The 48,790-nt window shown below is 66.0% G+C and carries 51 protein-coding genes, 3 tRNA genes and 1 pseudogene (1 of these 55 cut by a window edge); 23 read left to right on the forward strand and 32 right to left on the reverse strand.

What is annotated here, in order from left to right:
• Positions 1-295 carry the 3' portion of a c-type cytochrome gene (locus Q1W26_RS16775; protein WP_300442558.1) on the forward strand. It extends 368 nt beyond the left edge of the window, so 295 of the gene's 663 nt are visible here — the last part of the coding sequence; its start codon lies off the left edge, out of view; it ends in the stop codon at positions 293-295.
• 19 nt (positions 296-314) lie between these two features.
• Here the strand turns inward: Q1W26_RS16775 and Q1W26_RS16780 are convergent, their stop codons facing one another.
• Both Q1W26_RS16780 and Q1W26_RS16785 read right to left on the reverse strand, forming a co-directional pair.
• Positions 315-2,930 (reverse strand): M14 family zinc carboxypeptidase, encoded by a 2,616-nt coding sequence (locus Q1W26_RS16780; RefSeq protein WP_300442560.1) that lies wholly within the window; start codon positions 2,928-2,930, stop codon positions 315-317.
• Between the two features lie 129 nt (positions 2,931-3,059).
• Complete coding sequence (locus Q1W26_RS16785; protein WP_300442562.1) at positions 3,060-4,910, reverse strand: diguanylate cyclase; 1,851 nt, start codon at positions 4,908-4,910, stop codon at positions 3,060-3,062.
• 121 nt (positions 4,911-5,031) lie between these two features.
• Here Q1W26_RS16785 and Q1W26_RS16790 point away from each other — a divergent pair, with 121 nt between their 5' ends.
• Positions 5,032-5,850 carry a methyltransferase gene (locus Q1W26_RS16790; RefSeq protein WP_300442565.1) on the forward strand — a complete coding sequence of 273 codons (819 nt, stop codon included), beginning with the start codon at positions 5,032-5,034 and terminating at the stop codon, positions 5,848-5,850.
• A 36-nt stretch (positions 5,851-5,886) separates the two neighbouring features.
• On the opposite strand, the gene Q1W26_RS16795 is transcribed toward Q1W26_RS16790, so the two are convergent.
• Together Q1W26_RS16795 and infA are read right to left on the reverse strand one after the other, a co-directional pair.
• Positions 5,887-5,961 (reverse strand) — tRNA-Thr (locus tag Q1W26_RS16795).
• Positions 5,962-6,341: 380 nt separating this feature from the next.
• Positions 6,342-6,605: a translation initiation factor IF-1 gene (infA, locus tag Q1W26_RS16800; protein WP_300442567.1), complete on the reverse strand. Its 264-nt coding sequence runs from the start codon at positions 6,603-6,605 to the stop codon at positions 6,342-6,344.
• A 413-nt stretch (positions 6,606-7,018) separates the two neighbouring features.
• Between infA and Q1W26_RS16805 the strand changes: the two genes are divergently transcribed.
• From Q1W26_RS16805 to Q1W26_RS16825, 5 genes and pseudogenes are all read left to right on the forward strand, one after another.
• Complete coding sequence (locus Q1W26_RS16805) at positions 7,019-7,294, forward strand: hypothetical protein (protein ID WP_300442569.1); 276 nt, start codon at positions 7,019-7,021, stop codon at positions 7,292-7,294.
• 148 nt (positions 7,295-7,442) lie between these two features.
• Positions 7,443-7,967, forward strand: a pseudogene (locus Q1W26_RS21530) (chemotaxis protein CheB); the annotation flags it as partial.
• 126 nt (positions 7,968-8,093) lie between these two features.
• On the forward strand, positions 8,094-10,340 hold the full coding sequence (locus tag Q1W26_RS16815; protein WP_300442573.1) for a CheR family methyltransferase: 2,247 nt from the start codon (positions 8,094-8,096) through the stop codon (positions 10,338-10,340).
• Entirely contained in the window at positions 10,337-10,738 is a 402-nt protein-coding gene (locus Q1W26_RS16820; protein ID WP_300442575.1) for a PAS domain-containing protein, read from the forward strand. The genes Q1W26_RS16815 and Q1W26_RS16820 overlap by 4 nt, the downstream gene beginning before the upstream one ends.
• Positions 10,735-13,980 carry a response regulator gene (locus Q1W26_RS16825; RefSeq protein ID WP_300442576.1) on the forward strand — a complete coding sequence of 1,082 codons (3,246 nt, stop codon included), beginning with the start codon at positions 10,735-10,737 and terminating at the stop codon, positions 13,978-13,980. The genes Q1W26_RS16820 and Q1W26_RS16825 overlap by 4 nt, the downstream gene beginning before the upstream one ends.
• 12 nt (positions 13,981-13,992) lie before the next feature.
• Here the strand turns inward: Q1W26_RS16825 and Q1W26_RS16830 are convergent, their stop codons facing one another.
• From Q1W26_RS16830 to Q1W26_RS16865, 8 genes are all read right to left on the reverse strand, one after another.
• A complete protein-coding gene (locus Q1W26_RS16830; protein WP_300442577.1) occupies positions 13,993-15,177 on the reverse strand; it encodes an MFS transporter in 1,185 nt (394 codons plus the stop codon).
• Between the two features lie 35 nt (positions 15,178-15,212).
• Positions 15,213-15,575, reverse strand: coding sequence for a cyclic nucleotide-binding domain-containing protein (locus Q1W26_RS16835; protein ID WP_300442578.1), 363 nt, complete (start codon positions 15,573-15,575; stop codon positions 15,213-15,215).
• Positions 15,576-15,677: 102 nt separating this feature from the next.
• A complete protein-coding gene (locus Q1W26_RS16840) occupies positions 15,678-15,887 on the reverse strand; it encodes a hypothetical protein (protein ID WP_300442579.1) in 210 nt (69 codons plus the stop codon).
• A 78-nt stretch (positions 15,888-15,965) separates the two neighbouring features.
• Complete coding sequence (gene modC / locus Q1W26_RS16845) at positions 15,966-17,042, reverse strand: molybdenum ABC transporter ATP-binding protein (protein ID WP_300442580.1); 1,077 nt, start codon at positions 17,040-17,042, stop codon at positions 15,966-15,968.
• On the reverse strand, positions 17,039-17,728 hold the full coding sequence (gene modB, locus Q1W26_RS16850; RefSeq protein ID WP_300442581.1) for a molybdate ABC transporter permease subunit: 690 nt from the start codon (positions 17,726-17,728) through the stop codon (positions 17,039-17,041). Before modB ends, modC begins: the two co-directional genes overlap by 4 nt.
• Before the next feature lie 4 nt (positions 17,729-17,732).
• Positions 17,733-18,488, reverse strand: coding sequence for a molybdate ABC transporter substrate-binding protein (modA, locus tag Q1W26_RS16855; RefSeq protein ID WP_300442582.1), 756 nt, complete (start codon positions 18,486-18,488; stop codon positions 17,733-17,735).
• A gap of 24 nt (positions 18,489-18,512) precedes the next feature.
• Entirely contained in the window at positions 18,513-19,340 is an 828-nt protein-coding gene (locus Q1W26_RS16860; RefSeq protein WP_300442583.1) for a TOBE domain-containing protein, read from the reverse strand.
• A gap of 342 nt (positions 19,341-19,682) precedes the next feature.
• Positions 19,683-20,168, reverse strand: coding sequence for a peptidylprolyl isomerase (locus Q1W26_RS16865; protein ID WP_300442584.1), 486 nt, complete (start codon positions 20,166-20,168; stop codon positions 19,683-19,685).
• A gap of 166 nt (positions 20,169-20,334) precedes the next feature.
• On the opposite strand from Q1W26_RS16865, the gene Q1W26_RS16870 reads away from it, so the two are divergent.
• Together Q1W26_RS16870 and Q1W26_RS16875 are read left to right on the forward strand one after the other, a co-directional pair.
• Positions 20,335-21,984, forward strand: coding sequence for a choice-of-anchor I family protein (locus Q1W26_RS16870; RefSeq protein WP_300442585.1), 1,650 nt, complete (start codon positions 20,335-20,337; stop codon positions 21,982-21,984).
• Between the two features lie 151 nt (positions 21,985-22,135).
• Positions 22,136-22,369, forward strand: a complete 234-nt coding sequence (locus Q1W26_RS16875) for a hypothetical protein (protein WP_300442586.1) — start codon at positions 22,136-22,138, stop codon at positions 22,367-22,369.
• Here Q1W26_RS16875 and Q1W26_RS21535 read toward each other — a convergent pair.
• Together Q1W26_RS21535 and Q1W26_RS21540 are read right to left on the reverse strand one after the other, a co-directional pair.
• Entirely contained in the window at positions 22,356-23,015 is a 660-nt protein-coding gene (locus tag Q1W26_RS21535; RefSeq protein WP_366143694.1) for an alkaline phosphatase D family protein, read from the reverse strand. The genes Q1W26_RS16875 and Q1W26_RS21535 overlap by 14 nt on opposite strands.
• Positions 23,016-23,045: 30 nt before the next feature.
• Positions 23,046-24,143, reverse strand: a complete 1,098-nt coding sequence (locus Q1W26_RS21540; RefSeq protein WP_366143695.1) for an alkaline phosphatase D family protein — start codon at positions 24,141-24,143, stop codon at positions 23,046-23,048.
• Between the two features lie 178 nt (positions 24,144-24,321).
• On the opposite strand from Q1W26_RS21540, the gene Q1W26_RS16885 reads away from it, so the two are divergent.
• Both Q1W26_RS16885 and Q1W26_RS16890 read left to right on the forward strand, forming a co-directional pair.
• On the forward strand, positions 24,322-24,873 hold the full coding sequence (locus Q1W26_RS16885) for a septal ring lytic transglycosylase RlpA family protein (protein ID WP_300442587.1): 552 nt from the start codon (positions 24,322-24,324) through the stop codon (positions 24,871-24,873).
• Positions 24,874-24,933: 60 nt separating this feature from the next.
• Entirely contained in the window at positions 24,934-25,200 is a 267-nt protein-coding gene (locus tag Q1W26_RS16890) for a hypothetical protein (RefSeq protein ID WP_300442588.1), read from the forward strand.
• Positions 25,201-25,469: 269 nt separating this feature from the next.
• Here Q1W26_RS16890 and Q1W26_RS16895 read toward each other — a convergent pair.
• From Q1W26_RS16895 to ybgC, 12 genes are all read right to left on the reverse strand, one after another.
• A tRNA-Lys gene (locus Q1W26_RS16895) sits at positions 25,470-25,545 on the reverse strand.
• A gap of 43 nt (positions 25,546-25,588) precedes the next feature.
• Positions 25,589-25,664, reverse strand: a tRNA-Lys gene (locus Q1W26_RS16900).
• Positions 25,665-25,704: 40 nt separating this feature from the next.
• Positions 25,705-26,805 (reverse strand): YeeE/YedE family protein, encoded by a 1,101-nt coding sequence (locus Q1W26_RS16905; RefSeq protein WP_300442589.1) that lies wholly within the window; start codon positions 26,803-26,805, stop codon positions 25,705-25,707.
• Between the two features lie 31 nt (positions 26,806-26,836).
• Positions 26,837-27,514 carry a 7-cyano-7-deazaguanine synthase QueC gene (gene queC / locus Q1W26_RS16910; protein WP_300442590.1) on the reverse strand — a complete coding sequence of 226 codons (678 nt, stop codon included), beginning with the start codon at positions 27,512-27,514 and terminating at the stop codon, positions 26,837-26,839.
• A gap of 150 nt (positions 27,515-27,664) precedes the next feature.
• Entirely contained in the window at positions 27,665-28,324 is a 660-nt protein-coding gene (queE, locus tag Q1W26_RS16915; RefSeq protein WP_300442591.1) for a 7-carboxy-7-deazaguanine synthase QueE, read from the reverse strand.
• A gap of 51 nt (positions 28,325-28,375) precedes the next feature.
• The gene (gene ybgF, locus Q1W26_RS16920) at positions 28,376-29,119 is read right to left on the reverse strand and encodes a tol-pal system protein YbgF (RefSeq protein WP_300442592.1); all 744 of its coding nucleotides are present in this window, start codon (positions 29,117-29,119) and stop codon (positions 28,376-28,378) included.
• Entirely contained in the window at positions 29,119-29,670 is a 552-nt protein-coding gene (pal, locus tag Q1W26_RS16925) for a peptidoglycan-associated lipoprotein Pal (RefSeq protein ID WP_300442593.1), read from the reverse strand. The genes ybgF and pal overlap by 1 nt, the downstream gene beginning before the upstream one ends.
• A gap of 62 nt (positions 29,671-29,732) precedes the next feature.
• On the reverse strand, positions 29,733-31,022 hold the full coding sequence (tolB, locus tag Q1W26_RS16930; RefSeq protein WP_300442594.1) for a Tol-Pal system beta propeller repeat protein TolB: 1,290 nt from the start codon (positions 31,020-31,022) through the stop codon (positions 29,733-29,735).
• 15 nt (positions 31,023-31,037) lie between these two features.
• Positions 31,038-32,042 carry a cell envelope integrity protein TolA gene (gene tolA / locus Q1W26_RS16935; RefSeq protein ID WP_300442595.1) on the reverse strand — a complete coding sequence of 335 codons (1,005 nt, stop codon included), beginning with the start codon at positions 32,040-32,042 and terminating at the stop codon, positions 31,038-31,040.
• Complete coding sequence (gene tolR, locus Q1W26_RS16940) at positions 32,039-32,452, reverse strand: protein TolR (protein WP_300442596.1); 414 nt, start codon at positions 32,450-32,452, stop codon at positions 32,039-32,041. Before tolR ends, tolA begins: the two co-directional genes overlap by 4 nt.
• A gap of 16 nt (positions 32,453-32,468) precedes the next feature.
• The gene (gene tolQ / locus Q1W26_RS16945) at positions 32,469-33,143 is read right to left on the reverse strand and encodes a protein TolQ (RefSeq protein ID WP_300442597.1); all 675 of its coding nucleotides are present in this window, start codon (positions 33,141-33,143) and stop codon (positions 32,469-32,471) included.
• A gap of 4 nt (positions 33,144-33,147) precedes the next feature.
• Entirely contained in the window at positions 33,148-33,588 is a 441-nt protein-coding gene (ybgC, locus tag Q1W26_RS16950) for a tol-pal system-associated acyl-CoA thioesterase (RefSeq protein ID WP_300442600.1), read from the reverse strand.
• Between the two features lie 322 nt (positions 33,589-33,910).
• On the opposite strand from ybgC, the gene dksA reads away from it, so the two are divergent.
• The 11 genes from dksA to Q1W26_RS17005 all read left to right on the forward strand — a co-directional run bounded on the left by dksA (position 33,911) and on the right by Q1W26_RS17005 (position 43,963).
• The gene (dksA, locus tag Q1W26_RS16955) at positions 33,911-34,342 is read left to right on the forward strand and encodes an RNA polymerase-binding protein DksA (RefSeq protein WP_300442602.1); all 432 of its coding nucleotides are present in this window, start codon (positions 33,911-33,913) and stop codon (positions 34,340-34,342) included.
• 75 nt (positions 34,343-34,417) lie between these two features.
• Entirely contained in the window at positions 34,418-35,485 is a 1,068-nt protein-coding gene (locus Q1W26_RS16960) for a GTP-binding protein (RefSeq protein WP_300442604.1), read from the forward strand.
• On the forward strand, positions 35,482-35,850 hold the full coding sequence (locus tag Q1W26_RS16965) for a hypothetical protein (RefSeq protein WP_300442606.1): 369 nt from the start codon (positions 35,482-35,484) through the stop codon (positions 35,848-35,850). Before Q1W26_RS16960 ends, Q1W26_RS16965 begins: the two co-directional genes overlap by 4 nt.
• An 86-nt stretch (positions 35,851-35,936) precedes the next feature.
• On the forward strand, positions 35,937-37,382 hold the full coding sequence (locus tag Q1W26_RS16970) for a TonB-dependent receptor (protein WP_300442607.1): 1,446 nt from the start codon (positions 35,937-35,939) through the stop codon (positions 37,380-37,382).
• 11 nt (positions 37,383-37,393) lie between these two features.
• Positions 37,394-38,302 carry a zinc ABC transporter substrate-binding protein gene (locus Q1W26_RS16975; RefSeq protein WP_300442609.1) on the forward strand — a complete coding sequence of 303 codons (909 nt, stop codon included), beginning with the start codon at positions 37,394-37,396 and terminating at the stop codon, positions 38,300-38,302.
• A gap of 9 nt (positions 38,303-38,311) precedes the next feature.
• Complete coding sequence (locus tag Q1W26_RS16980; protein WP_300442611.1) at positions 38,312-38,884, forward strand: ATP-binding cassette domain-containing protein; 573 nt, start codon at positions 38,312-38,314, stop codon at positions 38,882-38,884.
• A complete protein-coding gene (locus tag Q1W26_RS16985; RefSeq protein WP_300442612.1) occupies positions 38,881-39,672 on the forward strand; it encodes a metal ABC transporter permease in 792 nt (263 codons plus the stop codon). Before Q1W26_RS16980 ends, Q1W26_RS16985 begins: the two co-directional genes overlap by 4 nt.
• A 185-nt stretch (positions 39,673-39,857) precedes the next feature.
• The gene (locus Q1W26_RS16990; RefSeq protein ID WP_300442614.1) at positions 39,858-40,946 is read left to right on the forward strand and encodes an STAS domain-containing protein; all 1,089 of its coding nucleotides are present in this window, start codon (positions 39,858-39,860) and stop codon (positions 40,944-40,946) included.
• A gap of 76 nt (positions 40,947-41,022) precedes the next feature.
• Complete coding sequence (gene hslV, locus Q1W26_RS16995; protein ID WP_300442616.1) at positions 41,023-41,562, forward strand: ATP-dependent protease subunit HslV; 540 nt, start codon at positions 41,023-41,025, stop codon at positions 41,560-41,562.
• Positions 41,563-41,632: 70 nt separating this feature from the next.
• On the forward strand, positions 41,633-42,967 hold the full coding sequence (gene hslU / locus Q1W26_RS17000) for an ATP-dependent protease ATPase subunit HslU (protein ID WP_300442618.1): 1,335 nt from the start codon (positions 41,633-41,635) through the stop codon (positions 42,965-42,967).
• Between the two features lie 123 nt (positions 42,968-43,090).
• Positions 43,091-43,963 (forward strand): AEC family transporter, encoded by an 873-nt coding sequence (locus Q1W26_RS17005; RefSeq protein ID WP_300442619.1) that lies wholly within the window; start codon positions 43,091-43,093, stop codon positions 43,961-43,963.
• A 16-nt stretch (positions 43,964-43,979) separates the two neighbouring features.
• Here the strand turns inward: Q1W26_RS17005 and Q1W26_RS17010 are convergent, their stop codons facing one another.
• From Q1W26_RS17010 to Q1W26_RS17030, 5 genes are all read right to left on the reverse strand, one after another.
• Positions 43,980-44,798 (reverse strand): peptidoglycan-binding domain-containing protein, encoded by an 819-nt coding sequence (locus tag Q1W26_RS17010; protein ID WP_300442620.1) that lies wholly within the window; start codon positions 44,796-44,798, stop codon positions 43,980-43,982.
• 27 nt (positions 44,799-44,825) lie between these two features.
• Positions 44,826-45,137 (reverse strand): hypothetical protein, encoded by a 312-nt coding sequence (locus Q1W26_RS17015; protein ID WP_300442622.1) that lies wholly within the window; start codon positions 45,135-45,137, stop codon positions 44,826-44,828.
• A gap of 99 nt (positions 45,138-45,236) precedes the next feature.
• A complete protein-coding gene (locus Q1W26_RS17020; RefSeq protein WP_300442624.1) occupies positions 45,237-45,638 on the reverse strand; it encodes an RNA-binding S4 domain-containing protein in 402 nt (133 codons plus the stop codon).
• Positions 45,635-46,177, reverse strand: coding sequence for a response regulator transcription factor (locus tag Q1W26_RS17025; protein WP_300442626.1), 543 nt, complete (start codon positions 46,175-46,177; stop codon positions 45,635-45,637). Before Q1W26_RS17025 ends, Q1W26_RS17020 begins: the two co-directional genes overlap by 4 nt.
• On the reverse strand, positions 46,174-47,415 hold the full coding sequence (locus Q1W26_RS17030; RefSeq protein ID WP_300442628.1) for an ATP-binding protein: 1,242 nt from the start codon (positions 47,413-47,415) through the stop codon (positions 46,174-46,176). Before Q1W26_RS17030 ends, Q1W26_RS17025 begins: the two co-directional genes overlap by 4 nt.
• A gap of 410 nt (positions 47,416-47,825) precedes the next feature.
• On the opposite strand from Q1W26_RS17030, the gene Q1W26_RS17035 reads away from it, so the two are divergent.
• Positions 47,826-48,032: a cold-shock protein gene (locus tag Q1W26_RS17035; protein ID WP_300442638.1), complete on the forward strand. Its 207-nt coding sequence runs from the start codon at positions 47,826-47,828 to the stop codon at positions 48,030-48,032.
• On the opposite strand, the gene Q1W26_RS17040 is transcribed toward Q1W26_RS17035, so the two are convergent.
• Positions 48,029-48,214, reverse strand: a complete 186-nt coding sequence (locus Q1W26_RS17040; protein ID WP_300442630.1) for a hypothetical protein — start codon at positions 48,212-48,214, stop codon at positions 48,029-48,031. The two genes, Q1W26_RS17035 and Q1W26_RS17040, sit on opposite strands and share 4 nt — an antisense overlap.
• Positions 48,215-48,790 lie beyond the last annotated feature (576 nt).

Consider the following 48,790-nt stretch of genomic DNA (forward strand, 5'->3'; position numbering starts at 1 on the left):
GGTGTTTTACGCTGCCCAGGCGGCCACGCCCGCGGTGCCCGTCGCGGGGCAGCGGGCCGCCGAGGGGCGTGAGCATTTCATGCGTAACTGCTTTCGTTGCCACGGTGAGGATGCCAGGGGCGGCGAGAACTTTCCGCGGCTTGCCGGCCAGCAGGCCGACTACCTGCGGCGCAGCCTGAACCGTTACCTGAAAAGCTCCGCCGAACGCACCTACCCCCCGATGACGGCTGCGGTGACGGTGCTGGGCGAGCAGAACATCGAGGCGGTGGTGGCGTATCTGTCGAGCCTCAAGTAGCTGCCGTCCGGAACCGTCGTCAGGGCATGCTGAATGAAATCGGCGTGATCAGTTGGGTCAGGTCGCGGGCCAGATCCAGCACGTAGGGGTGCTCTTCCCGCGACAGGGCTTCGCGGTTGGCGATCACGAATACCGTACGTTCGGCCTTGCGCAGCTCCTTGAACTCGGTGCCGTAGCTTTGCAGCAGCGCGCGGGTGGCGTCGGCGTCGGCCGCCTGCACGACGATGCGGATCGCCTTGCCGGTGTCGGGCAGCGCCTTGGCGGCCCGGCCGGCGGTGTCGATGGCGGCGGCCCGCACTTTGGCCGACGCGGCCGCGGCGACGGGGTTGGTGCCGTACAGCGCGTTCCAGAGGATGCGCTGGGTGCCCTCGGGCCAGGCGCGGAAGTTCGGGTCGAAGGAGAACACCACGCTGCGTCCGTTGCCTACAGGCTCGTCCACGATGGCCGCGCTGCCGGCCAGCTCGTCGACGCCGATGGCCAGGCCCGAGGTGTGGAAGGCGGGCTCGCCCTGCGCCGGGAAGCGGGCGACGGTGCTGCCGAGACCAGGGCTCATGCGGTCGTCGTTGTCGTACATCAGCCAGGCGGTGGGCGTGATTTCCGTGGCCTTGGGGATGCCGGCGGCGAGCGGGCTGGCCGGATCCAGGGCGACGCGGATCAGCGTGCCCGGCGCAGCGGTGTGGGTGGCCTGCAGCACGGCCGTCGACAGGCCGGCGCCCACGGCCAGTTCGGTGCCGCCGCGGTAGCCGACGTAGCGTCCGCCGCCCTCGACCCATGTCACCAGGGCCTTTTGCCCTTTCGAGCCGAGCGCCTGCAGGCCGCCCTTGGCGTAGCCGTCGGGAACCAGCAGCACGTCGATGCCGCCCAGGCCGGCTTTGATCTGCTCGGCGCTGACTTCGGTGTAGGGCACGCCCCAGACGCGCTCGAAGAGGTAGCGCATCGAACCGGCGGATTCGGAGCCGGCCGTGCCGGGAATGGCAAACAGGCCGATTCTCGGCGCGCCGGCCGGGGCGCCCGGCAAGGCGGGGGCGGCAACGGGGGCGACGAGGCTGGCCTGCGGATTCAGGCTGGCGCCCGATGAGCCGCCGGCGATGTTCATCAGGAGCGGATTGCTCCAGGCGGTGACGTCGTAGCTGACGCCGACCGGGGTGTAGGCGTCTTCATTGAGCATGGCCTGGATCCAGTGCTTGCGGCCCTGGGCCATCGGTATCCACCAGGTGCCGGCAGGCAGCGTGACGCTGGCGGGCGGGCTGCCGTAGGCGCGGTAGTCCGGCACGGTAACGGGAGCGGTCAGCTTCCACACCTGCACGTCCATGCGCTGCAGGCGCCGCACCAGGTGTGCCAGTTCGCGCGTGCGGCCGGGGTCGTCGGGGAAGAAGTAGTGCTGCACGGAAAGGCCCGGTACCTGCTGGTAGAGCGCCTTGGCGTCGTAGTGGATGCCGTTGGGCTGGAGCTGGCCGGCCTGGCCCTGGGCCCTGGCCTCGACGTGGGACAGGTGCCAGTCGGTGAGGATGCGCAGCTTGTCGCTGGCGCCGGCGAACAGCGACGACCACATGGCGACGTAGTGTTCGCGGCTGCGGGTGGCGATGCTGGCGCCGTTGTATTTTTCGAAGGTCATGCCGGCGGCGTGAAAGCCGATCGTGGGCACGGTGTCGCCGTATTCGGCGGCGAACAGATCGTAGGGCGCGCCGTGGAAGTAGGCGATTTTCTGGCGGTCGAATTCGGTGGCGACGGCTGCGGCGTAGATGCTGTTTATCCACGTGAAGGCCTGCCCGGGCACCTCGTGGTAAATCGGGTCGGCGTAGGGCGGGAAGAAGAACTTGCCGCTGCCCATCTCGTGGGCATCGATGAACAGCACCGGCGGGTACTGGCGCAGCAGTTCGAGCTTGCCGTCGGTTTCGGGCTGGGTGCGGGCGAACCAGTCGCGGTTCATGTCGAAGCCGTAGGCGTTGCTCCGGGTGTCGGCTTCGCGGCCGTCGGGGTTCTGAATCGGCAGGACGACCACGACGGCGTTGTCGAGGATGCGCGCCGCGGCGCAATCGTCGCGATCGGCCAGTTCGTAGAGCACGCGCAGTGCGGCGTCCGCGCCGCTTTCCTCGTTGCCGTGCACGTTGCCGGCGACCCACAGGATCGCCGGCGTGCTGGCGGCCAGCGCGGCTGCGGTGGCGGGGCTGGTGTTCGGGTCCATCAACTGCCGGGCGGCCCGGCGCAGGCGGTCGAGGCCGGCGGGCGACACGTTGTCTTCGCGGCCGACGATCGCGTATTTCAGCACCCGGCCCTGTACCGAGCTTGCCGCGACGCCGGTGACGACGCGGGGGCTGGAAGCGTCGAGGGCATCGAGGTAGGTGTTGGCTTCGTCGGTGCTGACTTCGCGGCTGCCGAGGGCGAAGCCAAGCACCGCTTCGGGGGCTTGTACGCGGCCCGAGAACACGGGGGGCGTCTGGAAGGGCGAGCATGCGGTGGCGGGGGAAAACGCCGCGGCCTGTGCCATGGACGACACGCTTGCCGGCGCCGCAGAGCCACTGTCTCCGCCTCCACCGCAGGCTGTCAGCAGGAGCGCGGCGAGGGGCGCCAGGGCAATCAGCGGTGTGCTGCGGGCAAGGCCGGTTTGCCGGCCGTGACGGACAGGGCGAAACATGGCTTTCTCCTTGCAGAACGATGCCTATGGAGAAATGCTACGCCCCGGGCCGGTTGAGGGCGCAGGCATTCTTTTGACTTATGGCACAGGCGGACGCTATTTACGGCTGGCGGAGCGGGCGAGTCCGGACTAAGTGCTCCAGCGCCCCCGGCCTTCGTTCTTGGCCCGGTACATGGCGTGGTCGGCGGCGTTGATGAGCTGCTCGGCGCTGTCGCCATCGGCCGGAAAGCGCGCCACGCCGACGCTGCTGCCGATTTCCAGAATATGCCCGGCCACCTCGAAGGGCTGGGCGAGGCTGTCCACGACCTTGGCTGCGGCGGGCTCCACGGCGGAGGCGCCGGCCGGGCTGGGCATGGCCACGACGAACTCGTCGCCTCCGAGGCGGGCCACGGTGTCTTCGTCGCGAAACAGCTTGAGCAGGCGCGCGGCAACCTGCTGCAAGAGCAGATCGCCGACGTCGTGCCCGTAGGTATCGTTCACCGGCTTGAAGCGGTCGAGGTCGATGAACAGCACGACGACTTCGCTGCGGTGGCGCTTGGCGTGGTGGAGCATGTTCTCGAGGCGGTCGTTGATCAGACCCCGGTTGGGCAGGCCGGTCAGGCGGTCGAAGTTGGCCTGGTGCCAGATCGCGCCCTCCTGGCGGCGGCGCTCGGTGACGTCGGAAATCAGCACCACCCGGTGGGCGACCTGGCCGTTGCTGTCGAGCACCGCGGAGATCTCCGCGTGGCCGGTGTAGGGCTCTCCGTTCCGGCGCAGGCCTTCGAAATCTCCTTGCTGATGGCGCGCTGCCGGTGGTCCGAGAAGCTCGCCCAGGCTCAGTTCGCCGGGGTGTCCGGCCGGCAGCGTCGAGACAGGGCGGCCGCGCAACTCATCCTCCCCGTAACCCGTAATGAAGCTGAAGGCCGGGTTTGCGCTCACGATGCAGTTGTTCGCATCGATGATCACGATGCCTTCGGCCATGTTGTCGAGGACCTTGCGCAGGTGTGCCTCGCGCTCGGCAAGCTGGCCGACCGCGCCCTCGTAGCGCCGCAGCGCGACCAGCAGGCCGGCGATCAGCAGCGCCAGGATCAGGCTGGAGGCGGTGGCGCGCTGCAGGGTCCAGGCGTTCTGCTTGCGTATCGGCGCCAGCGCGTCGTCGAGGGCGATGCCGGACATCATGACCAGCCCCGAGGACAGGCGGGTCCAGCCATACAGGCGCAGGATGCCATCCACCGAGGCATGGGCCACGTAGTGCCCTTCGCGCAGGTCGGGGCGGGTGATGTATTCGCGCTGCAGGGGCGCCTGCTTGCCGAAGTTGGCCCCCGGATTGAGCGTGCGCAGCAGCACCTGGCCTTTGCCGGTGACCAGCGTCAGGGTGTCGTGGGGACCGCTGTCGAAGCGCGACAGCTGCGCCGTCCAGGCTTCCGGCGACACGGCGATCGACATCACGCCCTCGAAGCGTCCGTTGCGCCGCACCGCGCGGGCGATCTGGATGCTCCACTTGTGGGTCAGCCGGCCCAGCACGGGGGGTGTGATGACCAGCGTGTCGCCGGTGTCGGCGGCCAGCTCCCGAAAGTAATCCCGGTCGCCCAGATAGTTGCGCGGCGCCGGCCCGAGGGATGAATAGCCCAGGTAGCCGTCGGCGTCGATGCGGAACTGCTGCAGGACGAGGTCGGCGGGCATGGCCCCGATGGCGAGCTGGCCTTGCCTGTCCATGGCCTCGGGGCTTTCAAGTGCCGCGAGGCGCGCGGTTTTCAGCGCAAAATCGAAACGCTCGATGGACGCCTGCACCGTTTCTCCGGCCGCCCGCGCCTGGATAAGCGCCTGGACCCGGATACGCTCCACGGCGTCGCGTTCGTTGGCCTGCATGCCCGAAAGGGTGTCATACCAGGCAATCGCCAGCGCCGGAAAGGTGGTGCCGACGATCATCAGCCGGATGGTTTGCAGCGGTCGTTCCGTGAGCCGGGAAAAAATGCGTGAAAGGAGATTTGCCGGCTGCATTCGAGTCTCGTCGAGCTTCGCTGATGAGTCTGCGCACTCTGTGCACATAGAGTGTCAGTGTGCCTCAAGGCGTGTGCTCAGGGGATAATTGCGGCCCCTATGATTGAAAAACGGTGAAAAAATGCGCCCAGTCCTGCGAATTCTGCTGCCGCTCGTGGCTGCCCTGCACATGACGGCGGCTCCGGCGGCCGGCGATGCCGACCTGCAGCAATGGATGGACGGCCCCCAGCGCAGCGAACGCAACCGTCAGCGCGATCAGGCCCGCAAGCCGGCGGAAACGCTGGCCTTTTTCGGCCTCAAGGCCGACCAGACGGTCGTGGAGATCTGGCCGAGCGTTGGCGTGTGGTGGTTCGAAATCCTCGCCCCTTATTTGCGCGACAAGGGCCGCTACATCGCCGCGCTGCATGCCGGCGCCCACAATCCGGCGGCGGGACGCGCCGAGCATGAGGTGGTGGAAGGGCTGATCGCGAAGGCGCCGGCCTTGTACGGCAAGGTGGCGATCGCCCACAGCCCCGGCCTCGCCGAAACCCTGCGGCCGGAGTCGGTGGATCTGCTCCTGACCTTCTCCAACCTGCACAACTGGATCGTCGATGGCAACGTGGAGGAGCACATCCGCGAGTTCCACACCGTGCTCAAGCCCGGTGGCGTGCTGGGCGTGATCGATCACCGCGGGCGCAGCGATCTCTCTCAGGCGGCGCAGCTCAAGTCGGGCTATCTGCGCGAGGACGAGGTTGTGGCGCTGATCGAGAAGGTGGGTTTCAAGCTGGTGGCCCGCGGCGAAATGGCCGCCAACCCGCGCGACACGCGTGATTATCCGGAAGGCGTGTGGACGCTGCCGCCGAGCCTGCGCATGAAGGAAGTGGACCGGGAGAAATATCTCGCCATCGGCGAGAGCGACAAATTCACCCTCAAGTTCGTCAGGATCGCCGCGCCCAGGTAGGGGCGGAAAGACAGCTGCTGCGAAAGCGGGGGAGGATGGTGCTCATGGGCAGGATTGAACTGCCGACCTCTCCCTTACCAAGGGAGTGCTCTGCCACTGAGCTACATGAGCGCCTTTGCCTGGCCGGCATTAAGACTTGCCGGCCTTTCGGGTGTGGCCTGGACTGAGGCCTTGCGGCTTTGAGTCGTACAACCCGAAAAAGGAGCGCGGATAGTATCAAGCCGAGGCCTCCTCAGCAAGGCCCCTCGTGCGTTTGCTGTGCATTTTTACGAAATTTTCTGGCGCGGCGCGCTGGAGGGGGTCCGGAGCCGCCGGCAGTCGCTGGCCGTTTTCAAGCTTTAAACGGCTGCGCGCCAGCAAAAAAGCCCTTGCCGTTTCCGGCAAGGGCTTTTTTTGTGCAGCCAGGCTTCGCTCTCAAGAAAACGCAGGGTCGCCCCGGGTTTTCTTGTTCCCCACAGGGGGCGGGCGGGGCATGGCCCTGCCCGGGGAGCTCAGTAACGGCGCGGAGCGGGCGACGAGGAGTGACCGGTGCGGGGGGGGAGGTGACGGAAGGTGATGCGGCCCTTCGAGAGATCGTAGGCCGACATTTCCAGCGTCACTTCGTCGCCGGCGATGATGCGGATGTGGTTCTTCTTGAGCTTGCCGCCCGCGTAGGCGATAAGGTTGTGACCGTTTTCGAGGGTGACGCGATAGCGACCGTCCGGCAGCACTTCGGTAACGCTGCCCTTCATTTCGATGAGTTCTTCTTTGGCCATATTGGGGCTCCTGGTGGGTGGTCGGGAAGCGTCCCGTGGTGGGGCGTACCGGCCATGGCCCGCCACCGCCTTGGTGGGCCAGGTTTTGCGGCGACCTTCAAGGTCTGTCGCGATTCAATGTCGGCACGGAGATCGGCGGGCCGGCGGTAGGGTGTCTGCGATCAGTGTTGCAGACGAAGATGAAAGGCGTCGTGTTGCGTCTTGCCGAAGCGAACTGCGGCAGGCTGAAACAAACAAGGCCACCTCGACGGGTGGCCTTGCCTCTGAAATCTTGGTCGGCTTTGAGCGCCTGGGGCGCTCGACCTACGGATTAAGAGCCCCTTGAACTTAGACCCTCTGGTCAGCAGGAAACACCGATTTTTGATATTGCACGGCTTTGTGTCGAAAGTCAAGCCCCGCTTAAGGGCAATGACATGCCTGGCGAGATCTGGCCGATTTTGACCTGCCATGGCGTGCGGCAGGGGGCGTCATCACATTTTTTGGGAACGGGCGATTCGGGTGCCCGGAACGGACAGAATGGCATGAGCATTTGTTTTTTTGAATTGATTGTTTTACAAGCCCATGAGGTGAATTGGTTTTTTGGCGGCGCCTATGAAAATGAATTAATTGCCGGCGTTGGTGCGGGTTCTCCCGCAGTGCCAATAAGCCTTGAGCCGGAGGCCATTTCGGGCCGGCACGATGTGAAATAACACTTCCACTTGTGTCGCAATACTATTATGTAATTTCTTGCAGCCGTCGTGATCGTGCTCCCGTGTCAGGAGAAATGAGTCGCCAGGTTTTGGGAGATGAGTCCGGATGGGCAGCGAAAAGAAGAGGGTTGATCATTTATCCCCGGCAATGGTGGCGGGCTCGGCAGAATCGGTTGCACAGGATTTGATCGCGCGCTTGAGCATTGTCGGTATCGGCGCGTCGGCCGGCGGGCTGGAGGCGTTCGAACACTTCTTCCGGGCCTGCCCGGCAGACAGCGGGATGGCCTTCGTGCTGGTGTCGCATCTCGATCCCGGGCATGTCAGCCTGCTCACCGAACTCCTTCAGCGCACGACCGCCATGCCGGTGCTCGAGGCGGTGGATCAGCTTGAGGTCGAGCCCGATCACGTGTACGTCATTCCGCCCAATCGGGACATGGCGATTCTTCACCGGAAGCTGCAGTTGAGTGCGCCCGCCGAGCCCCGCGGGCTGCGCATGCCGGTGGATTTCTTCCTGCGTTCGCTGGCGGAAGACCAGCAGGAAAACGCGGTCGGAATCATTCTTTCGGGCACCGGCAGCGATGGCACGCTGGGTGTGCGCGCGGTTTTCGGGGCGGGCGGTGTGACGCTGGCCCAGGAGCCCTCCAGCGCCAAATACGACGGCATGCCCTCCAGTGCCATCAAGTCGGGCTATGTCACCCATGTGCTTCCCGCCGAAAAGATGCCGGCGGCCTTGCAGGCCTGTGCCCGGCGCCTCGCGGTGCCGCCTGAAACGCCGCCGGAGCCCGCGCTGGCTGGCGGCTTGAGCCACATCCTGATGCAATTGCGCACGCTGACCGGTCACGATTTCTCGCTCTACAAAAAGAGCACGGTGGGTCGCCGCATCGCGCGTCGCATGTCGCAGCACACGATCGACGACGCCGATGTGTATATCCGCTTTCTGAAGGAAAACCCGGCCGAGGTGCGTTTGCTGTTCAAGGAGCTGCTGATCAACGTGACCAGCTTTTTCCGCGACCCCGATGCCTTCGTGGTGCTGCAAAAGGAGATTCTGCCGGCGCTGTTGAAAGGCAAGCCGGGCGATTTCATTTTTCGGGTCTGGGTGGCCGGTTGTGCCACCGGCGAAGAAGCCTATTCAATTGCCATTCTGTTGCGCGAATTGATGGACGAGGCGCGCGAGACTTTCAAGGTCCAGATCTACAGCACCGATCTGGCTGATGAGGCCATTGCTGTTGCCCGTGCAGGACTCTATCCGCTGAATATCGCCCAGGATGTGAGCCGTGAGCGGCTGCAGCGTTTTTTTGTGAGGGAAGAAGGCGGATACCGGGTCAAGAAGGAGATCCGCGAGATGATCGTGTTTGCGATCCAGAACGTCATCAAGGATCCGCCCTTTACCCGGCTCGATCTGCTGTCTTGCCGCAACCTGATGATTTATCTCGAGCCCGAGTTGCAGAACCGCCTTCTGGTGGCTTTTCATTACGCGCTCAAGCCCGGCGGGGTGCTGTTCCTGTCGCCATCGGAAAGTATCGGCAACCATACCGAACTATTCTCGGCGATTAACCGGAACTGGAAGTTATATCGCGCCAGTCCGTCCCTTAAAACAGTTTCTGCCGTCATGGCCCAGGGTTCGGCCGGGCTTGTTGAGGGGGGCGGAAAAATACCGGGTGAGGCCGTCAGGAAAGTGAGGGAAACCAATTTCGTCGAGCTGACCCGCCGGGTGCTGGTGCAATATTTTGCGCCCGCCTCGGTGGTGACCGATCTCAAGGGCGACATTCTTTACGTGCATGGCGACACGGGCAAATACCTGCGTCCGGCACCGGGGCAGGCCAGCCTGAATGTCATTGAAATGGCACGCGACGGGTTGGCAACAGAGCTGCGTACCGCGATCAGCGCTGCCGCCATTGAAGGACGCCCCACCCTCGAGCGGCCGGTGCAGCTCGAGAGCAACGGGAGTGTCGTGATGTTTGGCCTCGGCGTCCGCTTGCTGCCCGCTACGGAAGGGCGCCCGGGCCTGCTGCTGGTGAGCTTCCAGGACCGGGTTCCGGCCGCTGCCAGGCCGGCGCGCAGGCGCACGTCCGGGCAGGCCGAGCCGGGGCGGATCGAAGAGCTGGAGCGCGATCTCGCCTATTTGAGGGAAAGCTACCAGACCACCATCGAAGAGCAGCAGGCCTCGCAGGAGGAACTCAAGTCGATTAACGAGGAAATGCAATCGACCAATGAAGAGCTGCAGTCGACCAATGAAGAACTGGAAACCTCCAAGGAGGAATTGCAGTCGGTCAACGAGGAGCTTATTACGGTCAATGCCGAATTGCAGGCCAAGATCGAGCAGCTTTCCGGCATGCAGAACGACATGAAGAATCTGTTGGAAAACGTCAGCGTCGGCATTATTTTTCTCGATCGTCACCTGTCGATCCGCAGCTTTACCCGCGAGGCGATGCGTATTTATCGCCTGGCCGCATCGGATATCGGCCGGCCGCTGAACGATATCAAGTCGCGGGTGCATGAGCTCGACCTGCTGGAGGCTGCCGCGGGGGTGCTCGATTCGCTGGTGCCTTTCGAGCAAGAGATTCGCCTCGACGAGGACACCTGGATGCTGGCGCGCATTCAGCCCTATCGCACGCTGGATAACGTGATCGACGGGGTGCTGATGACGTTTACCGATATCACTTTGCGCCTCAAGTCCGTTGCGGTGCAGGAGGCGCTTACGCTGGCCGATGGCATCGTCCATACGATCCGCGAGCCGTTGATCGTTCTCGACGGTGCCCTGAAGGTGGTTTTTGCCAGCCGGGCTTTTTACGACATCTTCCGGGCGGCGCCGGATATGACCATCGGGCGCCCGATTTACGAACTGGGCGATGGCCAGTGGAATATCGACGCACTGCGTCGATTGCTGGAAAGCACCGCGGTGGGCGGGCAGGAGTTTTCCGATTATCCGGTCGAGCATGACTTTCCCGGAATCGGCCATAAAAGGATATTGCTGAATGCCCGCCGTTTCATCGGCAAGACGGGGGCGCCGCAACTGATATTGGTTTCGATGCAGGTGACCCCGTGAGTACCGACAAGGCTGGCAAGGATTTGGACAAGGCGCTGCTTACCGAGGCGGAACAACGCCTGGCCCGGCGCGCGGCGGGTGAGACCGTGCCGCAGCGGCATGCGGCCGATCTTGTGCACGAATTGCAGGTGCATCAGATCGAACTCGAGATGCAGAACGAGGAGCTGCGACGGGCGCACGCGGCGCTCGAGGCGTCGCGCGATCGGTATGTGGATCTGTACGAGTTTGCGCCGGTGGGCTATCTCACCCTGAACGCCGATGGCTTCATTGCCGAGATCAATCTTGCCGGCGCCACGCTGCTCGGCGAGGTGCGGGGGGCGCTGATCAAGCGGCGCTTTGCGCGCTTTGTCGCCGACGAGAGCCGGGATGGCTGGCATCGCTTTTTGCGCGCGCGATGAGTGGCGAGGCGGAGGCCGGCACGGACAGGCAGACGGTCGATCTGCGCCTTGCCCGCGGCGACGGGCGCGGGATGCACGCCCATCTCGACTGCCTGCGCAAGACGGCCGACGATGGTGCGCCGGTGCTGCGCGTGACCCTCGCCGACATCACCCGGCTCAAGCAGACCGAAGACGCGTTGCGCGATAGCGAAGAGCGCTTTCGCAGCCTGTTTGAGGATACCCGTCAGGCCATCATGCTGACCGAGAACGGGCGCTACATTGCCGCGAACAAGGCTTCGCTCGCAATGCTGCGCATGGAGAGTCTCGATCAGCTCCTCGGGCGTTCAGTGGTCGATATTTCGCCCGAATATCAGCCCGACGGTCAGCTTTCGGCGACGAAAGCGGCCGAGATGAGCCGCGTTGCGCGGGAAGAGGGCGCGAACGCGTTCGAGTGGGAGCACGTCCGCGCCGATGGCGAGCACTTCATTGCCAGGGTGCTGCTCACCGCGATCCGCGAGGGTGACAAGAACCTGATGCATATCGTCTGGACCGACCTGACAGAACAGAAGAAGGCCGAGCGGGAGCTGGCCGAGTATCGCCATGACCTGGAGCGCCGGGTTGGCGAGCGCACCGCCGAGCTGCTTGCGATGAGTGAATCGCTGCGCAGCGCCAACGAAGAGAAGCAGGCGATCCTGGATGCGGCCACGGTCGGCATCGTGCTCACACGCGAGCGTGTGATCCTGCGCTGCAACCGCACGATGGAGCGGCTGTTCGGCTACGGCCAGGGCGAACTGCTCGGCCAGTCCATGCGCATCCTTTACGCCGACGACGCGGGCTATGCCGAGGTCAGTGAGGCGATCACCGCGGGCCTGAGGCAGCAGGGCTTTCACTGCGAAGAGCGGGAGATGATGCGCAAGGACGGGAGCCGCTTCTGGTGCCGGAAAATGGTGCAGGCGATCGACCGGGACAATATGGACAAGGGCTTCGCCGGGACTTTCGAGGACGTGAGCGCCGAACGGGCGGTGATTGCCGAAATGGCCAGGGCGCGCCAGCTCGCCGAGGCGGCGGCCCGGACCAAGACGGATTTTCTGGCCAACATGAGCCATGAGATCCGCACGCCGATGAACGCCGTGATCGGCATGGCCCACCTGGCGCTGCGCAGCGACCCGCCGCCGCGGCTGCGTGACTATCTGCTGAAGATCCAGCGCTCCAGCCAGCACCTGCTGGGCGTCATCAACGACATCCTGGATTTCTCGAAGATCGAGGCCGGCAAGATGGCGCTCGAACACATCGATTTCGGGCTCGACCGGGTGCTCGACAACGTGACCGGCCTGATCGCCGAGCGGGTGGCGGGCAAGGGGCTGGAGCTGATTGTGGATGTGGCCGACGACGTGCCGAACATGCTCGTCGGCGACCCGCTGCGCATCGGGCAGGTGCTGATCAATTACGTCAACAACGCTGTCAAGTTCACCGACAAGGGTGAAGTGGCGATTCAGGTGAGGGTTCAGGCTGCCCTGGACGATGCGCTGTTGCTGCGTTTTTCGGTGCGTGACACCGGCATTGGCATCAGCGCCGAGCAGCGCGCCGAGCTGTTCAAGAGTTTTCAGCAGGGCGACACCTCGACCACCCGAAAATACGGCGGAACGGGGCTCGGGCTGGCCATTTCTGAAAGGCTGACCCACATGATGGGCGGTGAGGTCGGGGTCGACAGCACGCCGGGCGTCGGTTCCACGTTCTGGTTTACGGCCCGGGTGGGTCGCGGAGGCGGGCCGGCGCGCAGCATCCTCACCGATCCGCGGGTGCAGGGGCGCCGTGTGCTGGTGGTGGATGACAACGACAGCGCGCGCCAGCTGATCGACGAGATGCTGCGCAGCATGGGTTTGTGCGTCACGGCGCTGGCGTCCGGCCGGGAGGCGCTGGCCGAGGTGGCCCGTGCCGCGGCGGCCGGCACGCCCTACGAGCTGGCCCTGGTCGACTGGCTGATGCCGGAGATGGATGGCGTGGCCACCGTTCGCGAGATCCGCCGGCTGGCGCTGGCACCCGAACCGCGGATGGCGATCGTCACCGCGTATGGCTGCGACGAGCTGCAACGGCTGGCCGAGGCGGTAGGCATCGATGAGCTGCTGACGAAGCCGGTCAGCGCCGCCGTGCTGTTTGGTGCCGTGATGCGCCTGCTCGGCACCGGGGGGCCGGATTCGGCGGGGGCGGGCCATGCCGCGCCCGGGCCGGCGCGCGACCTTGCCGCGATTTCCGGCGCGCGGGTGCTGCTGGTCGACGACAACGAGATGAGCCAGGACGTGGAGACCGAGCTTCTGAACGCGCTGGGCCTGGAGGTCGAGCTGGCCACCGACGGCGCCATGGCGCTGGACAAGTTGCAGCGCGGGCGTTACGACATCGTGCTGATGGACATGCAGATGCCGGTGATGGACGGGCTCGCCGCGACCCGTGCAATCCGGCGCCTGCCTGGGCTGGGCACGCTGCCGATCGTGGCGATGACCGCCAACGCCATGACTGGTGACCGGGAGCGCTGCCTCGAAGCCGGGATGAACGACTACATCGCCAAGCCCATCGACCCCGACAGGCTGACGGCGAAGCTGCAGCAATGGGTCAAGCCGCGGCCGCCGGGCGCGCCCGCTGTTCGCGCGACGCCTTCTGCCGCCGGGCTCCTCGATGGCGTCGCCGGGCTCGACGTGCCGCTCGGTCTGCACCAGGCCCTGGGGCGCGAGGCGCTTTACCTGTCCCTGCTGTCGAAGTTCATCGCAACTTACTCCGACGCGCCGCTGCGCCTCGCCGGGGCGATTGCCGAATCCGACTGGGTGAGTGCCGAGCGCATGGCGCATACGCTCAAGGGCGTCGCCGCCCAGATCGGCGCCGGTGAGCTTCGCACGCTGGCCAGCCAGCTCGAAGCGGAGATCCGCGCGGGTCAGCCCGCTGCCGTGTTGGCGCCACTGCAGGCGCGCATCGCCGACGCCCTGCCGGAATTGATCGCCTCGATCGCCGCGCGGCTGCCGAAGGCGCAGGTAGCCGCTGCCGCAGGGCAGATCAACATGCGCCGTTTGGAGGAGGTGTGCACGCGCCTGGCCAGTCAGCTGAAGGACGACGACTTCGCCTGCATGCAGCTGCTCGACGATAACGAGGCCATGCTGAAGCTTGCTCTGGGCGAGCGCTTTCCGGCGATTGCCGCGGCGATCCGCGATTTCGACTACATGAGCGCGCTTGAAGGGCTCAGGCAGGCCGCTGCCAGCCACGGCCTTAGCCTTTGATCATCCGGCGTTTCAGCTGGCCCGAACCTGCCTGGCGGTGACCGCGCCGAGCAGCGGCATCAGCAGGGCGGCCAGGGCAAACACCCAGGCGAGCCTGCCCTGGTCCACCAGCCAGCCGGCCGAGGTGACGCCCACCGACTGCCCCAGGAAGAACAGCGAGATCGACAGCGCCAGCGCCAGGCTGCGCGCCTGCGGAGCCCGCTGGGTGATCTGGAAGAGCAGGGTGTTGTGGAGCAGGTAGTAGCCAAAGCCCGAGATCAGCGCGCCGCCGAAGAGCCACGCCGGATGATCGGCGAGGAGGGCGATGCCGCTGGCCGTGGCGACGAGGCAGGCCGCCACGAAGGGGTAGCGCCAGTGGTTGAGCCGTGCGCCCAGCCGCGCCGCAAAGACCGAGAACAGCAGCCCGCCGGCGCCGTAAAGAAGCAGCGGCAGGCTGGCCGTGGATAGGGTGAGGCCGAATCGCTCGTGCAGGTAAAGCGGCGTGAAGGCCAGCATCCCGAACACCAGCGCCGCCTCGATGAAGAAACAGGCCTGCACCCCGCGTGTCTCCCGGGCGTAAAGCATTTTCAGGGCCGCCAGATACAGGCCGGCGATGCGCGTCGTGCCGGGTTGGGTGCCGCGTGTCTGGTGGCCCAGGTGGGCCTTCTTCCACAGCGCGAAGGCGATGACGAGGTAGAGCCCGGTGAGCGTTGCGAAGGCGACTCGCCACAGCCCGAAATCGACGCACAGGCCGCCCAGCACCTGCCCGAAGATCATGCCGATGATCTGCCCCGAGAAAAAACGCGCCAGCACCGCCTGACGCTGCTCGGCGGGCACCATGTCGGCAATCGCGGCGATCGACATCGGGATGATGCCGGCCGCCGCCACGCCGGTGAGGATGCGGCAGAGGGTGAGCACGTCGAGGCGGGTGGCCAGCGTTGCGCCAAGGCTGCCGACGGCGCACAGGGCGGTGGCCAGCGTGACGATGCGAAAGCGGTCGAAGCGCTCGCCCAGCGGCCCGTAGATCAGCTGCATGGCGCCGTAGGCGATCGTGAAGCCGGTGATGATGCGCGCCACGCGTCCGGCCGGCGCGTCGAACAGCCCGGCGAGCACCGGCAGCATCGGGTCGCAGACGCGGAACGAGGCCGAGCTGGCGAACGCCGCCAGGGTCAGAAGCGTCAGCAGCTGGCGGAGTTCGGGGGTTTGGGCGGGATTCATGAGGGCGCGCAGGCCGATGCCGTGCTGCGCCGGGTTCAGGCCAGCAGCGTGGCGTCGGCCCTGCGCAGGCGCTCGGTGAGGATGCGCATGACCTTCAGGGCAAACCCCGGGGCCTGGCGGACGAGATCGTTGAAGCGGTGCTCGTCGATGATGACGAATTCACAGTCCTCGCTGGCCCTTACCGTGGCCGAGCGCGGGCCGGGCGCCACGATGGACATTTCGCCCACGATGTTGCCCGGCTCCAGCACTTCCATCAGATGATTGCCGATCACGATTTCGGCCTGTCCGCGCAGCAGCACGTACATGGTGCTGCCGTGATCGCCCTGGTTGAACAGCGGCTGGCCGGCCGGGATGTCGATGATCTCCGGTGCGTTGGAAAACAGCTCGAAGAACATCATGTTTGCGGATTCCTGGGGGCGGTGAATGGCGCAGACAGGGCCTGCATGAAAATCCTTGCCGCCATCCCGGGCCGGGAGGCGCTTGTGTGGCGGGGTGTGCCCTTACTGGCTGCTATGGGAGCGCTTCTTGTCCGGGGCTGCGGTGCCGCGGGAGAAGGTTTCCAGATAGGCCTTGGTGACTTCCAGCGCCTTGCGGTGCAGGGCGTTGTTCGGGTCGTTGAGCAGTGCCTTGATGCGCGCCAGCCAGTAGGCGCTGTCTTGGTCATGGGCCTTCAAGGCGTTGTTGATGGCGTCGACGGTGGCCTTGCTCATGGATGCTCCGGTTTGCCCGACATCCGGCGATTTTAACACCTGGGTAATGAGAATGCTTCCTGTCCGGGCCCGGTCTGGCTAGCCCAGCACCGCCACCGACTTGATCTGGGCCACGACGGCCATGCCTTCGGTCAAACCCAGCTGATCCCGCGACAGTCGCGTGATACGCGCCAGCAGCGGCGTGCCCGCCAGTTCGAGACGAACCAGGCACTGGGCCGGATGAAGCGCCTCGCCAAAGCCCGTGATGCGCGCCGGCAGGCGGTTGACGATGCTTGAGCGGTGTTCGCTGGCGAGGGCGATGCTTACGTCCCGGGCCTGGATCTTGATGCGGGCGCGGGCTCCGACGGGCAGGGGTCGCTGGGGAACCTGGAGGCTGCCGCCGGCAAAGCCGAGGCGTGTGAGCTGATAGTCGTCGTCATGGGCGAGCACGGTGGTGTCGATGACCACGGCGGCGTCTTCCTCGCGGGCCAGTGACAGGTCGAGGCGCGCCAGCAGCGCGGTGGTCGGGCCGCTGGCGACCACCTGCCCCTGCTCCAGCAGGACCAGGTGGTCGGCCAGCCGCGCCACTTCGTCGCTCGCGTGGCTGACGTAGAGGATGGGGATCGCCAGTTCGTCGTGGAGGCGCTCGAGGTAGGGCAGAATTTCCTGCTTGCGCTTGGCATCGAGGGCCGCCAGCGGCTCGTCCATCAGCAGCAGCTGCGGGCTGGTGAGCAGCGCCCGGGCGATCGCCACCCGCTGGCGCTCGCCGCCGGAGAGCGTGTCCGTGCCGCGATCGAGCAGGTGGCCGATGCCCAGCAGCTCCATCGCCGCCTCCCGGCCCACCTTGCGCTCGCTGGCGGGAATGCGTTTGAGGCCGAACTCCAGGTTGGCCCGCACCGACAGGTGGGCGAACAGGCTGGCCTCCTGGAAAACATAGCCGAGGGCGCGCTTGTGGGTGGGCAGAAAGAAGCCGCGGCTATCGTCCTGCCAGCAGGCGCCGTTGATCTCGACCTGGCCCGCCGCCCGGGCCAGGCCGGCCACGCAGCGCAGCAGGGTGGTTTTGCCCGATCCGGACGGGCCGAACAGCGCCGTGATGCCCTTGCCGGGCAGCTCCAGGCGGGCGTCGAGCGTGAAATCGGCAAGCGGCAGGCGGATCTGGATCGACAGCCCGCTCATCGCCCCGCCCCCGGCGTGTTGCGGGTGCCGCCGAGCAGGTTCAGCCCGAGCAGCACCACGAACGAGAACACCAGCAATCCGGCGGAAAGGCCGTGGGCCTGGCCGTATTCGAGTGCTTCCACGTGGTTGTAGATCTGCATCGAGAGAACCCGGGTCTGGTCCGGAATGTTGCCGCCAATCATCAGCACCACCCCGAACTCGCCCACCGTGTGGGCAAAGCCGAGGATCGCCGCGGTGACGAAGCCCGGTCTGGCCAGCGGCAGGGCCACGGTGAAGAAGGTTTCGAGCGGCGAGGCGCGCAAGGTTGCCGCCACTTCGAGCGGACGCTCGCCCATGGTCATGAAGGCGTTCTGGATCGGCTGGACCACGAAGGGCAGGGAATAGATCAGCGAGGCCACCACCAGGCCGGCAAAGGTGAAGGGCAGCCGCCCGAGGCCAAGGGCTTCGGTGAGCTGCCCGACCGGGCCCTGCGGCCCCATCGCCACCAGCAGGTAAAAGCCCAGCACCGTTGGCGGCAGCACGATGGGCAGGGCCACCACCGCGCCGACCGCACCGCGCCAGCGCGACCGGCTGCGCGCCAGCCACCAGGCCAGTGGCGTGCCGATGATCAGCAGCAGCAGGGTGACGATGCTGGCCAGTTCAAGGGTCAGGCGGATGGCCGACCAGTCGTCCGGAGTGAGCGTCATCGGCTTAGCGATCGTAACCGTATGACTTGATGATGGCGGTGGCGGCCGGCGACTTGAGGAAGCCGGTCAGGGCGTCCACCGCGGCTACGCCCTTGCCCTTGCCGAGCACCACCGCGTCCTGGCGGATCGGGCGGTAGTGGCGGGCGGGCACCAGCCAGTAGGAGCCGTCGATCAGCCGGCCGTCGGCGTGGATCTGCGAGTAGGCGACAAAGCCCAGTTCGGCGCTGCCCGAGGCCACGAACTGCCAGGCCTGGGTGATGCTCTCGCCGGTCACGATTTTGGGCTGCAGGGCCTCGGCGAGGCCGAGCGCCTTGAGGGTTTCGGTGGCAGCCAGGCCATAGGGCGCCAGTTTCGGGTCGGCCAGGGCGAGGTGGGCGAAACGGCCGGATCTGAGCACCTCGCCCTTGTCGTCCACGAAGCCGGCTTTGGGCGACCACAGCACCAGCTTGCCGATGGCGTAGGTGAACGGGCTGCCGGCCACGCCGTCACCTTCCTGCACCAGCCGGGCCGGCGTTTCGTCGTCGGCCGCGAGCAGCAACTGGAAAGGGGCGCCGGCCTTGATCTGGGCGTAAAACTTGCCGGTCGAGCCCACCACCAGCCGCGCCTTGTGGCCGGTGGCCTTCTCGAATTCGGCAGCGATCCTGTGCATCGGCGCCGCGAAGTTGGACGCGACCGCAACCGACACCTCGCCGGCCCGGGCGCCCTGGCAGGCACCGGCAAGGGCGAGCACGGCTGCAAGCGTGTGGATGGCGGGTTTCATGGCGGGTCTCCGGTTGGCTGGAATTCAGTCGAAAACGGCAAGGATCACGGCATTGGCCTCGAAGGCGCCGCAGGCCGGGCTCCCGATGGCGAGGCCGGGGTGCGCGGCGTCGCCCCTGGCCACAACCGCAGTGAGCGTGCGGCCGCCGGGCAGGGTGAGCGTGACTTCCGAACTCGCCGGCCCCGCGTGGATGGCCGTGATCTCGCCCCACAGGCGGTTGAGCGCGGGGCCGGGAGCTGTTGGCTCGGTGATGATGTGCACCGCGGGCGCCTTGACGAAGGCGTGCACCTCGCGGCCGATGGCGAGTTCCAGGTTTTCGGCGCTGGCCGGGGTGACGATCGCCAGCACCTCGACGGCGTCGTCGAGGCGCACGGATACTTTGACGCCCATCGCGCTGTCGTGAAGCCTGGTGACGGTGCCCACAAACTGGTTGCGGGCGCTGCTGCGCATGGACATGCGGCGCAGCAGGGTCTGGAACTGGCGCACGCTGCTGGCGCTGCCGTCGCCAAGGCGCTGGGAGAGCCGGTTGATGGCGGCCTGGTATTCGTGCTCCACGGCGCGGTACATGGCAATCACCTGCCGGCCGTAGTCGGTGAGGCGGGTTCCGCCGCCGTGCTTGCCGCCCACCGAGCGTTCCACCAGCGGCGCCTCGGCCAGGTTGTTCATGGCGTCGACGGCATCCCAGGCGGCTTTGTACGACAGCGGCACGGCCCGGGCGGCGCGTGAGATGGAGCCTTCGCGGTCGATGGCTTCCAGCAGGCGAATCCGCGTGTCGCCCAGAAAGTTGCCGAACTCGGTATCGACGCTGAGTTTGCCGACGAGCTTGTGCGGGACGGGGGGACGAGTGGGCATGGCCGGCAAAGGGCTATATAAAGTTGTATATAGCGAATCTTACCCTTGTGGACGAATCCTAGCGCGGGTGCCCTGCAGGAATAAAAAAACCCCGAGAGGCCAAGGCCGCTCGGGGTTAAATCCACACCAAAGGAGGAGGGTGGAGGAGACAGGTCCAGAATACATGAATGGTATTGTGCGGCGCAACAATTTTCTTGTATCCGGCTGTGACAGACATCACTCCTCCCGCGCCGGGCGGGTGTTTCAGGGCAAAACAAAACCCGGGGTGGCTTGCGCGCCACGCCGGGCTGGTGCCGGATCTATCTCCGGCGGGGCTTCTTGCGGAGGTGTTTCGCCGGCCGCTCAGTCGCCGCTGTCGGCATCGTTGGCGTTGCCGCGGGCCAGTTCGCCCGGGGTGGCCGGACGCACGGCGGTGACCGTGCAGACGAAGATGAGCGCCTGGCCGGCCAGCGGATGGTTGCCGTCCAGAACCACCTTGTCGTCGTTGATTTCGGTGACGCGATAGAGGATCACGTCGTCCTCGTCTTCGGCATCTTCCGGGCCGCCTTCGAGTTCCATGCCCACTTCCAGCTCTTCCGGCAGATCGTCGCGGGCTTCGATCTGAACCAGCTCTTCGTCGTATTCGCCGAAGGCTTCGTCCGGTTGCAGCGTGACCCGGACCGTCTCGTTCAGGCCCTTGCCTTCAAGGGCTTCCTCGATCTTCGGGAAGATGTCTTCGTATCCGCCGTGGAGGTAGACCAGGGCTTCCTGGCCTTCATCGACCACGGCACCGTCGGGGTCGGTGACGGTGTATTTAAGGGTGACGACGCTGTTTTTTGCGACTTGCATGAGGTGCCTCGGTTTGATGGGTTTCGGGTGGGTGCTTGTTGCGGGTTCGTGCTGGCGCCGCGGCGGGATCCGGCGCAGGGCTTTCAGGGCATCGGGCTTGTCACCGGCCTGTCAAGGACGACGCTCATTATCCAAATTTTGCGTTGATCAGATCAGGATTGTAATGATGACCCGTCTTTCCCAACTTGCCCCGCCCTTCAGCATGCGCAATCTGTGTGTCACTTTGGCGGGGGCTGCTGCCATCGTCGCCTGCGGAGGCAACGGCAGCGCGACCGAACCGACACCGGTGAGCCTGGCGCTGGAAAAAATCGGCGCCTACGAGGGCGGCGCCCTCGGTGCTGCCGAGATTACCGCATACGACGCGGCCAGCAAGCGTCTGTTTGTGGTCAATGGCGCCAACGGCACCGTGGATGTGCTTGATTTGAGCACGCCGGCGGCACCGGTGAAAATCGGCACCATCGATGTTTCGGCGCTCGGCGCGAGCGTGAATAGCGTGGCCGTGCATGACGGTCTCGTCGCGCTGGCCATCCAGGCTCCGGCCAAGACCGATCCGGGCGTGGTGGCCTTTTACAACGCCGCCACGCTGCAGCGCACGGCCAGCGTCCAGGTGGGCGCCTTGCCCGACATGCTGACCTTTACGCCCGACGGCCTGCGCGTCATCGTGGCCAACGAAGGCGAGCCGAACAGCTACAACCAGGTGGATTCGGTGGACCCGGAAGGCTCGGTCAGCGTGATCACCGTGAACCGCGGCGGCACGCCCACCGTTGCCACAGCCCACTTCCGCGCCTTCAACGGCCAGGAGGACGCGCTGCGGGCCCAGGGCATCCGCATCTACGGCCCCAACGCCAGCGCGGCCCAGGATCTGGAACCCGAATACATCACCGTGAGCGCCGACGGCAGCACGGCCTACGTGACCCTGCAGGAGAACAACGCGGTGGCCATCGTGGACATCGCCCGCGCCACGGTCAGCGCGATCAAGCCGCTCGGTTACAAGGATCACAGCCTGGCCGGAATGGGCATGGACGTGAGTGACGAAGACGGTGGCAGCAACACCAACAGCGGCACGCCCGCGATCAAGATTGCACCGGTGCGGGTGAAGGGCATGTACCTGCCGGACGCCATCGCCAGCTACACCAGCGGTGGAAAAACCTATCTGGTGACCGCCAACGAGGGGGACGCCCGCGCCGACTGGCCCGGCTTCAACGAGGAAACCCGGGTTCGCGCTTTTTGTTCGGCAGGCCTCGATCCGAGCGTGTTTGCCGATGCGGCCAACCAGATCCTCGATTCCAACCTGGGGCGCCTGCGCATCACCAGCACGCCCAGCGGCGGCAGCACCGGCAAGAACGCCAGCGGCCAGTGTTCCGAGCTGTACAGCTTTGGCGGCCGCTCCTTCTCGATCTGGGATGCCAGCACCGTCAGCCGCGTGTATGACTCGGGCGATCAGATCGAACAGCGCACCCAGGCCCTGGCCAACGCCAACTTCAACGCCAGCCACGACAACAACACCCTCGACGGGCGCAGCACCGCCAAGGGGCCGGAGCCCGAGGGCGTGGTGCTGGGCAGCTTCGGGAGCAAGACCTTTGCCTTCGTGGGCCTGGAGCGGATCGGTGGCGTGATGGTGTACGACATCACCAACCCGGCCGCCGCCAGCTTTGTGACCTACCTCAACACCAGGAGCGGCCTCACCGGCGACCGCGGCCCCGAAGGCCTGGCCCTGATCCCGGCGGCCAAGTCGCCCAACGGCAAGCCGCTGCTGATCGTCGGTAACGAAGTCAGCGGCTCGACGACGGTGATGCAGATCAACCTGGGGTATTGAAGCTTTCGGTGAATCCCGACTGCGGTTGCGGCGCTTGGGTCGCAGTCGGGCTGATGCCATCCGGCTGCAAAGCGTCTTCAGATTGAAATGTATTACCGTAATACTTGATGCCTGCGTAATCACACCGCCCACCCTTCCGGAGTCTCACCGCATGACGAGCAGTAACCCCAAGTTCGACCCGGCTGGCTGGCTTGGTGCCCTTCGCGAATGGATCGTGGAGACGACGCGGGAATCGCGCCTGGCACGGCTGTCGACCTTGGGCATGCGGCTTCCGCCCTATGAAGAACCCAATACGGACGGCTGGAAGGACGGCATGTGGGAAGAAGAGGGGCGCGAACCGCGTGACGGAGTCGCACCCCCCGCGGTGGGCGTCAGGCGTAGCTGACGGCCCCGGAGGCGGTGACCGTGACCGCCTTGCCGACTGTGGCCGTGTAGGCTTTGCTCTTCACGGTGTCCACAAAAACGTATTCACCCGTAACCGCCGCCCGCGTCACCGTAAGCTGCAGATAGCCGCGGCGGACGGTGTCGGCGTAGTTCAGATCGTCCACCAGGCCCAGGCCCGCCCCGATGGCGGCGTTGCCCAGTTGCGGCACCAGGGCGCTGCCGTCGAGGGCGCTGGCCAGCGTGCCCAGGCCCACCGCCTCGAAGCCTGGCGCGGTCACCGAGCTGGTGGCAAATTCCACGCCCACTTTTTCGCCGGCAAGGGTTGTTACGTTGGCGAACCAGGCGTTGTGCGAATCGCCCGACAGGGTGACGAGTTTCTTGCCCTGCGCCTTGACGGTTTGCAGGATCGTTTCGCGCTGCAGCGGGTAGCCGTCCCAGGCATCGAGGTTGTACGGAACGCGGGGGTTGCTGGCGGTGTTCAGCAGCGCCGCCTGGCCGGGCGTCAGCGCGGCGCTGCCGGCTGCCGCGCGGGTGGCCTTGGCGGCGAGGTAATCGGTGATCGCCTGGCCGACTGCCGCCTGGTTGGCGGGCGTGGGCTGGGTGAACGCGGTGTTCTGCGCCTGCAGCACCGAGGCCTGAAACCACATCCGGGCCATGATGTCCTGGTTGCCGAGGAGCTACCAGCCGGCCGCCGAGTTGCCGATGCCGTCGGTCAGCCAGCCTTGCTGGGTGGCGCTGATCATCCGGCGGCCCGCGTCGCTGCCGCTGGTGAGGCCGGCCACGTAGCGGCTGATGCCGCCGTCGGCGTCGCCGTAGCTGTCGTACTGGCGGTCGCGCCCCTCGATGCGGGTGTCGAGCATGTGCAGCGTGAGCAGCGTGCCGAAATCGAAGCGGCGGTAGATTTTCAGCACGTTGCCCGAGGCATCGGTGCGGATCGGCAGCCATTCGTGATAAACCCGCGCGGCGATGTTCTTGCGCGTGATCCAGTCGCCCTGGGTGGCCGTGTCATGGTTGTTGGCGCCGGCAACATAGGCGTTGTCGGCAAACTCGTGGTCGTCCCAGATGGTGATGAACGGCATGCGGGCGTGCACCGCCTGCAGGCTGGCGTCGGAGCGATAGCGCGCGTAGCGGGTGCGGTAGTCGTCCAGGGTGACGATGTCGCGGGCGGGGGCGGTCACGCGGTCGAGGGCCACGGCGTCGCCGTTGCCGAACTTGGCCGGATCCGATCCGTATTCGTAGATGTAGTCGCCCAGGTGGATTGCGTACTGGGCATCCGACTTTGCCGCGGCGTCGTAGGCATTGAAGTAGCCCGCCGAGTACAGCGAGCACGAGAAAACCGCGAACTTCACCGCGCTCACATCGCTCTTCGGCAGTGTGCGGGTGGTGCCGACTGGCGACACCACCCCTGCATCGTCGATGAAACGGTAGAAGTAGCCGGTGCCGGCGCTGAGCCCGCTGGCATCCACCTTCACGGTGAATCCGGTGTCGGCAGTGGCCGCTGCGCGGCCCGAAGCGATGAGGGTGTCGAAACCGGCATTGGCGGCCACCTGCCAGCTCAGGCCGACCGCTGCGCTCGAATCGGCGATGCGGGCGTGCGTCCACAGGATGACCCGGTCGGTCAGCGGGTCGCCGCTGGCCACGCCGTAGCGGAACTCCGAAGGGCGGGCGTTGCTGCCGCTGCTGCCGCAGGCGCTCAGGATGCTGCCGGCGGCGACCGCCGTCAAAGCGGTGGCGGACTTGACGATGAAATTGCGACGATTTGGGGTGTGCGACACGGGCGGCCTCCTGAGAATAGCCGTCGATTAGACAAAGCCCGCGTGACACCGGCGTGACCGGGGGGCTACGGCCGGGTGCACAGCGCCGCGGGGCTGGCCGCGCAGCGGCGTCCGGCTTTATCCTTGTCGATTCGCCGTAGCGTGCCTGCGGGCTCGCATGGCAACAAGACACCGGCCCATGAATTCCAAAGCACTCATTCTCATCCTTGCCGCATTTTTGTCGGCGTGCTCAAGCGCACCGGCCCGGCGTGGGTCCTCGGGCGCATCGTCAGCGGGCAAGTTCTATCTGAACGACGGCCCGCTGGATTTCGACCCCGAAACCGTCAGGAAAACGCCGGACGCCGTGCCGCGCAAGGAAGCCCTGAACCCGTGGGCCATGAAGCCCTACACGGTGCTGGATAAAACCTTCTATCCCATGACGCGCCTCGCGGCCTTCCGGCAGGAGGGCGTGGGAAGCTGGTACGGTCGGCGCTACCACGGCAAGCCGACGTCCTCGGGGGAGGTGTACGACATGTTCTCCATGACGGCCGCCCACCCGACGCTGCCCTTGCCGTCCTACGCGCGGGTGACCAATCCGGACAACGGAAAATCCGTGGTGGTGCGCGTGAATGACCGCGGCCCCTTCCTGCACGACCGGGTGATCGATCTGTCGTTCGCCGCGGCCTACCGGCTGGGCTATGCCGCAGCGGGCAGCGGAAGAGTCGTCGTCGAGAGCATCGTGCCTGATTGACCAGACACCGCAGCCAGGCCGGCTGGCCTTGCTATCATCGATTTCAACTGACAAAAAAGCGTGGTTAGCCCGGTGTTCGAGTTCTTCGGCAATTTCTTTCTGGCACTGATCCTGGTGGGGCTCTTCCGGTTTCTCTGGATGGTGTGCGGCCTGCTCATCCAGACGAAGGATGGCGGCAACACCCTCTTCGCGGTCGTCCTTCCGCTGTCGATGCTTTATTTGCTGGTCGAAAAAATTACGCCCATCGAAAGCTGGCCAGGCTTTGCCGCCGGCCTCGCCGCAGGGGGCGCGGTGCTGTTCTGTGTGCGGGGGAAAAGGGCGGGCTGATCGGGGGTTTTGTTTGGGGGCGACTTTCAGCGCAGTGCAGCAAGTGCGGTTTCGGGTGCCTTGTCCAGAATCTTCAGCAGCGCCTTCGCTGCGCCACTCGGGCAGCGCTTGCCTTGTTCGGCCGTACCCCTTGCGTGAGGCGATTGCCGCCTGATGGGTCTGGGCCAAATCGGCGGTGAGTACAGCGCGAAAAGAACTCAAATCGTGGCTGCACCGACCCAAACGCAAAAAGGCCAACCCCGGAGGATTGGCCTAAGTGCTTGAATATTTGGTGGGTTGTGAGTGGCTCGAACACTCGACCTACGGATTAAGAGTCCGCTGCTCTACCAACTGAGCTAACAACCCATACTTTCAGGAACCGGTATCTTACCTGATTTCCACCTTTGTCTGGTGGGTCGGGCGAGATTCGAACTCGCGACCAACGGATTAAAAGTCCGCTGCTCTACCGACTGAGCTACCGACCCCCCGAAAGAGATGCGCATTATAGCCCCCACAAAGAATCCGTCAACCCCTTTTTAGCTGAATCGTGATCGACAGGCTGGCGCCCGCTGCAATCGCAAGGGTGGTGAGCGCTGAGCCGATGGACAGGGTGGACAGGCCGCTCAGGCCCTGGCCGATGGTGCAGCCGAGGGCTGTGACGCCGCCGAAGCCCATCAGGGTGGCGCCGATGAGGTGGCGGGCGAGGTCGGGAGCGTCGCGAAAGCTTTCGATGCGGAAGCTGCGGGTGGCGATGGCGGCCAGCAGGGAGCCGGCGATGACGCCTGCGGTGCTGGCGATGCCAAGGGTGACGATGCGGCTTTTGTCGGTCCAGAGCATCAGCAGCTCGAGGCTGTAGGCGTAGGGGGCGACGAAGCTGAGGGATTCCATGCGCCCGCTGTTGGTGGCGAGGAAGGCGGGGGCAAGGGTGTCCGCATCTTCGGCGAGGTAGCCGAGGTGGCCGCTGAGATACCAGCCGGCGACGATCGAGGCGCCGATGGCGAGGCTGCCGAAGAGCGGGCCGGGGCGCCAGCAGTCGCGGCTGGATAGGCCGAAGAGGGCGAGGCTGCCGGCGCTCACTCCCGCCGAGGCGAGCCAGGCGCTGTGGCCGTCGAGCCGGAAGCGGGCAGCGAGGAGGCTGGGGATGTCCTGCGGCGTGTCGAGGTAGAGGGCGACCGGGTCGAGCCAGGCCACGCGCCAGCCGCCAAAAAGGCCGCGGAGCGTCATGTAGGCCGAGAGGCCGAGAAAGACGAAGACAACCAGTGACTTGAGGTTTCCGCTGCCGAGTCGCACCAGGTTTTTTGCGCCGCAGCCGGAGGCGAGGGTCATGCCGATGCCGAACAGCAGGCCGCCGGTGAGGTGGGATAGCCAGGGCAGGCGGCTGCCGGTGTAGATGGCGTTGTGGACGTCGATGAGCCCTGCGAGCTGCAGCCAGGTGGTGCCGGCGATGGCTACGGCGAGGGCCAGGGCCCACATGCGCAGGCGCGTCCAGTCGCCCATGATGAGGATGTCGGCGATGGCGCCCATCGTGCAGAAGTTGCTGCGCTGGGCGGCTACGCCGAAAACGCCGCCGATGGCGAAGGCCAGCCAGGCGAGCGTTGGCAGCGACAGGGCTGTGGGTGCGTCCATGTCGAGTGGACCAGACGTGTGTCCGCTTTGTTCAGGCGTAGCGCGTGGGGTCGGGCAGGCCGGCGGCCTCGAAGCCGGCCTTGCGCAGCCGGCAGGCGTCGCACAGGCCGCAGGCCTGGCCGTCGTCGTTGGCCTGGTAGCAGGATACGGTGAGGCCGTAATCGACACCCAGCGCGGTGCCGCGGCGAATGATGTCGGCCTTGGAGAGGTCGATGAGCGGGGCGTGGATGGAGAGGCGGTGGCCTTCTACGCCGGCCTTGGTGGCCAGGTTGGCCATTTTTTCGAAGGCTTCGATGAAGGCCGGGCGGCAGTCGGGGTAGCCGGAGTAATCGACCGCGTTGACGCCCACGTAGATGTGCTCGGCGCCGAGCACTTCGGCCCAGGCCATCGCGATGGACAGCATGATGGTGTTGCGGGCCGGCACGTAGGTGATCGGGATGCCACCGTCGAGGCCGTCGACCGGCACGGCGAGCGAGGCGTCGGTGAGCGCCGAGCCGCCGAACTGGCCGAGGTCCACGTGGGCCGTGCGGTGGGCGACGGCGCCGAGGGCCTTGGCGACGCGCTGGGCGGCGGCGAGTTCGGCGGCGTGGCGCTGGCCGTATTCGACCGACAGGGCGTAGGCGTCGTAGCCTTCGGCGCGGGCGATGGCGAGGCAGGTGGCGGAATCGAGCCCGCCGGACAGCAGGACGAGGGCGCGGGGCTTGGTCATGGCTTTTCCCAAAATAAGAAGATCAGGTTCGGGCATGTGAATCAACCGCAGCGGGCCGGCCCGGGGGCGCTACGACCGATGCGGCAAGAGCGGGAGGCGTCGAGCAAGGGCATCGCGGGCTTGGGCCGCGCCGCCGGCTTCTTGACGAAACTAGCGCCCCGGTTCGTTGCCCCAGATGATCTTGTGGAGCTGCACCTGCAGGCGCACCGGCAGTTTGTCGCGAAGGATCCAGGCCGCGAGGGCGGCGGGCTCGAGCTGGCCTTGTACCGGCGCGAGCAGCACCGGGCAGCGCCGGGTGAGGTCGTGCTCGGCGATTTGGGCCTTGGCCCATGCGTAGTCGGCTTCGCTGGCGAGCACCAGCTTGAGCTCGTCCTGCGGGGTGAGCAGCGCAATGTTGGACAGCAGGTTGCGGGCTTCCTCGCCGGAGCCGGGGGCCTTGAGGTCGACGATGCGCGAGACGCGCGGGTCGACGCCGCCGATATCGAGGGCGCCGCTGGTTTCGAGGGATACCGAGTAGCCGGCGTCGCACAGGGCCGTGAGGAGCGTCAGGCAGCTTTTCTGGGCGAGGGGCTCGCCACCGGTCACGCAGACGGTCTGGCACTGGTGGCTGGCGATTTCAGCGAGCACATCCTCGAGCGTGCGGGTGGTGCCGCCGGTGAAGGAGTATTCGGTGTCGCACCAGGTGCAGCGCAAGGGGCAGCCGGTGAGCCGGACGAAAACCGTCGGCAGGCCCGTGCGCGAGGTTTCACCTTGCAGCGAGTGAAAGATCTCGGTGATGCGAAGGGTGACGGGGCGTGCGGAAGATGGCATGGCGACGGGGGCTGAAGCGCCGCCCCGGCCGTGAAGGCGGGGCGGGCGGGATTACTTCTTGAGACGCTGGCGGGCGATGGTCGCGGCCGAGCTGCTCGGGTACTTGGCAACCAGTTTTTCGAGCGTCTTGGTGGCGGCAACAGCGTCGTTGCGGGCCTGCTGGGTGCTGGCAAGGCCGAGCAGGGCGTCGGGCGCGCGGGTGTCGTCCGGCCACTGGTTGGCGACTTTCGCGTAGTGCTCGGCGGCGCCCGCGTTGTCCTTCAGCTGATACAGCGCGCTGGCGCACCAGAAGTGGGCATTGGGCTGGAAGCTGCTGTTCGGATAATTTTTGGTGAAGCTGACGAAGCCGATGGCCGCTTCGCGGTATTTGCCGCTGCGCAGTTGCGTGAGGGCGGCTTCGTAATCGCGACTCTCGGCGGCCGGGTCAACCGCGGCCGCCGGAGCGGGCGGCGGCGCATCGGCCGTCGCCTGGGGCTCGACTTTCCGCAAGCGGTTGTCGAGATCCACGTAAAAATCCTTCTGCCGTTTGTTGGCGTTGGCCAGATCGTTGCCGAGGACTTCGTTCTCGCCGCGCAGTCGGGCGATTTCGGTCTTCAGCTGTTCGATCTGGTTGGCGAGTTCGATCTGGGCCCTGGCGCCGGCTTCGAGCTTGTCGAAGCGGGCGTTGAACTCGCTGCGCATCTGGTTGATGCGCAGGCGGGCCTCTTCGTCGTCAAACAGGCCCGCGTGGGCCTGGCTGAGCGCCAGTGTGGCCAGCAGCCCGACCAGCAAACGAGGCAGAAGGGGGCGAAACATCAGAACTCACCCGAATAGAGCATGTCGCCACGGCGGTTGGCAGACCAGCAGGCCTCGCTGGCGTCGCCGCAGCTGGGCTTCTCTTCGCCAAGGCTGACGGATTCGAGCTGGGCTTCGGACACGCCGAGCAGGCTGAGTGCCTTCTTGACGGCGTCGGCGCGCTTCTGGCCGAGGGCCAGGTTGTATTCGCGGCTGCCGCGTTCGTCGGTGTTGCCCTGGATGAGCATTTTCATCTTGGGGTGGGCGACGAGGAACTTGGCGTGGGATTCAACCAGCGCACGGTATTCGTTCTTGATCACGAAGCTGTTGTAGTCGAACAGCACGCTGCGCTTGGAGAGGATGTTTTTCGGGTCGGTCAGTTCCGGGTGATTGGCGACGCCGTATTTGGCATCGGCGTTCACTGCGACGACGCGGTTGGCGTCCACGCCGGAGCCCGTAGCGCCGGAGCGGTCTTCGACTGCGGCGCCCTGACCTTCGGTGGTGGGGGCGGAGCTACATGCTGCCAGCAGGCCGGCGGCGATCAGGGAAAGGGTGAAACGAGCGTACTTCATGGATGAACTCCGAAAACGGTCGCGAGCGGCCGGGTAAAAAAGCTTGTTTTTGCTGCGCTGCGTTAATTGCGCGGCTGCGGACCCCAGGCGGGCTCGCGCACGTCGCCCGATTGTACCGACAGACGCTGCTTCACACGACCGTCGGATGACACGGCCGCCAGCACGCCGCGGCCGCCGACTTCGGTGGCGTAAAGCACCATGCGGCCGTTGGGGGCGAAACTGGGGGATTCGTCCTTCGACGAGTCGGTGAGGGTTTGCGTCTGGCGAGAGGCCAGGTCGAGCATGGTGACCTGGAAGCGACCGCCGTTGCGCGACACGTAGACGAGGCTCTTGCCGTCGGGAGAGGGGCGCGGGCTGACGTTGTAGCTGCCTTCGAAGGTGACCCGCTGGGCGTCGCCGCCGCCGGCCGGGACGCGGTAGATCTGCGGGCTGCCGCCCCGGTCGGACGTGAAGTAGATCATGCCGTCGGTGGACCAGGCCGGTTCGGTGTCGATGCCGGACGAGCTGGCCAGGCGCAGCACGCCGGAGCCGTCGGAATTGACCGAGTAGAGCTGGGACTGGCCGTCCTTGGTGAGCACCACGGCCAGCCGACGCCCGTCGGGCGACCAGGCCGGCGCCGAGTTGGAGCCCTTGAAGTTGGCCGCCACGTTGCGTTGGCCGGTGGACAGCGAATGCACGTACACCACCGGCTTCTTGGCTTCGAAGGAGACGTAGGCGAGGCGGGTGCCGTCCGGCGACCAGGCCGGCGAGATGATGGGCTCGCGGGAGGCCAGCGCGGTCTGGGCGTTGCTGCCGTCGGCGTCGGCGATCTGCAGTTCGTAGCGCGCGCCGGACTTGAGCACGTAAGCGATGCGGGTTGAGAAGACGCCGGGCTCGCCAGTGAGTTTTTCGTAGATGAAATCGGAGATGCGGTGGCCGGTGGTGCGGTACTGGTTGGGCGACATCACCATTGCCTGGCTGCCCAGGCTGACCTGCTTGGCGGCGTCGTGGAGGCGCACCTGCACCTGGTAGCGGCCGCCGCTGGGGCTGACGGTGCCCACGGCGACGGCATCGGCGCCGCGGGAGCGGACGCGGCCGAAATCCACCGGTGCGTCGGCGCCCATCGGGCTAGGGCCGAGTTCGACCATCTTGAAGATGCCGCTGCGTTCGAGGTCGGCGCGCACGACGTCGGTGACCGCACGGGGCAGGGCGCTCTCGCCCTCGAAGCTGGCCACCGCCACCGGCATGCGGTTTGCGCCGGCGCCGGTGATTTCGATGGCGAGCTGGGCCTGGGCCAGCGAGGACGCAAGGGCCAGCAGGCAGGCGGGAGCGGCGCTCTGCAGGAAGGACGGGATGCGTAGGTTCATGGACATGGGCTTTTCAGGAGTTTAGTCGCGGAGCGGGTAGAACTTCAGCTCCAGCGTACGGTTGAAGAGTTCCGGCTTGTCGGGCTTGGGCAGCGGGCTGGATTTCTGGATCGAGCGTTCGATCGCGGCATCGAGCTGGGCGTTCCCGGTGGAGCGCTTGAGACGGACTTCGATCACCGAGCCGTCGGGCAACTGGTCTACATAGAACAGCGCGAAAGGATCGCCGCTGACGCCGGGCGGCAGCACGATGTTGCCCTTCACCTTGGCGCGGATTTTCTCGACGTAAGCCTCGATGGCCTTGTTGCGGTTGGCGCTGGCCTTGGCGCCGGCGACCCGCGCGAGTTCTTCCTGGAGCTGCCGGGACTGGCTGGCGTTTTCGCTGTCGCGGCTCATCAGCTCGCGCATGCGGCGGTCTTCGAGTTCGCGGGCGCGGTCGGACGCGACCTTCGCTTCCTTGTCGGCCTTGGCCTTGTCGAGTTTTGCCTGATCGGCCCGGGCTTTTGCCTCGGCCCTGGCGTCAGCTTCCCGGCTGGCCTTCAGATCGGGCTTGGCCTTCGGTTCCGGCTTTACCTCAGGCCTGGCCTTGGGTTCCGGCTTGGGTTCGGGCTTTGGCTTGGGTTCCGGTTTCTTGGGCTCGGGTTTGGGTTCGGGCTTCGGCTTGACGACGGGTTTCTCGACCGGCTTGACGATTTCCTTCACCGGCTTGGGGGGCACCTTCTTGGGCTCGGGCGCCTTGATGGCGATGTCCGGCTGCTTGCGGGGAGGCGGCTCCGGTTCGGGCTCGTCTTCGGGTTCGGGGGGCGGCGGGGCCGGGCGCACCGGGGCGGCAGGCGCCGGGGCGGGCGGTGGCGCGAGGCTGGCGGCCGGCGGCGGTGCGCTGACCAGTTCGACCTCGACGGGGTCGGGCGGACGGTTCTGCCAGCGCACGCCGTAGAAGAGAAACAGGCCGAGCGCGACGTGGACAAAGGCCGCCAGCGCGAGCGACGACCATTTGCCCCGCTCGCTGGCGGGCAGGGCTGGATTCATCGGGCGGACTTGCCGACCTGTGTTTGCAGGCCGACCTTGTTGACGCCCGCGTTGCGCAGGTCGTTGAGGGTGTTCATCACGAGCTCGTACTTGACGCTCTTGTCGGCGGCGATGATGACGGACTGGCCGGGGTTGGCGGACACCGCGGCCTGCACTTCACCGATCAGGTCGCGGCGGGACAGCGGCTTTTCCGGGGACTGGCTGGTGGCGCGCAGGGCCAGTTCGCCGTCCGACTTGACCTGGACGATCATCGCGTCGGTGGGCGGGGCGGGAACCTTGTCGACGCTGGGCAGGTTCACCGAACCGGACTGGATCATCGGTGCGGTGACCATGAAAATGACGAGCAGAACCAGCATCACGTCGATGTAGGGCACGACGTTGATCTGGTTCATCAGGCGGCGTTGACGCATGACGGCGGGACTCCGGTCAACGCAGCTGGCGCTGGAGGATGTTCAGGAACTCTTCGGTGAAGCTTTCGAAGCGGATCGCCACGCGGTCGATGTCGTGGGCGAAGCGGTTGTAGGCCACCACCGCCGGAATCGCCGCGAAAAGGCCGATCGCGGTGGCTACCAGCGCTTCGGCGATGCCCGGCGCCACATGGGCGAGCGTGGCGGCGCCGACGTTGGCCAGACCGCGGAAGGCGTTCATGATCCCCCACACCGTGCCGAACAGGCCCACGTAAGGCGATACCGAACCGACCGAGGCGAGAAAGGCCAGGTGGGCCTCGAGATCATCCACTTCGCGCTGGTAGGTGGCGCGCATGGCGCGGCGGGCGCCGTCCATGATGGCGCCGTTGTCGAGGCTCTTGCCGCGCAGCTTGGCGAATTCGCGGTAGCCGGCTTCGAAGATGCGCTCCATGCCGGCGGCCTCGTGGCGGCCGGTGGCGGCGCTCTGGTAGAGCGCGTTGAGGTCGCCGCCGCTCCAGAAATCGCGTTCGAAGAGATCGGTTTTCTTCTTGGATTCGCGGATCTGGAACCATTTGCGGAAGATCCAGTACCACGACATGAATGAAACGGTGCCGAGCAGCGCCATGACGAGCTTGACCAGCAGGCTCGCGTTGGAGATCAGGGACAGGATGGATAGGTCTTCGGTGACGTTCATCGGTTTAAACCAGGGTGGCGAACTGTGCGCGTACAGAGGGTGGAATCGGGGTGGCGCGTTTCGAGGCGCGGTCGACGCAGGCGATGGTGATCAGGGTTTCGAAGAGGGTCTGCCCGCCGCGCTGGATTTTCTGGTCGAAAACCAGGCTGGCGTGGCCGAGCTTGCCCAGCGTGGTGACGACATCCAGCAGGTCGTCGAGGACAGCCGGCTGCAGGTAGTCGGCCTTGACGGAGCGCACCACGAAGATGATGTTCTGATCGGCCGCCAGGCGACCCTGCTCGAGGCCGATCGCCCGCAACCAGTCGGTGCGGGCGCGCTCGCAGAACTTGAGGTAGTTGGCGTAGTAAACAACGCCGCCGGCATCGGTATCTTCGTAGTACACCCGGACCGGCAGCGAAAACAACGCCTTGCCTGTCGCCGGCGCGGGATCGTTCGTGAAATGCATCGCAACATTTTACCGCACGAGTAGCCTTGATCCGAAACAAAGCGGTAGATTCGATGTTTCAGGATGTTGGTTCGTGGCGTGCGAATGGGCCGTGCTCGTTGTAATTGCGGCCTTCCTGTGCCTAAAATCGCGGGCTTTGATTAAAACTGGTTCGCTTTTTTCGCCAGTTGGAGTAAAAGGCGCCAGAGCGTCTGGGAAGATTTGCGCTGCCACGTGCCGCAAATCGTGCAAGAGTCGCGAGACGGGCCGATAACGCGGGGGCCGCAAAGCGGGTTGCCGTCGGCACCCTGGCCCGACAGTCGATTCATGGGAGGAATGAGACATGGTTGCTACCACCAGCAAAGACAAGCTGTTGACCGAGGCCGAAATTCTGGCGATGCCGGAAGACGATTACATGAACCCGGCACAGATGGAGTTCTTCCGCGTGCGCTTGTCGCAGATGCGTGACGAGCTGCTCGAGAATGCTGCCAGCACCGGCGCCAACCTGCGCGAGAACGAACTCGTTGCCGACCCGGCCGACCGCGCCACGGTCGAGGAAGAACACGCCCTCGAACTGCGCGTTCGAGACCGCGAGCGCAAGCTGATCAAGAAGATCGAGGAAGCCCTTGGGCGCATCGCCGAAGGCGACTACGGCTGGTGCGAAGAAACTGGCGACCCGATCGGCATCGGCCGCCTGCTGGCCCGCCCGACCGCCACGCTGTCGATCGACGCCCAGGAACGTCGCGAGCGGACCCAGAAGCTTTACGGGGAGTAATCCCCGGCGCGTTTCTGTTTGACCTTCGCCTGATCCTCGTTTGATCCTGTTTCGCCGGAACGGCCAGTCACGCTCATGACCGCACCGGCGAATCGCATTCCTGTCACGCTGCTTACCGGTTTTCTCGGTTCCGGCAAGACAACCGTTCTGAACCACCTGCTGCGCCAGCCTGCGCTGGCGGGCACGGTGGTGCTGATGAACGAGTTCGGCGCCGTGCCGATCGATCATCTTCTCGTCGAAAAGATCGACGAGGACATCGTTCTCCTCGAATCCGGCTGCATCTGCTGTTCCGTCCGCGGCGATCTCGCCCGCGCGCTGAAGGATGTCTTCATGCGCCGCCTGCGCCGGCAACTGCCGGCCCTCGATCGCGTCGTCATCGAAACCACCGGCCTGGCCGACCCGGCGCCGGTGATCTTCACGCTGATGCAGGATTTCTTCATTGCCGAACGCTATCGCCTCAATGGCGTGGTGACGGCCGTCGACGCGGTTTTTGGCGCGGAACAGCTCGCCCGCCAGCCCGAAGCCGTCAAGCAGGCCGCGATGGCCGACCGGCTGCTCATTACCAAGTGTGACCAGGCCGCGCCCGAGGCTATCGACGCCCTGGCGGCGAGGCTTGCCGGGCTCAATCCCGGCGCGCCGCAGTGCCGGCTTGCCGGCGGCAAGGTGGCGTCGGAGTTCGTTCTCGACTGCGGGCTGTGGAATCCGGCCACCAAATCCGCCGACGTGGCCCGCTGGCTGGCTGATGAAGCCGTGGCGGCTGCGGCCCGCGCCAAGCCCTACGCGCCCCGGCGCAGCCTTGCCGCTGGAGACCCGTCGCGCCACGACGCCGCCACCCACGCCTTCGTGCTGCGCATCGAGCCGGCCGTGGGCTGGGGGGATTTCTCCAGCGCCCTCGACATGCTGCAAAGCCTCAAGGGCGACCACCTGCTGCGCGTGAAGGGCATCGTCAATGTGCGCGGCGAGGACCTGCCGCGGGTCATCCAGTGCGTTCATCACCTGCGCTACCCGGATGCCTCCCTGCCGGCCTGGCCCGACGACGATCGCGCTACCCGGCTGGTCTTCATCGTTCGTGATCTCGAGCGCGACATCGTCGACCGAGCTTTCGCCTGCTTCTGCGCCGCTGCGCCGGAGGCCGCCGCATGATGCGTTCGGGCCGGCGCCCCTCCGCGATCTTTCGCAGTGCGCTGGCGCTGCTGCTGGTGTGCGCCCAGATTTTTGCCGCGGCCCATGCGCTCAGCCACGTGGGCGAATTGTCACTGCTGGCGCGCAGCGAAGCGGCGCAGTCGGCGTCCGTTCCTTACGAAGGCGGGGTTCCGGCCGCCGAGCGCCACGAGCGCTGTCTGCTCTGCCTGTCCGCCGCCGACCTCACCGCGGCCCTGCCGCCTTCCCTTCCGCTGCGCCTGGTTGCCGCCCTGCCGCCGGCCTTGCCGGACGACGTTTCATTCACGCTGCCGGCCCGCCGCCTGCCGCGGCCGCACAGTCGCGGCCCGCCACTTTCCTCCGTCTGACCCCGTTTCCGAACTGCTGACCGGCACGGATTTGATCCGTGCCGGCGGCGTGCCTTTACCGGATCGATCCGACTGGAGTTCTACCCATGGCTTTTCTACGCCCCGCCGCGCTTTGCGTGGCCCTTGCCGCTGCCTTTCCCGCCGCCGCCTTCGCGGCTTCCGATGCCGACCTGAAGCAACTCCGCGACCAGCTGCGCGAGCTGCGTGACACCTACCAGCAGCGCATCGACGCCCTCGAACAGCGCCTTGCCGCGGCCGAAGCCCGCAGCGCCTCGGCCTCGACGGCCGCCGTCGAAGCCGGCACCACCGCCAGCGAGGCCATCCGCTCGGTGGCCGAAGTTCGCGCCACGGCAGACAGCGCGGCCCGCCGCCCGGCCTCTGCGAGTACCTTCAACCCCGCCGTGTCCTTGATCATCGACAGCAAGCTCACCCGCTTCCAGCGCGACCCGTCGGCCTACCGCATCGACGGCTTCATCCCGTCGGGCGGCGAGATCGGCCCGCCGCGCAAAGGTTTCTCGCTGGGCGAATCCGAGCTCGCCTTCTCGGCCAACGTGGATCATCTTTTCCGCGGCAACGCCCGCTTTGCGCTGGCCGAGGACGACGGCGCCGGCGTGGTCGAGGTGGAAGAAGTGAACGTGGAGACTCTCGCGCTGCCATCCGGTCTGAAAATGAAGGCCGGCCGTTTTCTGTCCGGCGTCGGCTATCTCAACCAGCAGCATCCCCACGAGTGGGATTTTTCGGATGCGCCGCTGGCCTACAAGGCCTTCTTCGGCTATCGCCTGCAAAACGACGGCGTGCAGCTGCGCTGGGTGGCGCCCACCGAACTCTTCCTGGAGCTGGGTGCCGAGGCGGCCAATGGCGGCAAGTTTCCCGGCGCCGAGCGCAACGCCAACGGCGCCGGCCTATGGACGGCCTTCGCCCACCTGGGCGGCGACATCGGCGAGTCGTCGGCCTGGCAGGTCGGTTTGTCCCATGTGCGCGCCAATCCGCGGGCACGAGGTTTCGAGGATGGCGCGGACCACGCGACCGGCGCCGCTCTTCAGCACAGCTTCTCGGGCAGCAGCCAGACCTGGATCGCCGATTTTGTTTACAAGTGGGCCCCCAACGGCAACAGCCGCGAGCGTTACCTGAAGGTGCAGGGCGAGTACCTGCAGCGCCGGGAAACTGGCGAGCTCAGCTACAACCTGGATGCTGACGGTGTTGCCGCAGCCTCGTCGGCCGCCCGCTTCCGCCAGTCCGGCAGCTACCTGCAGGCGGTGTACCAGTTCATGCCCCACTGGCGCGTCGGCGTGCGCGGCGACTGGCTGCGCAGCGGCACGGCCGATCTCGGCGGGCTCGACCCGGCGGGCCTGCCCATCCTGGCCGGCTACAACCCGACCCGCCAGACGGCGATGGTCGATTGGTCGCCGTCGGAGTTCTCGCGCCTGCGCCTGCAGCTGGCCCGCGACAAGTCCCGCAACGGCGAGGCCGACAACCAGGTCTGGCTGCAATACGTCATGAGCCTTGGCGCCCACGGCGCCCACAAGTTCTGAGGAGAAAAACCATGTTTTCAAAACTGATCCTGCGTCTCGCCGCGTTTTTGCTGATCGTTGCGGCGCTGCCGGCTGCGGCGGCGGTCAATGTCTTCGCCTCGGTGCCTGAATGGGCCGCGCTGGCGCGTGAAATCGGCGGCGACAAAGTCAACGTGTTTTCCGCCACCAACGCCCTGCAAGACCCCCATCGCATCGAAGCGCGGCCGTCGCTGATCGCCCGGGCGCGGAGCAGCCAGCTGGTGGTGGCAACCGGCGCCGAGCTGGAAATCGGCTGGCTACCGGTGGTGTTGCGCGAATCGGGCAACGCGGCGATCCAGCCTGGCCAGCCCGGCTATTTCGAGGCAGCCTCGGTGGTGCGCATGCTCGAAGTGCCGGCCCGCGTCGATCGCGCCGACGGTGACGTGCACGCCGGTGGCAATCCGCACATCCAGCTCGATCCGCGCAATGTCCTGAAAGTGGCCGACGCGCTGGCGGCCCGCCTGACCCTGGTCGACCCGGCTGGTGCCGTTGTTTACAAGGCCAACCTCGCGCGTTTTTCCGAAAAATGGAAGGCCGCCATGGTGCGCTGGGAGCAGGCCGCTGCGCCGCTCAAGGGGGCGCCGGTGTGGGTCCAGCATCGCTCCTTTCCGTATCTGGCCGACTGGCTTGGCTTGAAGGAACTCGGCGCGCTGGAACCCAAGGCCGGCGTCGAGCCGGGCAGCGCCCATCTGGCCGGCATCCTCGAGCGCCAGAAGGCGACGTCGGCGAAGATGATCCTGCGCCCGGCCTACACCCGGCCGACGGCTTCCGACTGGCTTGGCGAGAGGGCCCGCATCCCGGTGGTGGTGCTGCCCTTCACGGTGGGCGGCTCGGCGGAGGCGACCGATCTGTTCGCCCTCTTCGATGACACCCTCCGGCGCCTGCTCGCCGGCTTGAAGTAAGGAGGCCGCATGGCTGAGGTTTTGCTTCGCGTGACAGGCCTTGTTGCCGGCTACGCCGCGCCGGTGGCCGGCCCGCTCGGTTTCGAGCTGCGCCGGGGCGAAATCCTCGGCCTGGCCGGCCCCAACGGTGCCGGCAAGTCCACGCTGCTGAAGGCTTTGTGGGGAGGCGTGCGGGTGTTTGGTGGCCAGATCGAAAGGGCTCCGGGTTTGGCGATTTCGCATCAGGCCCAGGGTTTCGACGACCTGCGCGGGGTGCCGCTCACCGGTCACGAGCTGCTCGGCCTGACCGGCGCCACCGCCGACGGCCTGCCGCCCTGGCTGGCCGGGCGCCTCGGCGAGCGGCTCGACCGGCTGTCCGGCGGGCAGTTGCAGTTCCTGCGCCTGTGGGCCTGCCTGGCTGTGCCGGCCGACCTGATCCTGCTCGACGAGCCCACCAACAACCTCGACCGCGCCGGCGTGGCCTACCTTGCCGACTGGCTCGGTCGTGCCCATTCCGGGCAGGGCATCGTCATCGTCTCCCACGACCACGGGCTGATCGACGATGTGTGTACGCGGGTGGTTGATGTCGGGGTGCCCTCATGAACTTCGATCTGCTCCTCGATCCGCTCTTTCGCGTGCCCTTTCTTACGGGCCTGTTGCTCGCCGCGCTGCTGCCGCTGATCGGCATGTATCTGCGCCTGCGCCACGAATGGCTGGCGGCGCTGGCCTTCGCCCAGATGGCGTCGGCCGGTGCGTTGCTGGCCATGGTGGCCGGCTGGCCGATGATCCTCGGCGGTGTGCTGGCCGCGCTGGTGGCGGCGCTGGCCAAGGGGCTGATGGCACGGGCCGGCGCCGGCGCCTACGCGCTGATGATGTTGCTGGCGTGGGGCGGCGGGGTGCTGCTGGTGGCCAATCATCCGCTCGCCGAGCAGGCCGGCCACGCGCTCTTCGACGGCCAGCTCTACTTCACCGGCGACGGCCACCTGCTGGCGGCCGGCATCGCCTGTGCGGTGGTGGTGCCGCTGCTGTCCTGGCTGTCACGACCCCTGTTGCTGGGGCGCCTGTTTCCCGAGTTCTACAGGGCGCGGGGGCTGGATGCCCGTCCGCGCCTGATGCTGTTCGATCTCATCGCCGGGCTGTCCGTGGCGCTGGCGACGGTCAGCCTCGGTGTCATGGCGGCCTTTGCGCTGGTGTTCGTTCCGCCGCTTGTGGCGTATCGTTTTGCCCGCAGCTGGCGGGCCGGAATGGTGCTGTCCGCTGTCATCGGAATGGTGGGTTACAGCGTTTCCTTTGCGGTGTCGCTGGGCCTGGACCAACCCTTCGGGCCGGTATGCGCTGTGGTTCTGGTTATGCTGGTGGCGAGCACCAGTCTTGATTCCTACAGGATGTAAATCACGGAGTCGGGATTGGGTTGAGTGATATCCTGTTTCTCCGTAAAAATACCCAGGAGGATGTGCGAGTGGCGCTACCGTTCTTCGGCAAAAAGCCTGTGCCTGCCGGAAGTTCTGCACCCCGTTCCCGTTCGGGCCCGGGTGCCGCGTCAGCTCCGCTGTCTTCCGCTTCCCGCCTCCGGCCTGTGGCATCCCGCAACGATACGTCCTCCCTCGACTTCACCGTTGCCGGCGGCGACGTGAACCGGGTGCTCGCCCAGTGCGCCGACAAGATGCACGTGGAGGAGGGCGTTGACGAGATGGCTCCGTCGGCCGAAGAGGCCGCCATCCTGTACGCCAACGGCGGCTACGACGAAGCGCGCGCCGTTCTCGAGAATGCCCTGGACACGACCACCTCGCCCAATGCCCGCTTCGATCTGTGGGCGATGTTGCTCGACCTGCTGCGCCTGACGGCGCAAAAAGACCGCTTCGAACAGATCAGCCTGCATTACGCCACCGAATTCGAACGTTCGCCGCCGGCCTGGATGGATTTGTCGTGCCAGGCCGCCCGCGGCGATGCGCCGAAAGTCCAGACGGTCAACCTGTCCGGCCAGCTCGGCGGAAACGCGGCGGCGCAGTTTGCCCAGCTGATCCAGATCGGCATGCGAACCGGTGCCCTGCGCATCGACCTGAGCCGCCTGCGCAGCGTCGATGCGGCCGGCGCCGAACTCCTCTACCGGGCGGTGCGTGGTCTGCGCCGGGCCAAGGTCAAATTGAGCCTGTCGGGCGCGGTTTACCTCTCCAACCTCCTCGGGGGGCTGGTTACCAGCGGCACGCGCGAGAACCAGACCATCTGGCTGCTGCTCCTCGAAGTGCTGCAGTTCACCGACCAGCAGGAGCGTTTCGAAGAACTTGCGCTTGAATACGCGATGACCTTCGAGGAGTCGCCCCCGTCGTGGGAGCCGCTCGCCGCAGTGGTCACCAGCCAGGTTGGCCCCGATGCCCTCGATCTGACGATGAGCCAGATCTACACGCTGGAAGGCGAGATCGTCGGGCCGAACGTCGAAACGCTGCGCAAGATCACGGCTTTTGCGGCCGATCGCACCAAGGTCGAAATCGATTGCGGCCGTCTGCGCCGCATGGATTTTGTGTCGGCCGGAACGCTGTTCAACATCGTTTCTCAGCTCCACACCCAGGGCCGGCTGGTGGTGCTCACCGGCGTCAATTCGATGGTGGCGGCGCTCATGCAGGTCATGGGGCTGCACCAGGTCGCGCGCATCGAACTGCGCGGCTGAGCGGCCCGCTTTCCGTTGCATCCGGCTGGCGCCCTGCCGGCCTTGTAATCCGGTTTTTCATCCCCACATCGATCCGATGGAACAATATCGCGGCACCACCATTCTTTCGGTCCGACGCGGTCGGCACGTGGCCCTTGGCGGCGACGGGCAGGTCACGCTCGGGAATATCGTCATCAAGTCCACCGCCCGCAAGGTGCGCAAGCTCTACCAGAACCGCATTCTGGCCGGCTTCGCAGGCGGCACGGCGGACGCCTTCACGCTCTTCGAGCGCTTCGAGGCCAAGCTCGAGAAGCACCAGGGCAACCTGCTGCGCAGCGCCGTCGAACTCGCCAAGGACTGGCGCACCGACCGCGCGCTGCGGCGCCTCGAAGCCATGCTGGCGGTGGCCGACCTCGACAACTCCCTGATCATCACCGGCAACGGCGACGTGCTGGAGCCCGAGCAGGGCATCGTGGCCATCGGCAGCGGCGGCGCCTACGCCCAGGCCGCCGCCCGCGGCCTCATCGAGAACACCGAGCTGACGCCCGAAGAAGTGGTCAAGAAATCCCTGACCATCGCCGGCGACCTGTGCATCTACACCAACCAGAGCCACATCATCGAGGTGCTCAACCCATGAGTCCGCAAAGCCGCCTTAAGGGCGAATGCTCCCGCCTGGCGGGAAGGCGCGTAGCGCCGAGGGTGCCCAAATGAGTCAAATGACGCCTCCGGAGATCGTCTCCGAACTCGACAAGCACATCGTTGGCCAGGGCCGTGCCAAGAAAGCCGTGGCCGTGGCCCTGCGCAACCGCTGGCGGCGCGCCCAGGTGGCCGAGCCGCTGAAGAGCGAGATCACCCCCAAGAACATCCTGATGATCGGCCCGACCGGCGTCGGCAAGACCGAGATCGCCCGTCGCCTGGCTCGCCTGGCCAATGCGCCCTTCATCAAGATCGAGGCGACCAAGTTCACCGAAGTGGGCTACGTGGGCCGCGACGTGGATACGATCATTCGCGACCTCGTCGAAATCGCCATCAAGAGCCACCGCGAACAAGCCATGAAGAAGGTTCGCGACCGGGCAATGGATGCCGCCGAGGATCGCGTGCTCGACATCCTGCTGCCGGCGGCCCGGCCCTCGGCAGGCTTCGGTTCCGATGCCGCGCCGGAAGATAACGCCACCCGCCAGAAGTTTCGCAAGAAGCTGCGCGAGGGCGAGCTGGACGACAAGGAAGTCGACATCGAGGTGTCGGTGCCGGGCATGAGCGCCGAGATCCTCGCGCCGCCGGGCATGGAAGAACTCACCGGCCAGTTGCAGAGCATGTTCCAGAACATCGGCGGCGGGAAGAAGAAATCCCGCAAGCTGAAGATCAGCGAAGCCATCAAGCTGCTCGCCGACGAAGAGGCGGCCAAGCTGGTGAACGACGAGGAGCTGAAGCTCGAGGCCCTGCGGATGGTCGAGCAGAACGGCATCGTCTTCCTCGACGAAATCGACAAGATCGCCACCCGCTCCGACAGCCACGGTGCCGATGTGTCGCGCCAGGGCGTTCAGCGCGACCTGCTGCCGCTGGTCGAGGGCACTACCATCAGCACCAAGTACGGCATGGTGAAGACCGATCACATCCTCTTCATCGCCAGCGGTGCCTTTCACCTGTCGCGCCCTTCCGACCTGATTCCCGAGCTGCAGGGGCGCTTCCCGATCCGCGTCGAGCTGGATTCGCTGTCCGTCGAGGATTTCGAATGCATCCTGACCCAGACCGACGCCTGCCTGACCCGCCAGTACGAGGCCCTGCTGGCCACCGACGGCGTGCACCTGGAGTTTGCGCCGGAGGGGATCCGCCGCCTGGCCGAGATCGCCTTCCAGGTGAACGAGAAGACCGAGAACATCGGTGCCCGTCGCCTTTACACGGTGATGGAAAAGCTGCTCGAAGAGCTGGCTTTCGAAGCCGGCAAGGCGGGTGAGCAGACGGTGCTGATCGACGCGGCTTTTGTCGATGGCCGTCTCGAGATGCTGGCTCAGCGCGAAGACCTGGCGCGCTACGTGCTCTAAGCCGCCCCGCCAGCAGGGGCCGCGCGGTGCGGATTCTCCGGGAAAACCCCGACGCCGGCCCCGAGGGGCCGGTCCTACAATGAGCGCCCACCGGCATCCGTCCGGATTCACCGAGTTCCGGCCATGTTGCTGCGCATCGTTTCCATCCTTTTTCCGCTTTTTGCCATCACTGCCGTCGGCTTTCTGGTCGGGCGCAGGATGCGGCCGGATCTCTCGCAGGCCAACAAGCTGAACATGGATGTGTTTGTGCCGGCGCTGGTGTTCGGCGCCCTGGCCAACAAGTCCTTCCACATCACCGAATACCTGCCACTGCTTGGCGCAACCGTTGTTGCGGTGGTGGGTTCGGGCCTTGCCGGCTGGGGCGTGGCGCGGATCATCGGGGTCGCGCCGCGCACCTTTGCGCCGCCGATGATGTTCAACAACTGCGGCAACCTGGGCCTGCCGCTGGCCGTGCTGGCCTTTGGCGAGCAGGCGCTGGCGCCGGCGGTCGTGATGTTCATGGTGTCCAACCTGCTGCACTTCACCTTTGGCGCCTGGTTGCTGGACCACAACATAAAGCTCCTGAGCGTCTGGCGGGTGCCGTCGGTGATTGCCACGCTGAGCGGCCTTACGGTGGGCATTGCCGGCATCGAGGTGTGGCCGCCGGCCATGCTGGCGATCAGGATGCTGGGCGATATTTCGATTCCGCTGATGCTCTTTGCGCTCGGTGTGCGTATCAGCGAATCGCGCATCCCGGCGATCCGTCTTGGCGTGATCGGCGCAGTGGCCAGGCCGGCCATCGGCCTGGCGCTCTCCGCGGTGCTGGTGATGCTGGTGCCGCTGCCCGAGCGGGAGCGGGCGCTGCTGCTGGTTTTTGGCGCCCTGCCGCCGGCCGTGCTCAACTACATGTTTGCCGAGCGTTACAACCAGGAGCCCGAAAAGGTCGCTTCGATGGTGCTGCTCGGCAACCTGATGGCGGTGATCTTCCTGCCGCTGGCGCTGGCAATCGGCCTGTAAGCGCGGGGCAGCGCGCTCAGTGCCCGTTGTCCGACCAGTGGGGGCGGTCGGTAAGCAGCTTGATGAGGCCGTAGCTGGCGCCGACCCGGTGCAGGGCGGTGTTGAAGGCGCCGTTGTTGGGTGCTCCGATGAGCGCCGTCTTTCCGGCCTTGTCCCGGATCGACATTGTTCCTGACCACCGGATGTCCATGTCGATGGCCAGCCCCTTGTTGTGACGGGTGTTCAGCGACGGACGGAAGGCGATGCCGAAGAGGGCCGCCATTTCCTTGGCGGCCTTGACCGAAGCGACGAGATTGCCGTGGTCCCAGATGATGTCGACACCGTCCATCGCGGGCACCTCGGCTGGCCGAATGAGCTGCTTCGCCACGTCCCAGCTATAACGCATGATGTACGCGCGCTGCAGGCTGCGAAAAGTGGTGTCGATCGAGACGCTGGCACCGGCGTCTTTCAGGGCGGCGAGGAAAGGCCTGACGCAGGCCTGAAAGCCCGCATCGAGATCATCCACGCTGCGGCTGTTGGGAAAGCGCGCCTGGTTTGCATGCCACCAGTCGGCTCCGCTCAGGCTTGCCACCCTGTCGCTGCCCCACACCGACAGCAAACGCCAGGTAGTGCCGCCGGGATCGATCCGTCCGTCGGGGGTCTTCATTCCGCCAACCCGCTTCTGGAAGTTGAGAATGGCCGCCTGCGTTTCGCCGTCGGCCAGCCCGCTCACCGTCAAGGGTGAAAGCGCCAGCGCGGTCTTGGCCAGCCATGCATTCAGGTGCGTCTGAACCGCACGGACATCGTCCGGATCGTTCGTTCCATTCTGCCCTACCGAACCCTTCAGTGTGTTCATGACGGTCTCCCCGCGGGTTGATGAAGACTATTCGATGGGCGTCTCGTATCTCTTCAGGAGACGGCGCATCCTCAAATCCTGGCGGTAACGGGCTTTGAGCCTGCGCAACTGGATGTCGGAGCCCTTGCAGTAGCGGTGTTGCTTTGCCGCGATATAGGCACGCCGCTCCGGGTCGTCGGAATCCTCGCCGCGGAAGTGGTCGCAGCGTTCGCGACGTTCAACGAAGCGGGCCACGTCGTCGGGGAGCCGGGCTGCAAAGGCCGGGCCCGCCTGCGTTCCGAGCAGTAAAAGAGCCGTGAGGCACAGAGCGGGCAGGCGCGATGCTGCTGCGGATTTCATGGTTCTGGGGGGCTCCTGGTCGTGTTTGCGACGCATGCCATTGGCAATCCGGCTTGTGAAATCATCTTAGACGGCAGGCCGGTCGGGCGCCAGGAGGAATCAGCCCTCGCCGGTGAAGCGCCCCATCTGCCGCCGGTCGCGCTTGGTCGGGCGGCCGTGGAGATCGGCGCCGGGCGTGGCGGCGAGCTTGCGCTGCTCGCGCTGGGCTTCGCGGGCGGTGATGCTGTCGGGGGTTTCCTCGTAAAGGGCCTGGGCAATGGTGGCGCTGCCGCGCTTGTCGGCGATGCCCTTCACGATCACGCAGAAATGCGTGTCGGCGATCTGGATGTCCACCCGGTCGCCGATCTTTACGTCCCGCGCGGGTTTGACCCGCACTTCGTTGAGCTGGATCTTGCCGCCGTCCACGGCTTCGGTCGCCTGGGTGCGGTGCTTGAAAAAGCGGGCCGCCCACAGCCATTTGTCGAGGCGGACGCGTGCGTCGAGGTCTTCTGTTGGTTTCATTCCCTGACCGGCCGCTTGGCCAGTTTCCGTTGCAGTGTGCGACGGTGCATTTTAAGCGCGCGGGCGGTGGCCGAGATGTTTCCGTCGTTTTCGGCGAGCACGCGCTGGATGTGCTCCCATTCCAGCCGGTCCACCGACATCGGGCTGGCGGCCACTTCGTCGTCGATGAGCACGTCGGTGGCGGAGAGGGCCTTGAGGATGGCGTCCACGTCGGCCGGCTTGGCGAGGTACTGGGTGGCGCCGAGTTTGATCGCGTCCACGGTGGTGGCGATGCTGGCGTAGCCGGTGAGCACGAGGATGCGGCAGTCGGGGTTGGCGGCCAGCAGCGGCTTGATCAGGCGCAGGCCGGAGCTGCCGCCGATGTTCAGGTCCAGCACCACGTATTCGGGCTCGTGCTGGCGGGCGAGTTCGAGGGCGCTTTCGGGGTCGGCGGCGCCAAAGACGGCAAAGCCGCGCTGGCCTAGGGCGCGGGTGAGCACACGGTTGAAGGCGGGGTCGTCGTCGATGACGAGGATGTGGGGGGCGTCCTGCGGGTTCATGGGCGAAGGGCTGCGATCGGAAGGGTGAGGGTAGCGATGGTGCCGCCGCCGGGGCGGGGCGCGAAGGCGATGTGGCCGCCGCAGCGCTCGACGGCGCCAAAGGCGAGCAGCAGGCCGATGCCGAGGCCGGCGCCGGGGCTGGGCGGCAGCTCGCGGCCGGCCTGCAGTGATTCGGGGATGCCGGGGCCGCGGTCTAGAACGCGCACGAGCAGCTGTTCGCCGTCGCTGCCGGCTTCGCATTCGACGCCTTCGGGGCAGGCGTCGGCGGCGTTGTTGATCAGGTTGTGGATGGCCTGCTCCAGCGTGGTGTCGGCCACCAGCGAGGGCGCCGGGTGGCCGCAGTCGATGCGGGCAGCGAGGCGTACGTGGGGGCGCAGGCTGCGCCAGCGGTCAATGATGCCGTGCAGCCAGGCGTCGGCCGGGAGTGTCGTGCCGCCTTCGGCGCGCAGGCTGCCGGCGCGCAGCGTGAGGCCGCCGAGAATGGCCTTGCAGTGGTCGATCTGGGTGCCGAGCAGGGCCGCGTCGGCGCGGGTTTCATCGTCGAGGGCGGGGTTGCGGGCCAGTTCGCCGGCAAGAATCGCCATGGTGCCCAGCGGGGTGCCCAGTTCGTGGGCCGCGCCCGCGGCCAGGTTGCCCAGCGCGACGATGCGCTCGCCCCGCAGGCGGGCCTCGCGGGCTTCGGCCAGGGCCTGGTCGCGGCTGCGGATCACGGCGGTCATGCGCACCACGTACCACACGATGACGCCCGCCGACAGGGCGAAGGTGAGCCACATGCCGGCCAGGTGCCAATGCACGGCGAGGCCGGAATCATAGATGTCGAGCTGTTCGTTGAAATCCCACAGTATTGAGTAGGCGGCCACCGCGAGCACGGCCAGGGCCCAGGCGTAGGGGGCCGACAGGGTTGCCGCACCGATGGCGACGAGGGGCAGCAGCAGCGAGATCAGCGGGTTGGTGGCGCCGCCGGTGAAGTACAGGAAGGCGCTCCAGGCGGCGAGGTCGATGCACAGCTGGGCAAAGAGTTCGGCCGCGCTGACATCGCTGATGCGCGAGAGGCGCAGCCGGGTGAGGCCGTTGGCGAGCAGCAGCGCAGCAGCCACCGGCAGCAGCGAGGCGCCGGGCAGGGGAATGTCGAGCAGCCAGGGCACGATCAGCAGCACGCCGAACATCGCGGCGATGGACAGCCGGCGCAGCCCGATCAGGCGGCGCAGGGCATCGGTGGAGCTGGATGGGCGGGGCATGGTGGGCTCGGAAGGCATCGGGGCATTATCCCCGAAGGGGCTGGCAGGAAGGGCCGGCCGATACCTGGGTGACTCAAGCGCCGGGGGGAGGGCGGGCATCGGTCGGCCAGCACCGAATTTAACGTGCCGGCCAGTGGGGCGGAATGTGGTGGATTGTCGCAGCGGCGCGGTTGTGGCGGCAGGTGTGCAGGGTGGAAAGCCGGTTTTTTTCATCCATCCATAAAATATTGTTTGCATTGCCGGGCGAATCAGTGCAAAGTCCTGCCTCGCGATCTTCAAGTAGTGTTGTTGTTGTCTGGTTCAGTACCCGCAGCCCTGCGGTAGTCTTTCCTTCATCACCCCGCCCTCTTGAGTTTCGCCCTATCCAGGGGCATTCCCTGTTTTTATTAGTTTTTTCAAGGATATTCAAAATGGCAGCAGGTACCGTGAAGTGGTTCAATGATTCCAAGGGCTTCGGTTTCATCACCCCGGAAGCCGGTGGTGACGATCTGTTCGCTCACTTCTCCGCTATTCAAGGCAAGGGTTTCAAGACCCTGACCGAAGGCCAGCGCGTGACCTTCGACGTGGTTTCCGGCCCCAAGGGTCAGCAAGCCGCCAACATCGTTCCGGTTGCTTAATTGCCGAACGATGCCAGCCGGGCGCCAAGCGCCAGGCTGGTGGTAGTGCCAGGTAGCATGGCCTGATTTTTCAGATCATGCTCCTGATGAAAACAGCCCGGCTCATGCCGGGCTTTTTCATTGTCTGTCACATTTGCAACGGCGGCTTCTCCTGCCTTTGTTGGCACGTTCAGGCTGCGCAAAGTGTCGTCTGGTCTGCCTGTGCTTCGTGTGCGTAGCTTGCGAAGCCTGAATCGGGCGTCACGGCGAGATTCGGAAGTCCGGACTCCCGGTTCTTGCTGGCTTTTCAAGGCAGACTGCCCAAAGAAAAAGGCTATGTTCGCGTTAAGTGTGGAAAGCGTTTTCCCCGCTACAGGTCAGGCTTTCCGAGTCTGGCAGGCCTGCCGGCGCGAACCTGAGACCTTCCTGGATTGAGCCCTTACTGGACGGCTTTCCGGTGTATGACCTTACATCGGCCGGGTCTCGCCCCGGCGGGCGACCTCCTTTCTTGCTTCGCCAAGAAAGGAGGCAAAGAAGGCGACCCGGCTTCACCGGTCGGCCTTCGGCCGACTCCCCTGTGCTGCTCCCAGCAGGCGGCCGGCGCGGAACTCGCCCTTCGGGCTCAGACAGCCGCGCCGGAAGGCCCCGCCTGCTGGTGCGCGGATCAAAGGTTCAGACGGGCTTTTACGCTCACCGAGCCTCTCCGGAAACCGATATGGCCACTGACCGTTGATCACCTGCATTTCCGGTCCCCTCTGACGCGCCGACTGGAGGTGATG

The organism is Zoogloea sp. (assembly GCF_030157465.1).
In the GTDB taxonomy this organism is placed as follows: domain Bacteria; phylum Pseudomonadota; class Gammaproteobacteria; order Burkholderiales; family Rhodocyclaceae; genus Zoogloea.

Excerpts from the sequence above, each read along its gene's own strand:
- Q1W26_RS16780 (WP_300442560.1), bottom strand. The coding sequence starts at position 2,930 with ATGTTTCGCCCTGTCCGTCACGGCCGGCAAACCGGCCTTGCCCGCAGC.
- Q1W26_RS16785 (WP_300442562.1), bottom strand. The coding sequence starts at position 4,910 with ATGCAGCCGGCAAATCTCCTTTCACGCATTTTTTCCCGGCTCACGGAA.
- Q1W26_RS16790 (WP_300442565.1), top strand. The coding sequence starts at position 5,032 with ATGCGCCCAGTCCTGCGAATTCTGCTGCCGCTCGTGGCTGCCCTGCAC.
- infA (WP_300442567.1), bottom strand. The coding sequence starts at position 6,605 with ATGGCCAAAGAAGAACTCATCGAAATGAAGGGCAGCGTTACCGAAGTG.
- Q1W26_RS16805 (WP_300442569.1), top strand. The coding sequence starts at position 7,019 with ATGCCTGGCGAGATCTGGCCGATTTTGACCTGCCATGGCGTGCGGCAG.
- Q1W26_RS16825 (WP_300442576.1), top strand. The coding sequence starts at position 10,735 with ATGAGTGGCGAGGCGGAGGCCGGCACGGACAGGCAGACGGTCGATCTG.
- Q1W26_RS16830 (WP_300442577.1), bottom strand. The coding sequence starts at position 15,177 with ATGAATCCCGCCCAAACCCCCGAACTCCGCCAGCTGCTGACGCTTCTG.
- Q1W26_RS16835 (WP_300442578.1), bottom strand. The coding sequence starts at position 15,575 with ATGATGTTCTTCGAGCTGTTTTCCAACGCACCGGAGATCATCGACATC.
- Q1W26_RS16840 (WP_300442579.1), bottom strand. The coding sequence starts at position 15,887 with ATGAGCAAGGCCACCGTCGACGCCATCAACAACGCCTTGAAGGCCCAT.
- modC (WP_300442580.1), bottom strand. The coding sequence starts at position 17,042 with ATGAGCGGGCTGTCGATCCAGATCCGCCTGCCGCTTGCCGATTTCACG.
- modB (WP_300442581.1), bottom strand. The coding sequence starts at position 17,728 with ATGACGCTCACTCCGGACGACTGGTCGGCCATCCGCCTGACCCTTGAA.
- modA (WP_300442582.1), bottom strand. The coding sequence starts at position 18,488 with ATGAAACCCGCCATCCACACGCTTGCAGCCGTGCTCGCCCTTGCCGGT.
- Q1W26_RS16860 (WP_300442583.1), bottom strand. The coding sequence starts at position 19,340 with ATGCCCACTCGTCCCCCCGTCCCGCACAAGCTCGTCGGCAAACTCAGC.
- Q1W26_RS16865 (WP_300442584.1), bottom strand. The coding sequence starts at position 20,168 with ATGCAAGTCGCAAAAAACAGCGTCGTCACCCTTAAATACACCGTCACC.
- Q1W26_RS16870 (WP_300442585.1), top strand. The coding sequence starts at position 20,335 with ATGACCCGTCTTTCCCAACTTGCCCCGCCCTTCAGCATGCGCAATCTG.
- Q1W26_RS16875 (WP_300442586.1), top strand. The coding sequence starts at position 22,136 with ATGACGAGCAGTAACCCCAAGTTCGACCCGGCTGGCTGGCTTGGTGCC.
- Q1W26_RS21535 (WP_366143694.1), bottom strand. The coding sequence starts at position 23,015 with ATGTGGTTTCAGGCCTCGGTGCTGCAGGCGCAGAACACCGCGTTCACC.
- Q1W26_RS16885 (WP_300442587.1), top strand. The coding sequence starts at position 24,322 with ATGAATTCCAAAGCACTCATTCTCATCCTTGCCGCATTTTTGTCGGCG.
- Q1W26_RS16905 (WP_300442589.1), bottom strand. The coding sequence starts at position 26,805 with ATGGACGCACCCACAGCCCTGTCGCTGCCAACGCTCGCCTGGCTGGCC.
- queC (WP_300442590.1), bottom strand. The coding sequence starts at position 27,514 with ATGACCAAGCCCCGCGCCCTCGTCCTGCTGTCCGGCGGGCTCGATTCC.
- queE (WP_300442591.1), bottom strand. The coding sequence starts at position 28,324 with ATGCCATCTTCCGCACGCCCCGTCACCCTTCGCATCACCGAGATCTTT.
- ybgF (WP_300442592.1), bottom strand. The coding sequence starts at position 29,119 with ATGTTTCGCCCCCTTCTGCCTCGTTTGCTGGTCGGGCTGCTGGCCACA.
- pal (WP_300442593.1), bottom strand. The coding sequence starts at position 29,670 with ATGAAGTACGCTCGTTTCACCCTTTCCCTGATCGCCGCCGGCCTGCTG.
- tolB (WP_300442594.1), bottom strand. The coding sequence starts at position 31,022 with ATGTCCATGAACCTACGCATCCCGTCCTTCCTGCAGAGCGCCGCTCCC.
- tolA (WP_300442595.1), bottom strand. The coding sequence starts at position 32,042 with ATGAATCCAGCCCTGCCCGCCAGCGAGCGGGGCAAATGGTCGTCGCTC.
- tolR (WP_300442596.1), bottom strand. The coding sequence starts at position 32,452 with ATGCGTCAACGCCGCCTGATGAACCAGATCAACGTCGTGCCCTACATC.
- tolQ (WP_300442597.1), bottom strand. The coding sequence starts at position 33,143 with ATGAACGTCACCGAAGACCTATCCATCCTGTCCCTGATCTCCAACGCG.
- ybgC (WP_300442600.1), bottom strand. The coding sequence starts at position 33,588 with ATGCATTTCACGAACGATCCCGCGCCGGCGACAGGCAAGGCGTTGTTT.
- dksA (WP_300442602.1), top strand. The coding sequence starts at position 33,911 with ATGGTTGCTACCACCAGCAAAGACAAGCTGTTGACCGAGGCCGAAATT.
- Q1W26_RS16960 (WP_300442604.1), top strand. The coding sequence starts at position 34,418 with ATGACCGCACCGGCGAATCGCATTCCTGTCACGCTGCTTACCGGTTTT.
- Q1W26_RS16965 (WP_300442606.1), top strand. The coding sequence starts at position 35,482 with ATGATGCGTTCGGGCCGGCGCCCCTCCGCGATCTTTCGCAGTGCGCTG.
- Q1W26_RS16970 (WP_300442607.1), top strand. The coding sequence starts at position 35,937 with ATGGCTTTTCTACGCCCCGCCGCGCTTTGCGTGGCCCTTGCCGCTGCC.
- Q1W26_RS16975 (WP_300442609.1), top strand. The coding sequence starts at position 37,394 with ATGTTTTCAAAACTGATCCTGCGTCTCGCCGCGTTTTTGCTGATCGTT.
- Q1W26_RS16980 (WP_300442611.1), top strand. The coding sequence starts at position 38,312 with ATGGCTGAGGTTTTGCTTCGCGTGACAGGCCTTGTTGCCGGCTACGCC.
- Q1W26_RS16985 (WP_300442612.1), top strand. The coding sequence starts at position 38,881 with ATGAACTTCGATCTGCTCCTCGATCCGCTCTTTCGCGTGCCCTTTCTT.
- hslV (WP_300442616.1), top strand. The coding sequence starts at position 41,023 with ATGGAACAATATCGCGGCACCACCATTCTTTCGGTCCGACGCGGTCGG.
- hslU (WP_300442618.1), top strand. The coding sequence starts at position 41,633 with ATGAGTCAAATGACGCCTCCGGAGATCGTCTCCGAACTCGACAAGCAC.
- Q1W26_RS17005 (WP_300442619.1), top strand. The coding sequence starts at position 43,091 with ATGTTGCTGCGCATCGTTTCCATCCTTTTTCCGCTTTTTGCCATCACT.
- Q1W26_RS17010 (WP_300442620.1), bottom strand. The coding sequence starts at position 44,798 with ATGAACACACTGAAGGGTTCGGTAGGGCAGAATGGAACGAACGATCCG.
- Q1W26_RS17015 (WP_300442622.1), bottom strand. The coding sequence starts at position 45,137 with ATGAAATCCGCAGCAGCATCGCGCCTGCCCGCTCTGTGCCTCACGGCT.
- Q1W26_RS17020 (WP_300442624.1), bottom strand. The coding sequence starts at position 45,638 with ATGAAACCAACAGAAGACCTCGACGCACGCGTCCGCCTCGACAAATGG.
- Q1W26_RS17025 (WP_300442626.1), bottom strand. The coding sequence starts at position 46,177 with ATGAACCCGCAGGACGCCCCCCACATCCTCGTCATCGACGACGACCCC.
- Q1W26_RS17030 (WP_300442628.1), bottom strand. The coding sequence starts at position 47,415 with ATGCCCCGCCCATCCAGCTCCACCGATGCCCTGCGCCGCCTGATCGGG.
- Q1W26_RS17035 (WP_300442638.1), top strand. The coding sequence starts at position 47,826 with ATGGCAGCAGGTACCGTGAAGTGGTTCAATGATTCCAAGGGCTTCGGT.